This is a genomic window from Candidatus Symbiopectobacterium sp. 'North America', from assembly GCF_015762685.1.
GTDB lineage: Bacteria > Pseudomonadota > Gammaproteobacteria > Enterobacterales > Enterobacteriaceae > Symbiopectobacterium.
The window spans coordinates 1-41767 of sequence record NZ_PEHF01000009.1 but is presented as its reverse complement, the minus strand read 5'-3'; the positions used below and the strand labels follow the sequence as shown (position 1 = coordinate 41767).

The window sequence follows — 41767 nt, the reverse complement described above, 5'->3', positions numbered from 1 at the left end:
ATTTAAGCAAGCCCAACATCAATCGAAAATCAGTGTTGCAAAAACGGGGGTGACCATAGATTTTTAATTACCAACCTGATTGCGCCCTTTCCCCGCCCGCTGAACATCTTCATGATGGTCGCGATGGAGTTTACGCTGTTGATGCACGGTTTTCAGGTGCTGTTGTTACGTGCCAGCCACGGTAAAGAACAGGGGCCATTGAGCCGCGCGCTGGAAGCTCGTATTTTCCTGTTCGGGGTGTTTGAACTGCTGGCGTGGCAGAAAAAGATGAAGGGTGTTCAACCCACTAGCGGGACAAAAAAATAGCCTTATGCAGGTTCGAAGGACACAAAACGTGAGCCCTGGACCTGCAATCTGCCCGTCATACCTAACGCCAGCGCCCGATATTGGGTCTCGTTCAGGTGGCAGGTGAGGTTTTCCCCTGCGGGCAATAGCACAAACGTCGCCTCATAGCGCTCGGGAAGATCGGGATTCATCGGCTGCGCGCGCGTGGAGCGCGGCGATTTCGGCCTCTACCGTGCGTAGCGGTGCGGATCACCGCTTGCAGCGGAATAAAGCTGCGATTTACGCCGGAAAACTCCGTTTTCAGCTTCTCGGTAGAAGGGTCCACCAACAGGGTGGAGGGGCCGTCAAAAACGAAATCCGCAATCTCGATAAAACCAAACAGACTGCTTTGCACCAACTCCCGCACGTAAAGCTGATAATTTTTGCCGTTATTCATAAATTGAATCCGGTAGAGCACAGACTCATTGCTCATGCAAAAACCGTCCCCCTTCAGTGGTATCGCGAAGATATATATACAAAAAAACGATCATTATTGACGCCAACATAGCATGAAGCGCATTACTTCGCACTTGTCACACGGCGTGTTGTTCATCCTGCGTGCGATCTCCTACACTCAATGATGAAAAATCCAATAAGGTGATAAGGATACCCTATGCTCTGGTCGTTTATTGCCGTTCTGTTTTCAGGCTGGCTCTACGTCGATGCCAGCTACCGTGGGCCCGGCTGGCAACGCTGGCAGTTCAAACCCATTACCATCGCGCTGCTGCTGGCGCTGGCCTGGCAAACGCCGCTGATGAGCGTCACCGGTTACTTTATCGTGCTCGGCCTGTTGGCAACATTAGCCGCGGATATCCTGCTGCTGCTACCTATACAGCGCATGCTGTTCGCCATCGGTGCCTATTCCGCCTGCCATCTACTCTACACCATCGGATTTCTGGTGGCGAAAGCCTCACTCACGTTTTTCTGGCCATTGCTGCTGGTGATTATTGCGATACTGCTCGCCATCCTGTGGTCACGGCTCGACACCCTGCGCTGGCCGGTCGTAGCATTTGTCGCAATGAATGCGGTCATGGTGTGGGTTGCCGGGGAACATTATTTTGCGCTTGGCAGCAGTAATAATCTCTCCTGGTTTGCGGGCAGCGTGCTGCTCTTTATCGCCCACAGCGTCTGGCTGATTCACCATTACCGTTTCGTGCCCATCAGGCGATTGTGGCTGCCGGCTATTTTGCGGGCCATTTTCTGATCGTAAGAGCGCTCTATTTTTAATCAGCGCTGAGCGTCAAAAGCGCTGTGCAGCTGCTGACAGCAGTGATAAAGTCGTGGATGAGAACCACTATCATCAAATAGGAGAGCATGATGCATTCTCATCACCAGACTCAACATGGCCACACTCACCACAATCATGGTGACAATGCTTGCTGCCAGCATCATGCGCAGCACAGTAGTCATGCCGATCGCAGTTGCTGCGCGGTGAAACACAGCACCACAACAATCTCTGCACGCGGCACCACACCCGGCGCGGAACACAGTGCGTCTGACGGCGGAGAGAGTGGTGATTCCGGCGACCCCGACGGCAGCGACAGTGACTCCCCACCCTCTTCCGGCTTGCGCTTCAGTTGGATCATCCGCGGGATGGATTGTCCCAGTTGCGCCAAAAAGATCGAAAACGCCATCACCCAGCTTCCCGGCGTCATTCAGGCAAGCGTTCGCTTCGCCACCGAAAAACTCATTGTTGATGCACAATCCGATATTCGTACACAGATTCAACGCGCCGTAGAGCACGCTGGATTTACCTGGCAAGATAAGTCTCCTGCCGCAACCGTCCCAACATCATCCGCCCCAGCCGAGCCCCCTTTACGCCATATATTGCGTGAACACGGTTTTCTCATTCTGTTTGCTGTGTTAACCGCAGCCAGCGGGATACTTTCGCTGTTTTCGCCGCGCGCCTCAGAAATAGCCTTTATCGCCACCACGCTGCTGGGGATGATACCGCTAATCTCACAGGCGATTAAACTGATTCGCAGCGGCACGCCCTTTGCCATCGAAACGCTGATGAGCGTCGCCACGCTGGGTGCCTTGTTGATTGGTGCCACCAGCGAAGCCACCATGGTCATTTTGCTGTTTATGCTGGGAGAACGCCTGGAAGCCTACGCCGCACAGCGCGCCCGTCGCGGTGTCAGCGCGTTGATGGCGCTGATGCCAGAAACCGCAACGGTGATCCATGCCGGTCAGCGCACTCAGGTCAGCATTGCGGCACTGCGGCCCGGCGATGTTATTGAAGTGGCACCGGGCAGCCGATTGCCCGCCGATGGCGAACTGCTGGTTCCCCATGCCAGCGTTGATGAAAGCGCATTGACCGGGGAATCCCTTCCGGTAGAGCGGGAGCAGGGTGATAAAGTCTCGGCAGGTAGCCTGAGCGTCGATCGTCTGATACAACTGCGCGTGATCTCCGAACCGGGCAACAGCGCCATCGACCGTATTTTGCATTTGATTGAAGAAGCTGAGAGCCACCGCGCGCCGATAGAGCGTTTTCTCGATCGCTTTAGCCGCTATTACACCTCGGCCATCATGCTGCTCGCCGCGGCAACCATCGTGGTGCAGCCACTGTTGTTCGGTGCGCCGTGGCAAGAGTGGATTTATCGTGGCCTGACGCTGCTGCTGATCGGTTGCCCCTGTGCGCTGGTGATCTCCACCCCGGCGGCCATCACGTCTGGCCTTGCGGCCGCTGCCCGGCGCGGTGTGCTAATCAAAGGCGGCGCGGCGCTAGAGATTCTGGGCACCATCCATACCATCGCCTTCGACAAAACCGGCACCCTGACACAGGGCAAACCTCAGGTGACCGATGCGATACCCGCGCAGGGCGTGAGCACGGCAGCGCTGCTGGCACGCGCGGCAGCGATAGAGGCTGGTTCACACCATCCGCTGGCGAAAGCGATTATCCAGCATGCCCGCACGGTTGCCCCGATGCTGCCGGTAGCAACGGCACAGCGTGCACTGGCCGGTGTGGGGGTTGAGGGCGTCATCGCAGGCAAAACCCTCAGCGTCAAAGCACCCGCTAAAATCTCACCCGAGACGCTCGACGCCGACTGGCGAGATCGCATTCATGCCCTGGAAAGCGACGGAAAAACCGTGGTGGTGGTACAGGAAGAAATGCACATCATTGGCTTGCTGGCGCTGCGTGACACCTTGCGGGCGGATACGCCGCAAACGATTGAAGCACTACGCACGCTGGGAATTCACTGCACCATGCTCACCGGTGATAATCCGAGTTCGGCGGCAGCCATCGCGACGACGCTGGGCATTGACTATAAAGCGGGTCTACTGCCCGCCGACAAAGTCGATGCCGTGCGCGAGATGAACCAGACCCATCCGACGGCGATGGTGGGCGATGGCATTAACGATGCGCCAGCAATGAAATCGGCGGCTATCGGCATCGCCATGGGCGGGGGCAGCGACGTGGCGCTGGAAACCGCCGATGCGGCGCTCACGCATAATCGGCTAAGCGAACTGGCGGGCATGATTCGGCTTTCGCGCGCCACGCGCAATAATATCCGGCAAAACATCACGCTGGCACTGGGGCTGAAAGCCATCTTTCTGGTGACCAGCCTGCAGGGGATCACCGGATTGTGGCTCGCCGTGCTGGCTGATTCCGGTGCCACGACGCTGGTGACCGCCAATGCACTACGCTTATTGCGACGCGAAAAACCACAAGACGCCGGATAACGGCAAAAAAGCTACTTCTTGCGCAGGAGGTAGCGGTAGGGCAGTGATGCCGTCTCCTGTGCCAGAAGCTCGTGCTCCATATAGGCACAAAAGCCCGGTATATCGCGCGTGGTTGCCGGGTCATCCGCCAGAATAAGTAGCGTCTGCCCTGTCTCCATCTGACGCACGGTTTTACGCACCATCATCACCGTTTCCGGGCAGCGCAGCCCCTGTGCATCGAGGGTTTTATCCGGGTTGTTGAAGGTGTCGGTCATCATTATTCTCGGCAGTGGCATAAGGGCATAGATAACGACCGCCCGGTGTGGCAGCCATCAAAACCGCCCTAGTTTACGCCGCAGATTTTCCTGAGCAACCTACGATATCGATTGCGCATAAATTCACCATTGCAATCCCCGCCTAACAGCGTATCATGCCGCGCACTGCTCCTTGTGTCAGTCGCATTGATCCCTGTATCAGCCGCATTGATCCCTGTATCAGCCGCATTGAATAAACAGCATGAATTACGTGCCATAATGTCATTGTTAAGGGCACAACTTGGGTTCCCTCACCCCAATAACTAAAAAGGTCACTTGCCATGTTTCATTTTACCGCCCAGCAGCGGCTTAGCGCGCTTGTCTGGCTGTCGTTGTTTCACATTCTGATCATTACCTCCAGTAATTATCTGGTGCAGTTGCCGATCTCCATCTTCGGGTTCCATACCACCTGGGGCGCATTCACCTTCACGTTTATCTTTCTAGCCACCGATCTGACCGTACGTATCTTTGGCGCACCGTTGGCGCTCCGGATTATTCTGACGGTGATGGTGCCAGCGCTGGTGATTTCCTATGTGGTATCCGCGCTGTTTTATCAGGGAGAGTGGCAGGGGTTCAGTGCGCTCGCTAGCGTCAATATCGTGGTTGCGCGTATCGCGTGCGCCAGCTTTATGGCCTACGTGCTGGGGCAAATTCTGGATGTGCATGTGTTTAACCGCCTGCGCCAGCGCAAGGCGTGGTGGGTCGCCCCCACGGTCTCCACGCTGTTTGGTAATTTAAGCGATACGCTGGCCTTCTTCTTCATCGCTTTCTATCGCAGCACCGATGCTTTTATGGCGGCAAACTGGGTGGAGATCGCATTGGTCGATTACACCTTCAAATTACTGATTAGCTTGTTGTTCTTCTTGCCGATGTACGGCGTGATGCTCAATATGCTCCTCAAGCGTTTGAGCGAATCCCACAGTCATCCCGCCTTGCGCGAGCCGCCGTCGGCTGAACAATGGCGCTGATGACTGATAGCCCTACTTAAAACAGCGACACCCACCGCTGTCATTTTCGCCCGCCTCCGTCATTCCCGCGAAGGCGGGAGTCTCGCACAGGAGAAACGCATTCTTTCTGTCAGAGCTCCCCGGCTTTCGCCGAGGATGACAAGGAGTAAAGTGGCTGTGTCTCAGGAACCGTCCTAAATAGGTTTTGTGACAACAAAACGCTTGAGTTTCCCCAGTGAATAGGGTGCGATATAGCAGTTTACCCGTGCATGCCTGATAAAAGAGAAGGACGCTTATGCCGAAGTTAGTGAAATATCTTGGAATTACGTTGCTTGCCGCACTATTGGCCGCCTGCGACGGTAAGAAAGACGACAATGTGGGCCATGCAGGACACGATGCCCCGGCCGCGCAGGCCGCCAGTCAAACCATCTCGCTGCTGTCTGGCAACATCACGTTCACGCTGCCTGCGGATATGCATGATCAAATTGGAAAAGTGGGTTCGCAGTCCAACAACATGCATGTCTACGCCAACGATAATGGCCAGCGCGCCGTGATTGTCATCCTGGGCGATAGCAGCAACGAAACCCTGCCGGTATTGACGCAGCGTCTTGAAGATCAGCAACGCGCCCGCGATGCCAACTTGCAGGTGGTGACCAATAAAGCCATTGAGGTTAACGGCCATGCGCTGCAACAGCTCGATAGCATCTCCAAAAGTGGCAGCGGCAAACAGGTTTACTCTTCCGTGCTGCTGGGAAACGTGGCGAACCAACTGTTGACGCTGCAAATCACGCTGCCTGCCGACAATCAGCAAGCGGCGCAAACCGAAGCCGAAAGCATCATTCGCACGCTGACGTTGAAGTAATGATAATGAGGCCGCTGACGCGGCCTCTCTTCTTAAAACCCTCAGCTCGCCTTTACCACGTTTTTCCCGGCGATGCGCCCAAACACGATGCAATCCGTCATGGCAACGCTGCCCAGACGCACCGCGCCGTGCACCCCGCCTGCGGCTTCCCCGGCGGCATACAGCCCCGCAATCGGCTTCAAATCAAAACCAATCACCTGCGCATCTTTATTGATCGCCAAGCCCCCCATGGTGTGGTGAACGCGCGGCCAGAGGCGCGCTACATAGTAAGGCGGTGTAATATTGGGCGAGGCATCTTTAAAAATCATGCAACCCAGATCGGGATCGTTTTCCAGATGCTGCTCCACGTAGCCGTTCCAGCGTTTCACCTGTTCAACAAAAGCTGCCGCCGGCATGCCGTAAGCCTGCGCCACTTCTTCCAGCGTGTTGTAGGTTTTGAGCGAGCCATTTTTCAGAGCGCCGTTCATTTGCCCTTCATCGACCATTTTCAGCGTGTTAGTTTTGTCCGCAATAATCAACGCCGGATGTCCCAGTTGAATAATGGCATCGGCACGCTCTTTACGGTTGCCGGTTTCTTTAAAGAAGCGCTTGCCGTTGGCAGAGTCGACCATCAGGCCATAACCCACCACCTGTTCAACAAACTGCGGGATATAGCCAAACCCCTGTTCATCCGGACTGGTCCAAGGGCCGAGTTGGATCCAATCCATCTGCGTCGCCAAGGCGCCAATCATGCTGGCCGCCATCAGCGCTTCTCCTGTAGCCCCCGGTTGGTTGGTGGAGGTGAACGCATCCGTCAGGCGCGGGTCGTACATTTGCCGTAACGCCACGCCTTGAGAGAAGCCGCCGGATGCCAGCACCACTCCTTTTGTTGCACGGATAAACGCCACAGAGCCGGAGGCATCGTCCGGGAACTTATATTCCGCCCCGAGCACGCGCCCCTGGCTGTCGATAATCAACCGCTCCAGCTTGGTACGCTGTTCGATCACCACGCCCAGCTTCTTGGCCTTCTGGTACTGTTTCACCACCAGCCCGGAACCGGAGCGCTGCTTCAGTTGGTGCGCGCGTTTCACCGCATGGCCGCCATGATAATTAACCCGGTCAAACTCAGCCCCAAGGCTTTTGGCCCACTCTAGCGCCTCCACTGAGTGATCGGCTACAGTGCGTGCCAGTTCCGGATAGTTCAGCCAGTTACCCGCTTTCATCATGTCCTGATACATCAGTTCTGGGGAGTCCTTGATGCCCAGCGCCTGCTGCATGCTGGAGCCTGCCGCGGACAGATCGCCACCGTTGAGTATCGAGTTTCCACCAAACAGCGGCATTTTCTCGATAATCAGTACCTTCGCCTGGGCGTTACGCGCTTCAATGGCGGCGGCTAATCCGGCGAAGCCAGTGCCAATAATCAGCACATCCACGGTGGTATCCCACTTCTGCGGCACCGGCGCAGGTGGTGCCCAGCGCCATGCCGCCCAATGCCCCCATCATGATACCGGTAGATTTGAGGAAGTGACGGCGCCCCTGGGGAGTTGGGTCTTGCTTGGTGTTTTTACTCATAAGATTATCTCCATGTTCAGAAACATCGAATCGAGCTGAGAAAAAATTCAGTACAATCAAAAGATAACGAAAATTGGCGTGATGCAGCGAACGGGCAGAACACGATGCGCGCTCGCGCCTTGAGTCGGCGGCGATGCGCTATTTCACCATGAAAAGTAAGGGGTTAAACGTGAAGCGCCGCTCAATGTAGGGAATCTTTGCTGAACGTTCGGAATGCGTGTTTGTCGTATCCAGGTAAATCAATCCCATAAAGAAAAAATGAATAAATATTATCCCGTTATCATGCTTACATTCTGCCTTGGCCTGACAGGATGCCACTCCTTCGCCGAGCTAGGTAGACAGGAGCGAGACACGCCAGTCTATAAAGACCCACCGCAGTCCAGTGAAAATCTAGCGAGAATCCGTTTTGTAGGTAATGTTACAGGAATATCTCTCCTGCAAAAAAGCGACGTTCCCCAAAAAGAACGCGACCTTGTGGCGCATACCATGTTGGGTTTCTATAACGATACACGGGATATCGGGATACCGAAGCTGAGTTATCGTCCGCAGGACTATAAAAGCTACTACTTTGAAATAAAGGTAAAACCTGAACCAATCTTAATAAAAGTAAGTACTGATGTCGGCCCAAACGGTTTCTGTCAGACAGTTTTCCTCATCACGCCTGAAGCAGGAAAGGATTACGATCTCAATTACGATCAGAAAGAAAACAAAAAAATATGTGTTATGCACTTCAACGAAATTGTTCGTGATGCTACGATAGGCGTGACCGTGTTAAAATCTGCTTTTTATAAGGCCAAAAAATATCATTACACACTGAGCTTCGGTGACTAGTTTACTAAAAACCACCTATATGCTTTCTATCGTGTTGTCGTTATCAGGGTGTGTTCTGGACAGTGTGCGTACCCACTCATCTGCACTGGAAGAGATCGATAACGGCAACCTTCACACCTTGTTTATCAACGGGAAAACCACCAAGCGCGACGTATTAACAAAGCTAGGTCCTCCCATCAACGATAAGGGCGATATCGCTACGCCGATATGGTTGTACCACTATCGACATGAAAAAATACCACACTTTCTGCCGAAAGTGGGCCCGCTAGCAGGCCAGGACAAGACGCTATCACTGCGATTTGATGAGAAAGGCGTTTTGGCAGACGCGGTTTTGATTGATAAAGCCGCGAACTAACCGTCTCATCGTCACACCGGTTCATGGTTGAATCGGTTTGACGGTTTGAGCATACTGTCGCGGTAAGTAAACACTTATTGCCGCGACGAGAGGGTTTCTTCCTGCGCCAACGTGATGCCACGGCGACTCAGACGCAGCGTCATCAGCAAACCGACGCTCACCAATACCGCCGCCGCCAGATAAATAGCACCCACGCCGGTGTAGCCCATCATTACCCCCGCCAGCGGACCGACCAATCCAAGGGACAAATCGAGAAACAGCGTGTAGGTCGCCAGTGCACTGCCCTGATTTTGCGGCGCAACCACTTTGACCGTCAGTACGCCAAGCGAGGGGAACACCAGCGAGAAACCGGCACCGGCCAGAAAAGCGCCTAGTTCCGCCATCAGCGGCAGCGCTGCACTCCAGATTAGCAGCAGGCCGGTAATTTCTACGGCAAAACAGACGATAGCCACGCGCAGTCCGCCAAACCGGTTAATGCTGTTGGGAAATAGCAGACGCACGCCGACAAAGGCGCAACTGAAAATGGTCAGGGTAAGCGCGGCGCCTTCCCAGTGTCGATCGGCATAGAACAGGGTGATAAACGTGGCGATCACGCCAAACCCGACGGATGCCAACGCCAGCACAATGCCGTAAACCCACACTTTGCCCAGCACTTCGCGAAACGGCAGTTTTTTACCCGGCGTCACTTTCGCCGCCTCACGTGGCAGCGCGAGCAGCACAAACAGCAGCGCAATGGTGATGACGGTATACGACACCAGTTTTAACCCGCCAATGTGATTAATCCATACCCCGAGCGGTGCGCCGATCGCCATCGCGCCATAAGTCGCCACGCCATTCCAGGAGATCACCCGTCCGATATGCCGTGACCCCACCACGCCCCACAGCGTCGCCCCGGTGCCCGCGAAACTTTGCCCCGCACCCAGAATCAGGCGGCCGATGCACAGCAATGTCAACGCCACGATGGGTGAACTGTCGTTCCAGGCCGCCAGCGCATAAAACACCCCGCTGACCACGGCACCGCATAGCCCCAACACCACCACTTTCTTCGGCCCTTTCTCGTCCGCGATGCGTCCGGATTGCGGTCAACTCAACAGCGTAGTGAAGTACTGTAAACAGATCACCAATCCGGCCCAAAAGGCGCTAAACCGCAGATGTTCATGCACATAGCCCGGCAATACCGCAAGCGGCAGACCAATAGTCAGGTAATTGGCAAAGTTGAACATCACCACGGAAAAAATACGCAAATTAAGGCGCAACGCGCTTGGCGCAGACTCTGAAGCAGGCATGAAAGGTTTTACTCGATTAACAGCGTGGCAGCATCAGCGCAATAGCGCCAACCAAACAGACCTCAAGCGGTCTTTAACGAGTATAAACAAGCGTCAACACGCTTTCATCGTAAATGTGCGCCATATCATCACTTGAGTGATTATTCAGTACAAAACCTTTTACAGATTGAATTATGGCGCAGGTCATCCTGATTTTTTTCTTTGCGCGCTTTTATCCTCCAGCTTGCACATCAGACATGCCAAAGACACAAAGAACGCCTTCCTCTGCCGATTGTTGGTTATAATCAATCCATCGCTGTACGGCGTTTGCGGTGAAATTTGTTTATATAACCCGTTGATTGCAGGCACCATCAACACGTCGGCTTTTCATTGAACAGGAGGAAACGGATGCCCGCACCGGTCGATCCGCATCGTTCAACATCCACCGCTTCATCAGCACAGAAGGCGGCATCTTCATAGCTTTCACGATGTAAGCGTATTGCACAACGTATTCAGACTATTCCCAGCATTGCACACCTGATCCGTGCCGGGGAGCGTTTCAACGATCGCATGGGAAACCAGTTTGGCGCCGCCATCACCTATTTTTCCTTTCTATCGCTGATCCCTATTTTGATGGTCTCCTTCGCTACCGTCGGTTTCGTACTTGCCTCCAACCCCGATGTGCTGACGCAGTTGATTGACCGCATCGTCAACAGCATCAGCGACCCCAATCTGGCGCTGACGTTAAAAAATACGGTAAAGACCGCCGTTGAACAGCGCACCACCGTCGGTGTCACTGGGTTGCTGATCGCGCTCTATTCCGGTATCAGTTGGATGGGCAATTTGCGTGAAGCGATCCGCGCCCAATCCCTTGATGTATGGGAACGTAAGCCGCATGAAGAAGAAAAAATCTATTTTCAGTACGTGCGGGATTTCCTCTCCCTGATAGGGCTGTTGATCGCGCTGACCATTACGATGTTTCTCACTTCGGCAGCGGGTACGGCACAAAGCGCTATCGTTTCTGCTCTCGGGCTAGAGGGTATCGAATGGCTGCGGCCCCTGCTACGCGTGATAACACTCACCATTTCCATTTCCGCTAACTATTTGGTGTTTCTTTGGATTTTCATGATATTGCCGCGCCATAAGCCGAAGCACAAAACTCTGCTGCGCGGCACGCTGCTTGCCGCCGTGGGGTTTGAGGCCATCAAATTCGCGATGACGGTCGCCTTGCCAAAACTCGCCAGCACCCCGTCCGGGGCCGCTTTTGGCTCGGTGATTGGCCTGATGGCCTTCTTCTACTTCTTTGCTCGCCTCACGCTGTTTTGTGCGGCATGGATTGCAACGGCGAACTATAAAGGCGATAAATCAACAGATGACACATCAGGCTAACCAATAACGGGAGATCCCATGCCATTTGTTAACATCAAAATCACGCGCGATGGCGCCACCACAGAGCAAAAACGCCAGTTGATTGCGGGCGTCACCCAATTGCTGGTCGACGTCATGGGTAAAAGCCCGGCCACCACTACCGTTATCATTGATGAAGTGGATACCGACAACAGGGGGTTGGGCGGTGAAAGCGTCACCGAATTGCGTAAGCCGAAGTCCTGATATTTCGTGCGTTGAGCGCCATAAGGATCGGGAGTGGTCAATTTTCCCGATCCAGGTCATTAAAAATAAAACATAGTTTTAATAAAATTGAATCAATGCCTGCGAACGTTGAGACTGGAGCCCATTACTCTCTTTTTTTGATGGCCTTTTTCTTCACTTTTTCGAATGGGAAAGCTTCTGATGACCACTAAAAACATTGCCGTGATTGGCGAATGCATGATTGAACTGTCGCAAAAAGGCGCGGACCTCAACCGAGGCTTTGGTGGCGACACCCTGAACACCGCCGTGTATGTCGCTCGCCAGGTGAATACCGACGCTCTGGGCGTCCACTACGTGACCGCACTGGGCACGGACAGCTTCAGCACGGAAATGATGACGGCCTGGGAAAAAGAGAAGGTTGGCACCTCGCTGATTCAGCGTCTGGACAATAAGCTGCCGGGCCTGTACTTCATTGAAACCGACGATACTGGTGAGCGTACCTTCTACTACTGGCGTAATGATGCCGCCGCGCGTTTCTGGCTGGACGGCAAAGATGCCGATGAGATCTGCGCGCGTTTGGCCACCTTTGACTATCTCTATCTGAGCGGCGATCCTTAACCCTGCCAGCCGCCAGCGTTTGCTGACGTTGCTGCGTGCCTGCCGTGCTAACGGTGGCAAGGTTATTTTCGACAACAACTACCGTCCGCGCTTGTGGCAAAGCAAAGAAGAGACACAGCAAGCCTACAGTGACATCCTGGCGTGCACCGATATCGCCTTCCTGACATTGGATGACGAAGACATGCTGTGGGGCGAACAGCCGGTGGATGCGGTGCTGGCGCGCACGCACGCTTTCGGAGTGTCTGAAGTGGTGATTAAACGCGGCGCAGACTCCTGCCTGATTTCTGAAAACGGCCAGCCGTTAGTGGATGTTCCGGCGGTGAAATTGCCGAAAGAGCGCGTAGTGGATACTACTGCGGCAGGGGACTCCTTCAGCGCAGGCTATCTGTCAGTGCCCCTGTGCGGCGGCTCGACGGAAGCGGCGGCCAAGCGCGGCCACCTGACCGCCAGCACGGTGATTCAGTATCGTGGTGCCATCATCCCGCAAGACGCCATGCCGGCCTGATAACACAGCGCCAGAGTGAAAAAAAGGGAAGCCAGATGGCTTCCCTTTTTATTGGGCGAGATAACGACCAGGGCACATTACTGTGCCGGTGTTGCCTGCGCCTCCTCCTCCGATGGCGCGGCTGAAGCGGCCTACACAGCGACAGGGGGTATCATAATTTTACTGTACACCTCATATAACGCCTTGGTGTTTACTTCCGGCTCACCCTTTTGCTGTTTGAGCATCAGCGTGGTTTCCTGAGAAAGTTGCTGGTGCAGTTCCTGGTTCAGCAAAGGTAGCGTCAGTTCAGAGAGATAGGCCTGACGCAACTTCTGATATTGTTCCGGTGCAATATCCACCACGCCGTTGCGCTGTGAGCGCAAGCGCTGCTGCATCAACACATCGGTACTGGTACGGGCGTAGATCGCAAACAGTTTGCTGAGCTCGTCGCTCTTGCGCGCTATCAGCGTATCAAACTCTTGCTGCGTAAGCCCCTTGTCACGCAAGATCATCAACTCTTTTGCCAGGAAGGTCAACGCGGCCTCGGCGTTCTCGCTGTTGGGACTGTCCAAATGGATGCCACACTGCGCACGGGTATAGTACACATCGCAGTTAACGCGCACGCTGATTTCTTTAAGCCCGCTCTTTTCCAATGCCTGCTGCACATGCCAGAACAGCGCTTCGCGCGCTAAATCACTGTGCCAGTAGCGGGTAAGCGCCTGCGATTCGCGGATAGGGTGCCAGGGCATATCCCAGATCAGCGAGAGCGTCGGCATCGGAGCCGGTGTGGTGCGTTTGCCTTCCAGCGAGACAAACGCTTTACTGATAAGCTCGTTTATCTGGCGAGTTTCTACATGCCCCACCACGTACAGCGTCATCGCATCAGGGGTATACCAGGCTTTGTAAAACTGCGACATCATTTCAGCCGTTGGACGCGCTTTGACATTCTGTGCCGGATCGTGCGCCAGCATAGACGATCCTTTCAAGCGATAACGCCACGTGGGATCCTGCGGATCGGCGAGAACACTCACCACCTGATCGGGGATGCGTAACGCGTTAGCTATACTGCCATCATCAATCTTGATGCTCCCTGCCGTTTCTGCCAGCCAATTCAGCGCATCTTTAAGCAATTCAGGCCGATTATTGGGAAAACTGAGGTTGTAGGAGGTGTAGTCATACGAGACAAACGCGGGCGGCAGCGGCTTCGCACCGTTAGCCTCCGGTATCAGCAATGAGGGAAGCTATGCGACAGGTAAATTATCGCCCGGTGTCAGTGCCAAACGAGAAATAAGGTGCGCAAAGCCCGACTGTTGAGCACTCTCAGCGAGCGAACCTGCGTTAACCACTAAACGTAATTCAATCCGATCTCCAGGACGCTGCGGCGTGGTCAGTAACTGCCACGTAAAACCATTATCTAGCTTTCCCTGCTGCCAGGCAGGATCGGGTTGTAGTGTTTCAGCTTGCACGCTGCCACCAACCAACGCCAGCAACACTCCACCAACTAAGAACCCTATTTTGGTGCCCTGCATGTGAATCCCTACTTAACTGACTATCCAACACAGTAAAAGATGATTGTTACAATAAGGCCTGTACACTCTCTCACCGCCCAATACGCTTATCCCTTTCAGGATGCGCCAGCGGAGGTATTACGGGGAAATCAGAGCGATCAGTTTACCCTTACGTTAGACCGCACACTTTTGCCTATGTCACTCAATACGATGAAATAATTTTGGAAATAGAGACGAAATGATGACCAATAAGCGGTTTTTGATCGTTATGCCCCCGATACAGACCGTGCACAACGCGATTGCCTGGCCGCAACCTTATGAAAAATTCCCCGTGATGGCAAGCCGCAATCACGGGGAATCATGAGAAGCGAGGACGGGGATAGCCCGTTATCACTGCGCCAACGGGGGTTGGCGCAGGGTAAAACCCATTTATGAAAGTACGGTCGGTGCAGACGTACCGTCTTTTTTTATGCCCGGAGAGCTCGCTTTCCAGCTGCTTCTCATCCAACTCACCCACCCACTTGGCAACCACGATCGTCGCGACGCCGTTGCCGACCAGGTTGGTCAGGGCACGCGCTTCTGACATAAAACGGTCAATACCCAGGATCAACGCCAGACCAGCTACTGGCAGATGCCCCACCGCAGAAATTGTCGCTGCCAGCACGATAAACCCGCTACCGATGACGCCAGCGGCACCTTTCGAGGAGAACAACACCACCACCAGCAACGTAATCTGGTGCCAGATATCCATATGACTGTTGGTGGCCTGCGCAATAAACACCACCGCCATGGTCAGGTAGATAGAGGTGCCATCCAGGTTGAAGGAGTAGCCGGTAGGAATCACCAGACCCACCACCGATTTTTTACACCCCACTTTTTCCATCTTGTTCAGCATACGCGGCAGCACGGATTCTGACGAGGAAGTCCCCAGCACAATCAGCAGCTCTTCACGGATGTAGCGGATAAATTTGAAAACGCTGAATCCGGTAGCGCGGGCGATGCTGCCCAGCACCAGGAAAACAAACAGCAGGCACGTGATATAGAAGCAGATGATCAACTGGCCCAATTGCACCAGTGAGCCGACACCGTATTTACCAATGGTGAACGCCATCGCACCGAATGCGCCTATCGGAGCCAAACGCATGATCATATTGATCACGCCGAAAATAGTGTGTGAGAAGCTGTCAATCACGTTGAAAATGACGCGCCCTTTCTCGCCCAGGCGATGCAGTGCGAAGCCAAACATCACCGCAAACAGCAGCACCTGCAAAATGTTACCACTGGCGAAAGCGCCCACCACGCTTGCAGGAATCACATCCATCAGAAACGCGACCACGCCCTGCTGTTGCGCCTGTTGGGTGTAGACCGCCACCGCAGAGGCATCCAGTGTGGAGGCATCGACATTCATGCCCGCACCCGGTTGCATGATATTCACTACCAGCAGGCCGATAATCAGTGCCACGGTGCTGACAATTTCAAACTAAAGCAGAGCGACAGCGCCAGTACGGCCTACCGACTTCATGCTTTCCATACCGGCAATACCGGTCACTACGGTACAGAAAATGACGGGGAGCAATCACCATCTTGATCAGTTTAACAAATCAATCGCCCTGCGATTTCATTTGTGCACCCAGATCTGGGTAGAAATGTCCTAGTAGAATCCCTATCGTAATCTCTGTAAGAACTTGAAAATAAAGATTTTTAAAAATAGACGCTTTCATATACTTATCCTATGGTAGGGAAACACATAGGGTCGCAAACGACGCCTCTATGACTGCGGCGAAAAGTAACATTGCGGTAACAGAGTGGAAATGTTTTATAACTTTAGTTTGTGAACGTCAGGTTAAAAACAAGAGCTGAATCACATCAGCGAGAATGCAATCAGTCCATTCTGGGTAAAGATTGAAAAAACATATAAAATACAATTAAAATATCTTTAATTTATAAGGTTAATTTTCAGTGTTATCAGATGGTAACAGGAATGCGCGCGACTATCGCTACGGTTTGGGGGGCGGAGTCATATCATCCGCTATCTGCTGCGCTAATCTCTGCTGATTAAGGTTACAGCTACGCACCAACGCACCCAGTTCATCATCCTGATGATGTTTTGGCGGCGTCAGACGATGTTGCAATAGCTGCTCCGTCGGCACCGCCTGCAACTCGGTGATCACTGCCCGCAGCGGATGAATCATCAAGCGGTTGATGCACCAGGTCACGGCGACAGAGAGGATCAGCGCCAGCAAGAAGTAAGTCGCCAACAGCATGGAAAAGGTGCTGACGATAAACTGAAACATTCGGTAGGAATCCGCTTGCAGCACCAACGTCGCCAGCAGCGCCGATGTCGGTGCCTGCGACAGCGCATAGAGTGGCACCGCGATACGAATGGGTAATTTGAATACGCGTGCCAGCCACGCAGGCACCGGGCGTTCGCTCGGGAAGCGCGCGTGCAACGTTTGCAGGTAGCCGGGCAACATAACGTCGGCACGACTTAGAAATGCCACAGGCAGCAGGTTATCGAGGATCGCTTCAACGCGGACCACGTCACCGCGCAACACCGCCTCCGCCAACGGTTCACGCACGGAAAAAGCGATGCTCTCCAGTTGCCTGGCATAATCCTCACGCCGCTGCTGCACGAAGTGAAAAAGTTGTATCACAATAAACAGACTGAGCGTCACCACCGCCACGGCGGAAACTGCCGTCATCTGTTTGATTGTCAAAGCGTGTCTCAGCCGCAAACCTGTTCTCCGTCGATGGCGCTTGTTCAGTTGTGTTGCACGGTTCACCGGGCACGATCGCGCTAGTATAGGCCAGCTTAAGCGCGTCTCAATGTCCTTTTATGACCCCAATGGGATTTCATCTTAATCCGAACTGTGGCGCACCAGCACCGAGGGGAGGAAGCGGGCAAGAAGCGCGGGAGGCAGACCCAAGGCGAGTCTGCCTGATTAATCAGATATTACTGCGGATACGGTACCCAATCACCGCCGTTCAGGCGGATATAGACTTTGTCCTGATAAGGCATAACGATGGCATTTTCGTTTTCAGAAATGGCTTCGGTTTGCGGGAGCTCCTGCGTCAATGCCGCCCAGTCGATGCTCGGAGCTACAAAGTTTTTACCGTCCACCAGCGAAGCACCAGCGTCGAGATGGCTAAATAGCTACTCGGCGTTTTGATTTCAAGCGGTGCACCTTGATGCGGCGCAGCCGCGCCAAACAGTTTCATGCCGACCGGAATATGGGTAATGCTGGGGCTAGGGATATCACGCAATCCGGACATCTGCATCTTATCCCCTTCCAACGCAGCACCGTGCTCAGGCACCACTACCACCAGCACCTTGCGCCCCGATTTTTCCAACACGTCAAAGAACGCATTCAGCTGATCGAACAACGTCTTGGCCCGTGGCGCAAAGTCCGCCGAGGTGTTGGTGCCCACCAGACGGTTGCCATCGTGCAATGGAATCACATTATTGAAGAAGGTGGCACTGCGCGCCACACCTTGCTGTGTGGTGCCCGAGAGCCAGCGGTTGAGCAGTTCCAGATCGTTATAAATCGGTTCGCCGTCGAACGACGTGATCTGATGGCTGATAACTTGCTGTGACAGGAGCTGCGACTGCATGTCGCCCTCTTCACGCACCTCTTTGAGATAGTTACCGAACAAGCCGGAGTGATCCATCATCAGCTGTGATTTAAAACCAAGGTTAGCGAGATTATCAAACAGATAGCACTCGCGGTTGGCTGGTTGATACAACCCCTGATGCGACGTTTGCCCACAACTGGCGCGCAGCAGATGAATCGATGCCGGGCCGCTATAGGCGGTTGCTGAATTGAACTGGGAGAACATCACGTCAAAACGTTGCCACAGCGGATGGGTATCGAGATGAATGGCTTGCAAATCCGACCAGGAGAGCGAGCAAATATTGATAATCAGCACGTCAAAGGGCTGCGCATCCGCAGGCAGCGCAGCAGGAAACGCGCTAATGCGCGATTTTTCCCGCGTATAGAACTGATTAAGGTAGGCCGTCAGATTCTCATTGGTGGGCGGCAAGGTTGCCGCCGCGGGTACGCTCCCCTCGCCGGAAGGCGCGGAGGTTCCGGAAGCCACCGATGATGATGGCAGCAGTGCGATCGCGGGCCCACCCAGTGTAAGAATATTCAGCCAGGCTACCGCCGCAACGGTAAACACCGTAATGCGAATCCACTGCGACAGAAAGAGGTACGCCACCAGCAGCACAAAACCCGCCCCAACTATCTGCCAATTAATAAAGCGGTTCACCAGTTCCAGCAGATAAGCGGCGCTAAAGCCCGCGACCTGACTGCCCTGGCTGAGAATGCTGTTAACCCCTGGCAACCAGGTGTCGTGATAAAACAGGGCAATCCCAATAGGAATGGCAATCATATTGCGCGCCCGGTGCAACCCTTCCGCACGTAACGGAAACAACAGAAACGCCAGAAATACCAGGTTTAAGAACTGGTGAAAATTCAGGTAACCAAACCACAGCAGGGCGAATTTCAACAAAAAGTAGAAATTCCACCCCACAGCCCGCGCCAATAGCGCCAGAGTTGCTGATTCGGCGACACATGTTGTTTCGGCGACATCGTGTTTTTTTCATCCATGTTATTTATCCGCCTGTGACTCAGAGTCGTCACGAATCCACACTCCGTCAGATTTCAGGTAGCGTGGGCGTAACAGCCGGTTTTTCCAGTACTGATAACGCGGTGAAAGGTAACGCTGCACCAGATAGCCCAGCGGGAAAAAAACCAGCGCACTCAGTGCAATAATCTGGAGGATATCGCTGAGCATCATGGTGTATTTCCCTCCGAAGATGCTTCAAACAGCGCCAGCCCAATGGGCTCGCGACGAATCGGCACTGACGCCGGACGTTCCTCGCGTGGCAGCACCACGGACTGCACGGTACTGGAGACCACGCTCTCTTCACGCGTTTCCGACAAGGATTTCATTTCGATAAGCATCTGCACATCCTGCGACCACACCAGTCGATTGCTGAAAATCTCGTTGACCGGCAGGCGGAAAATGGATTTCAGCTCTGTCTCCAGTTCATTAGGGCGGCAAGTTGAGATATAAATAAGCAGGCGTTGCTGAACGTCGCCTGTGGCAGGTAGCCCTTGAATTGCAAAGGTCGCATCGTGGTCAGCAACGTCTCCACATCGGCAGGCACGTGACGTCCAAAGCGCTGCCCTTGTACGCTTTCCAACCGCGCCAGAAAGCGAGATAACGGCTCGGAATGAGCGACAACAATGTTCGCCCCGCAGACGAGCAGCAGCCACTCATCGCTGGATCGCAAACAAGGACGCATCTCACGAATCATGATTTTCAAGGCTTTGCCGCGCTGACGGCGCAAGCTGTGCACCCAGCGCGCCAGCATGTCTACGTCCTGCGTTTGTTGCAGCGCAAAAATCAGGGTCGCAGAGTGCGTGAGCTGGGCTTGCTGCGCCAGTTCGGCGTTACTGTCCAACAGTTGCCAGTGATCGGATAATGCGGGCGTGCCTTCCAGTACGCTGCGCTCTGCATAAAACAGGTTTTCATCGTTTAGCAGTGGCGTGATAGAGGCAGGATCGTCGTCCTCATCGCGTAACAGTTGCCATCCCTGCGCTTGCGGCGTCATCAGCACAGCCAGATTGGCATTAATACCTCCACCTTCACTCCACCAGGCGATTAAATATTGGGCGCGATCCTGCTGCCATTGCAGGTGTGCCAGGCCATACAGGGTACGGTGCTGCGTGGTCAATATCCCACGTAATCGCCCCACACCGCTGCCGTGGGCCACGACTACCAACGCACATTGCCGCTGCGCTAACCAGGTCCCCATGCGGACAATCCAGCGCTGAAGCTGTTCGGCAGAAAAATCCTTCCACTGGGTCGCGGGCAGCAGCAACACAAACAGGCGCTGACGCGGTGCGGTCGCGCGGGTGACATCGTTGGTCAAGGTCATCAATGCCGCCTTGCTCTCCGCTAAACGGTAACGAGAGAACTGAGTCAGCGCAGTGGGTAATAAGGGAATAAAAGGAGCGTCATCTGCGGCACCGCTGCGAATAAGGGTCACGTGCGCCTGCTCTGATTGCGCACCGATGCATTGCCGACAAAGTAATTCGGCATCCACAGTTCTGTCACAGTTAATCCAGTACAGTCCAGGAATCTGCATGGTGGTTAATTCATCCTGGAGTTCCCGAAGCCCTAATAAAAAGCGTGGCACCATGGGCGTTGTCTTTATCGTTAAAGAGTTGGAATAACACGTTGCACGCAGGCCGAACCACGTAGAACAGCACTACGTACAGTCCCTTGTTGAACCGTTCTTGGCAAGTACCGAGTATAGTTACGCTATTCACAAATAACAAAAATTGCGCCGCCATAATAGGAAAACATTTTTTCATGATTGCTTATGAAATTTTTACCAAACCTGAAAAAGTGTTCTATTACTTAATAGGTAATATTTCGACTAATGACAAGGGTATAGTGCTGTGTTCTCTCTCCTGAATATCAGAGATGAGAGAGCGCGAGAATGTATTTGTTAGCACGCTATTTATTATTTGAATAAGCATCATTGAGAGGCATAGGGAACCGTGGAAAATAACGCTACTCGCCAAAATGCTATCACTCTCGCAGACCATCATGACGATTTGAGTGTTTTGCGCCGCGCCTTTGCCTTGCCTCCCATTGCTTATATCGATATTACGCATCAGGCGCGTCTGACACAGATGATGGCGCGTTGGCACATTTCCCCGCCCCTGAATCACAGCACACAGAACCACAAGGATAAAAGGCATGCCGGTGATTGCGATGCAGGGGATTCGTGGCGGCGTTGGGACAACGTCGCTGACGGCAGGTTTAGCCTGGGCACTGGAGCAGCTTGGCGAACCAGTGCTGGCTATTGATTTCTCACCGGACAACCTGCTGCGCTTTCATTTCAATATGCCCGCGTCCAGCACGCGCGGCTGGGCACGTGCCGAGCTGGACGGCGACGCCTGGCACCGCGGTGCCATGTAATATCTACCCAAACTGGCGTTTATCCCTTTTGGTACACTCGCGCCGCAAGAGCATGAAACATTGGCCCTGCGCCTGCAACACATGCCTTCTTTTTGGCGTGACAATCTGCGCCATCTCGCCGGGCTTGGCCGCTACCGGTGGGTGTTGCTCGATCTGCCCGCCGGGCCTGCCACGCTGGCCGTTCAGCAAGCATTGGCACAGGCAGATACCGTGTTTACCGTTATTGTGCCGGACGCCAATTGTCATATCCGTCTGCACCAGCAAACGCTGCCCGCCGACTGCCATTTTTTAGTGAACCAATTCGCCACCATCAGCACATTACAGCAAGACCTGCATCACCTGTGGCTGCACACCCTGCCTAACCTGCTGCCACTGGTCATCCACCGCAATGAAGCGGTGGCCGAAGCCCTCGCCAGCAAACTGGCCACCGGAGAGCACAGTCCGCAAAGCCTCGCCGCCGAAGAGATGCTGACATTAGCCAACTGGTGCCTGATCAATCTGACAAGGGAGGCACCATGAGCACTGTGCTCAATCTGCTGCTGGTGCCCCCGGCCTATTCAGCAATACGCCAGCGCTACCGTGACTATCTCAAACAGGGGGCCACCCTGTTCACAGCCGGCATGGGTACGCTGTTGTCAGTGCTGGCCTGGACGTTTTTACGCCTGGAGTCACCCAGTTGGCAACGGATTCGTAGCCAGAGTGCCTTCTGGTTTCCCCATATTTCACCGCATCGGCCTCGCCCCGCCGATCCTTTGCGCTATCTGGCACAGGGGCTATGGCTGTTAGTGGTGCGTAACGGGCAAATCCCTGCTGCCCGGCGTAATCTGTTTTCGGCCCTGCCGCGCTGGCGTCAGCGCTATCTCAATATGATGCAACAATTGCCACAGCGCATGGGTATCCAAGAGGCGTCCACAGATACACAGAAACTACCCATCTCATCGTTGGAAACGCTGCTGCTGATTCTCCTCGCCTTTGCCACCACGGTGCTAGCGATATTGTGTATTACCCAGCCGCTCGACTTGCTGGCGCAGTTTGTGTTTATGCTGCTGCTGTGGGGCATTGCCATGTTGGTCCGTCGGGTACCAGGACGGCTGCCGACACTGATGATGATCGTGCTGTCGCTAACCGTCTCCAGCCTCTACCTGTGGTGGCGTTATACCTCCACCCTCAACTGGGACGACCCACTCAGCCTGATCTGTGGCTTGCTGTTACTGCTGGCAGAAACCTACGCCTGGATTGTATTGGTGCTCGGCTTCTTCCAAACCATTTGGCCACTCAACCGTCAGCCTACGGCACTGCCCGAAGACAGCCGGGAATGTCCCACCATCGACATCATGGTGCCGACCTACAATGAGCCGATGAGCGTAGTTAAACCCACGCTGTACGCGGCATTGGGGATCGACTGGCCGAAAGATAAAATCAATATCTACCTGCTCGACGATGGCAATCGCAAAGAATTTAAGGCGTTCTCCAACAGCGTCGGCATACATTACATCGCACGCCCGACGCATGAACACGCCAAAGCGGGCAATATCAACCACGCGCTGAAACAGGCGCACGGTGAGTTTGTCGCGATCTTTGACTGTGACCACGTGCCGACGCGCTCGTTCCTGCAACTGACCATGGGCTGGTTCCTCAGGGACCGCAAGCTGGGTATGTTGCAAACGCCGCACGCCGAATGAAGGCACGTTGTTCTACGGGCTGGTGCAGGACGACAACAACATGTGGGACGCCACCTTCTTCTGCGGCTCCTGTGCCATTCTGCGCCGTACCGCCCTGGATGAGGTGGGCGGCATTGCCGTGGAAACCGTGACTGAAGATGCGCACACCTCACTGCGTTTACACCGACGCGGTTACACCTCGGCCTATATCCGTATCCCACAGGCCGCCGGGCTTGCCACCGAAAGCCTGTCGGCGCACATCGGCCAGCGTATCCGCTGGGCGCGCGGTATGGTGCAGATTTTCCGTCTGGACAATCCGCTGTTCGGCAAAGGGCTGAAACTCGGGCAACGCCTCTGTTACGCCAACGCGATGCTGCACTTCCTGTCCGGCATCCCGCGTTTGATTTTTCTGACCGCCCCGCTGGCCTTTTTGCTGCTGCACGCTTACATCATCTATGCACCAGCACTCGCCATCGCGCTGTACGTGCTGCCCCACATGATCCACTCCAGCCTGACCAACTAACGCATTCAGGGCCGCTATCGCCACTCGTTCTGGAGTGAGGTGTATGAAACCGTGCTGGCGTGGTATATCGCTCGACCTACCACAGTAGCGCTGTTCAACCCGCACAAAGGCAAGTTCAACGTTACCGCCAAAGGCGGACTGGTCGAGGATGTACACGTTGACTGGATCATCACCCGTCCTTACCTGTTTCTGGTAGTGCTTAATCTGTTTGGTTTGGCCTTCGGTGCCTGGCGCATGGTGTATGGCCCGCCGGAAGAAGTGATGACGGTGATCATCAGTCTGGTGTGGGTGGCCTATAACATGACGATCCTCGGTGGTGCCGTCGCCGTTTCCGTGGAGGCCAAACAGGTTCGCCAGTCGCACCGCGTTGAAATCGCCCTCCCGGCCGCCATCCTGCGCGCAGATGGATTCCATTACGCCTGCACGCTGCGCGACTATTCCGATGGCGGTGTCGGCATCGAAATGCATGCCGATGGGCTGTTAAAAGAGGGCGACAAGGGATCGCTACTGCTAAATCGCGGCCCGCAGGAGTATGCCTTTCCGTTTGAGGTCACCCGCGCTTTCGGCACCAAGATTGGGCTGAAGATGGTCAACCTTTCGACACAGCAGCATATCGATTTTATTCAGTGCACCTTCGCACGCGCCGACACCTGGGCGCTGTGGCAGGACAGTTTTCCGGAAGACAAGCCGATGGAAAGCCTGGGTGACGTGTTGGCATTAGGGTTCAGAGGCTATTTGCGCATGGCGGATTACGCCCCGCCGCTGATTCGCGGCGTGTTCGTCGCCTTTACCTCTGCCATCGCCTGGTGTGTCTCCTTTATCCCGCGCTATGTCGGGCCGCCCCCGGCATTTGTACCAACGGAACAGGCGTAACGCGATGCAGCGTAATAACGATAACTACATGATGCTAATCATAAAACGGCCAGAGCGGCCCTTAACCGTGATGATGACATGATGACGAAAAAAATAACCTGGTTTACCGCTCTGGCTCTGGGCATGGTGCCGTTATCTCAGGCTGAAACCGCAGCCCCGCCGATCACGCAGGCCAACAATGCTGTGGCCGCTCCCGTCGCCAGTCAGCAGTTGGCGTTTAAGCAACTGGCACCTGCGCCGGGTAGCTTCGCATTGAGGGGAACGTCCCCTGTCGGCTATATCCAGTTTGGTGTGCGTCATGATGAAGTGGTGACGCAAGCTTCACTACAGTTGGAGTTTACCCCCTCACCGGCTTTGACACCGGTCGAATCACATCTCAAGGTTTATCTCAACGAGGTGTTGATGGGCGTGGTTGCCATCACCAAAGAGCAAGTGGGCCAGCCAACACGGACAACCCTACCGCTGGATCCGCGTTATATCACCGACTTTAACCGCGTGCCGCTGGAATTTGTCCCACATTACAATAACATATGCCAATACGCATCCAGCAGTAACCTGTGGCTGAATATCAGCCAAGCCAGCTCGCTCAATTTGCAGATGCAAAAGCTGCCGCTGAAAAACGATCTGTCGTCATTCCCTATCCCGTTCTTTGATGCCCGCGACAACCGGCCGCTTACGCTGCCGATGGTGTTTAATCAGCAACCCGATCTGGGACAGCAGCAGGCTGCCGCGATCCTCGCCTCCTGGTTCGGTGCCCGCGCGCAGTGGCGCGGTCAGTCCTTCCCGGCGCTGTTCAATCAACTGCCCGACAGCCACGCGGTAGTGTTCGCCACCAATGCGCAACGCCCGGATTTCCTGCGTGATTACCCGTCGGTCGATGGCCCGACGGTGGAGGTCATCAGCCATCCGCAGAATCCTTACGTTAAGCTGCTGCTGGTGCAGGGCCGCGATGACAATGACCTGATCACCGCCGTTAAAGGGATCGCACAAGGTAACATCCTGTTCCGTGGACAGAATGTCAGCGTCGATCGCGTTGAGCAACTGACACCGCGCCAGCCCTACGATTCTCCGAACTGGATCCGTACCAATCGCCCGATGACCTTTGCCGAATTGCAACAATACCCTGAGCAATTGCAGAGCAGCGGTATCGATCCCGACCCGCTGATGATGACGCTGAATTTGCCGCCGGACCTGTTTCTGATCCGCAGCAAAGGTATCGATATGCACCTGAAATATCGCTATACCGCGCCGCGCACGCTGGATGGATCGCGTTTGGCCGTCAACCTGAACAACCAGTTTGTTCAGGCCTTTAATCTGGTGCCCGAACGCGAGAAAAACGCCCTGCTGCTGCGCCTGCCAATTACTCAGGGGCTGCTGGATTCGGATAAAAACTTGTCCATTCCGGCTCTGAAGCTGGGCAGCGTCAACGAGCTGCGTTTTGATTTTGATTACGCCACGGTCACCACCAGCAATATCTCGGCGGATCGCTGCGAAACCATCGCGCCCATCGAAAACCATGCGGTTATCGACGGTAACTCCACCATCAACTTCTCCGGTTACCGCCATTTTATGGCGATGCCGGACCTGCGCGCCTTCGCCAATGCCGGTTTCCCATTCAGCCGGTTGGCCGACTTATCGCAAACCGTGACGCTGATTGATAAAACCCCCCATGCGGAGCAAGTCAGCGCGCTGCTTAATGCCGTCGGCAACATCGGGGCGCAAACCAGCTATCCAGCGTTGGCGCTACAACTGATCAACGACCCGGCACAGCTCAGCCAGGTGGACAAAGATATTCTGTTGATCGGTTCACTGCCTGAATCGCTGCGCGACGAAGCCAAAGTCGGGCTGCTGACTGAAACCACGAAGAGTTGGGTCAAGATGCCGGTACGACAAACCGTGCTGCCGGATGAAGGTTCACCCAAAACGGACGGCAGACCGGACAGCAGAACTGACGTTCGCGCCGAAACCGCCATGGCCACCATTATCGGCACGCAATCCCCCTACTTTTCCCAGCGCAGCATCGTCGCATTACTGGCAGACAGCCCACAGGGCTATACACTGCTCAACAATGCCCTGATCGACAGCACCAAACGCGCCACCGTTTTCGGCTCGGCGGCCGTCATCCGCGACTCGGGCGTCAGCAGCTTGCGCGTGGGGGATATGTACTATGTGGGTCATCTACCATGATGGGAACGCGTCTGGCACGCATTGGCGCTGCACCCGCTCTGGCTGGCCGGCATGTCTACCCTGGTCACGATCATTTTCGCCTGGCTGCTGTGGCGCGGCCTGAAAGTGCTCAGCCGTCGCAGCCTCTCGGCTGACGAGAAGGATTAACCGATGGGTATGCTGTGGCGTGCGCTATTGTTGACGCTGCTGCTGGGCGGTCACGTGTGGCCGCCACAGGCGTCTGTCACTGGCCCGCGTGGGAGCAGTACCAACGTGACTACATCAGCGCGGAAGGGCGCGTTATCGACCCGTCGACACCCAGCCAGATCACCACGTCCGAAGGGCAGAGCTACGGCCTGTTTTTCTCGCTGGTGGCCAATGACTGGGCAATGTTCGAAAAGCTGCTGCAATGGACCGAAAACAATCTGGCCTACGGCGATCTCAGCGCTCACCTTCCCGCTTGGCAATGGGGAAAAAAGATACCGCAGGCCGATGATTCGCCCTGGGGCATCTTAGATCCTAATTCCGCCTCCGATGCTGATTTGTGGATTGCCTATAACCTGCTGGAAGCCGGACGGCTGTGGCAAAGCCGCCGCTTTCTGACGCTGGGCACGCTGCTGTTGCAGCGTATCGCCCATGAAGAAGTGGCCGAGATCCCCGGTCTGGGCGTGATGCTGCTGCCGGGCAAAGTGGGGTTCGTGCACAGTGACCGTTGGCGACTGAACCCCAGCTACCAGCCACCCCAGTTACTCGCGCGTTTCTCCACTCTAAACGGCCCGTGGAAAGCGATGCGGGCGGTGAATCTGAGGCTGCTGAAAGAGAGTGCCCCCCACGGCTTTTCACCCAATTGGGTAGTTTGGAACAAGCAGCAGGGTTGGCAAGCGGATGAAACCAAGCCCAATATCGGCAGTTACGATGCGATTCGAGTCTATCTATGGGCAGCCATGCTGGCGCAAGAGAGCGAAGAGCGTGCCGCGTTGCTCACCCATTTCCAACCGATGGTGACCCTGACAGCACAATCGGGCACGCCACCCGAACAGCTCAATACCGCGACCGGAAAAGCGCAAGGTACAGGCTCAGTTGGCTTCTCAGCCGCACTGCTGCCGCTGCTGGCCACCAACCCGGTGGCGCGCGATATTCAGCGCCAGCGCTTGCACGACGCAGAGCCCGACAACAACGCCTATTTTTCTGCTTCTCTGACGCGGTTCGGTCAGGGATGGGATGAACAGCGTTACCAATTCAATCAACAGGGTGAACTTCTACCTTCCTGGGATAAGCAATGCGCAACTTCACCATAATAGGCGCTGAATTATTTTCATTAGGCCTGACGCTGGGGCCGATACCGTGACGCCCAGCGCCTTTCTCATGGAGCAAATCAGGCTGGGGGAAGCGAGCAACCGTGAAGATCTGGTGCGACAATCCCTGGCCCGTTTGACGCTGATTGACCCCGACAGCCCGGACGTGATCGCCGCGCAGTTGCGACTGGCGCTGCGTCAGGGCGATCAGGCGCAGGCACGGCAGCATCTGGAAAAGCTACACGGCGTTGCACCAGATTCCGAGCAGTACCGACAGTCAGCGATGATGCTGACCCTCACACAACAGGACACGCACCAGAAGCTGGAACAGGCACGGCTGCAAGCCACCGCCGGGCGTTATGAAGAGGCGAAGAAAGCCTACGACGACCTGTTCCACGGCGAACCGCCGACGCTCGATCTGGCCGTTGAATACTGGCGTCTGGTCGCCCGCCTGCCAGGTCAGGAGCCGGCGGCCATTCAGCAACTGGAAGCGTTGGATAAACGCTATCCCGGCAACGTCAATTTACGGCTGACGCTGGCACGCCGCCTGTTCAGTCAGGATCGCGATACCGAAGGCTATGCGCTGCTGGAGAAACTGGCGGATGATCCGATCGGACGCGGTCAGGCAGCGGGTATGTGGATGGAAATGATTAAGCGCATGACGGTGTCGCCGCAAAGTATCGCGCAACTTAACCATTTTCGCACCGTTTTCGCAGATGATCCCAGCGCAACCGGTGCGCAGCAGGAGCTGGAGCGCCAGCAAAAGTGCTGGACGATCCCGCCTATCAAGCACGGCTGCGCGGGCTGGCAAGCGTCGAGCAAGGTGCCAGCGGCAGCGCGACCATCGCGGATTTGAATAAAGCACTGGCCGAACCCCCCGACGATCCCAACCTGATTGGTGAACTGGGCATGGCCGCGATGCGCAACGGCGATCGCACCAAAGCACTGGCACTGGCACTGTTTGAGCAAGCGAAAACAGCCGACATCAATAAAGAAAACGGTGACAAATGGGACGTGCTCATCAAAAGCACCCGCTGCTGGTTAAAGATTGATGCTGGCTATCGCGCACTGAAAGCCAATAATCTGGCGCAGGCCGAACAGCACTACCAGCAGGCGCAGCAGGTGGACAACAACGATGGTTACGCCCTGAGTGGGCTGGGGGATGTAGCGACAGCGCGTCATAACGATACCGCCGCCAAGCGTTTTTATCAGCAGGCATTGCAACGTGAACCCGCTAACGGCGGTGCGATCCGCGGTATGGCAGCCCTTTATGGCCGTCAATCGCCACAGGCGGCGCTCGCCTATATCAATAACCTACCGGCCGCCCAACAGCGACCGCTGCAAGAGACGTTGACCGCCCTCAAGCGCGACATCACCACCCAGCAAGCCGACCAGTTGGCGGAGCAGGGGAAATGGCCCGAGGCGGCAGAGGCCTACCGGCAGGTCTATCAGCCCGCCGCCGATGATATCTGGTTGCCCTATCACTACGCGCAGGTGCTGCGCCAGCTCAACCAGAATGCACAGGCCGATGACATCATGCAGCGTATGGCCAATACGCCTCCCGCCAGCTCTGAACGCGCTTATGCTTACGCGCTCTATCTCTCCGCGACTGAACGCGAGACACAGGCGCTGACGCATTTGCACTCGCTGCCCGAGGCGCAGTGGAACGACAACATGCGAGAGCTGGCGCAACGGCTCACTATGGAGCGCACGCTGGTACACGTCCAGGCGCTGTATGACGCAGGCAATGAAACCGGTGCCGTCAGCTACCTGCAACAGCAGCCCGCCAATACCCCCATTTCGTTGATGTTGGCAGACTGGGCGCTGCAACGGGGCTACGCCGCCGATGCGTTGGAACGCTACCGTAAGGTGCTGGCGCAGGATGAGCAAAACGCCGACGCCCAGCTAGGGGAAGTGAAAGCGTTAATCGCCATCGGACAGCACGATGAGGCCCGTCAGCGTTTGCAAACGCTAAAAATAGCCGATGACAGTTCGCTCAATACCCAGCGCCGTGTCGCCAATGCCTAGTATGCCGTTAGCCAACCAGACGCTGCAAGCAGCAAAAACCAGCGCGCAGAAAGCACCACCCAGCCAGATTAAAGCGTGGATCTACCGCGATGCGGCACGTTTGGAAACACAGCAGGGACAATCTGCCGAGGCGCAGGCCGATTACCGCCAGGCCATGGTTGCCAGCGGCATCAGCAGCGTGTCGCCACAGGATAACGACAGCTACACCCGTTTGACACGCCCGCAGCAAAATGATGACTGGTTGCAACGCAGTATTCGTGCCGATGCGGCCGACCAGTATCGGCAGCAGGACATCAACGTGACCCTCGGCCACGATTACTGGCGCTCCAGCGACACGAACGGTATGTCCAACCTGAAAGCCCACGACACGATACTGCAAGTCGATTTTCCGCTCTATCAGGGCCGTGGCTTCGTGCGCACCGATACCATTTCAATGAATGCGGGACACTTTAACACCAACAGTAATGGCGCATTCCGTGACGTGTTTGGTACCTGTGCCACGCTGGGCTGCTACAGCGGCAGAACGCAGAAAACCTCAGGCACCGGCGTCGCCGCAGACTGGAAGAACGATCGCTGGACGGCAGATATCGGCACCACGCCCATCGGGTTCGAGGTGGTAGATGTGGTCGGCGGTGTCAGCTACAGCGGCGACTGGCAACAGTTGGGCTGGACGGCCACGGCGTCGCATCGCCCCATCTCCAGCTCGCTGCTAGCTTTCGGCGGTGCTAAAGATCCCATCACCGGCACGAAATGGGGGGGCGTGTGCGCTACCGGTGCCAGCCTGGGATTCAGCTACGATCGCGGTGAAGCACACAGCGTATGGAGCGATTTAAGCTTCCACCAAATCACTGGGAAAAATGTGGCGGATAACCATCGCGCCCGCGCCATGGCGGGTTACTACTATAAGCTTATCAATGAAGATGATCGCCGCCTCACCGTCGAGGCGAACACCATGTGGTGGAGCTACCAGAAAGATCTCAGCGGCTATTCCCTTGGGCAAGGGGGCTAATACAGCCCGCAACAATATGTTTCGTTTGGGCTTCCCATCAATTACCGCCAGCGCACCGAAAACTGGTCATGGGAATTAGGCGGCACCGTCTCTTGGTCTTATGCCAAAACCAAGAATCAGCGCCGTTATCCATTAGGCAGTCTGGTCAGCACCGCCGGGTTAACCGCCGATGAGCGGGATCGCATGGAAACAGGCAGCAGCAGCACAGGGGTAGGCTACACGCTGCGTGCCTTGATCGAACGCCGCCTCACGTCGCACTGGACGCTGGGTGCCGCCATCGATATTCAGTAAGCAAAAGACTACACGCCGAGCCACGGCATGCTCTATTTGCGCTACTCATTCGCAGGTTGGCAAGGAAGTCTGGACAGCCCACCGCAACCACCCACACCGTATTCGGATTTTAAATAGCGCGCAACGCCGCTACGGCAGGCGCAGGAGGGATGATGCGCATCGCCATTTTAGGGGCGGCAGGCAACGCTGGCCGCCTGCTGGCACAGCAGTTGGCCCCTGAGCTTGATGATCACGCTGAGCTATTGCTGGTCGGTCGACGTGACACCCCGCTGGCAGCGCTGTGTGAACAGATAAACCATCAGGCTGGGCGGACTCTGGCACACACCGCCTGCGCCGATTTCAGCGATCTTCCGCGTATGCGCACCGTACTGGCGGGCACGCAGTTGGTGGTCGTCACCGCTGCGCTGGGCGAACACACCGCACCGCTCGCCGCCCTGGTGCTTGAGATTGGGGAAGACTGGCTGGATATTATGCTCTCCAACCCCGCTAAATGGCAGGCGTTGACGGCGCTGGTACCCGCAATGGCGCAACAGGGCCGCTGCTTTATCACCGATGGCGGTTTTCATCCCGGCTTGCCTGCCGCCATGGCACGTTGGGCGGCGAACCGGATAGATGCACTGACGCAGGCAGAAATCTATGCCGCACAGCGTATCGACTGGCAAGCCAGTACACTATCAGATTCCACGCTTGCCGAGGCGCTCGACGAATTCAGCGTCTTTGATATGCACATCTGGGCACACGGTCGCCGCCGCCAGCTGAACCTGTTTGCGCTGCCGAGATTTACTCTTGCTGGACCTATTGGCCAAAAAACCTGCACCCCGATGCCGCTGGGAGAAATGCAGGCGCTTATCGACGCGATACCCACGTTGCAGCGCGCCAACTTTTACATTGCCGGATTTTCCCCGGTGTGCGACTGGCTGCTGCTACCCGCCATTGTGATGTTAACGCGCTGCGGGGCACGCACACTGGCGCTGCGTACTTTGCGCCATATGTTAACGCACCGCGCCTCTTCCCCACCGCCCCATCAGTTGGAAATCACCCTGATGGCGGAAGGGCGCGTCGCGAAGGATAACGTCAGCATGGTACTTTCCCTCTCTGGCAGCGACCCTTATTTGATAACCGTACTGCCTGCGATTGCCTGCATTCGTCAATGGCTGAGCGATGCGCCGTTCCCTCCCGGCTTGCACCATCAGGGAATGATCGTTGAACCGGAACGGTTTTTCTCCGATTTGCACCACACGACGCTGACGTTATCCTCTCGTGTCACCTCTCTCACTGAGTAAACAAGCCACACTTTCCTTACCTCTTCGGCGCAAAAACGGATGGGATGACGCGTTACGTAAACCTCGTCGGGATGCGTGCGTCAAAATCAATAAGAAAAACCTATGACAACAGGTGTGATAATGTGTAGAAGTGAAAAGATCATCAGTGACTATCTTGCCCTCTCCTCGAAAGAGCAGATCGCCTATCTGCGCAGTTTTAATCAGAACCTTGACGCAGAGTTATGCGATTTCTTTCTGTGCATCGCCCTCGACAAAACACAAGAGGCGTCGCTGCGCAAAGAAGCGATGAATGTCATCAGCCTGTTTAAAGGCCATAGCAACGACAATGCCACCAAGAAAGCTTTCTATCATCTGATACGCACGCCGAACGCGGATATTCAGATTCATGCCATCGGCGCATTAGGGTTGATGTACATCGATGAGAACGATCTGCGCTATATCACTCACCTTGCACAGCACAGCACAGCACAGCACAGCACAGCACAGTGAGGATGAACGGGTGCAGGCGGCTGCCAACGCGTTTATCGCCAGCGCGTTGTAAGGTATGACTTATTGATTCGATAAAGACAATGCATTAGCGATAACGATCACACTTTTGTACCTTATGCCTCATACCAACACATGAGGATAACGTGATGTCTGTCATTAACACGCAAGTCAAATCTTTTAAAAACCAAGCATTCAAAGACGGAAAATTTGTCGAAGTTACCGAAAGGGACATCGAAGGCAAATGGAGCGTGTTCTTCTTCTATCCGGCTGACTTTACCTTCGTTTGCCCGACCTAACTGGGCGACGTGGCTGACCACTATGCAGAATTCAAGAAACTGGGCGTAGAAATCTACTCCGTGTCCACCGACACCCATTTTACGCACAAAGCCTGGCACAGCAGCTCTGATACCATCGCTAAAATCCAATACACCATGATCGGTGACCCGACAGGCCAGCTGACGCGTAACTTTTAAAACATGCGTGAAGACCAAGGTCTGGTCGACCGCGGTACCTTTATCGTTGACCCGCAAGGCATCATCCAGGACGTAGAAATCACCGCCGAAGGCATTGGCCGTGACGCCTCCGACCTGCTGCGCAAAGTGAAAGCAGCACAGCACGTTGCCTCTCACCCCGGCGAAGTGTGCCCAGCCAAATGGCAGGAAGGCGAAGCCACGCTGGACGACTCGGCTAAATCCGCTGAAATTCGCGCGTTACTGACGGATATCGCGAGCTTATCGGCGCAGGTGACCTTCAAAAGAAGATAATGCCAGCGCAGAGCGTAAGCCCTCATTTCAGATAACCAATCCCGGCTCTCACAGCGGTCCGCGTTTTGCGGTCTCACCGATGGGCCACGAATTTACTTCGCTGGTGCTGGCACTGCTGCAAACCGGCGACCATCCGGCGAAAGAGGCGCAGGAACTGCTGAAGCAGGTGCGCGACATTGACGGCAGCGACCATTTTGAAACCTTCTATATCGCTGTCGTGCCATAACTGCCCAGACGTGGTTCAGGCACTGAACCTGATGGCGATCCTGAATCCCAAGATTACCCACACCGCGATTGACGGCGGCGTCTTCCAACAGGAAGTGCAGGACCGCAACGTGATGGGAGTGCCCACCGTTTTCCTGAACGGTGAACACTTCAGCCAGGGCCGCATGAGCCTGGGTGAAATCATCGCGATGCTCGACACCAGTGCCAGTGACAAACAGGTGGCCAAGCTCAACGCGCGCGCCGCTTACGATGTGCTGATTATTGGCAGCGGCCCGGCTGGCGCAGCGGCAGCAGTGTATTCTGCACGTAAAGGCATCCGCACCGGCCTGATGGGCGAGCGGTTTGGCGGCCAGGTGCTGGACACGGTGGATATCGAAAACTACATCTCAGTGCCAAAAACCGAAGGTGCCAAACTGGCTACCGCGCTGAAAAGCCACGTTGATGATTACGATGTGGATGTGATTGACCTGCAAACGGCCAGCAAGCTGATCCCGGCCAAGGCGCCAGGAGAACTGCACCAGATTGAAACCGCCTCCGGCGCGACGCTGAAAGCGCGCAGCATCATCTTTGCTACTGGCGCACGCTGGCGCAACATGAACGTGCCCGGCGAAGATCAGTATCGCACGCGTGGTGTGACCTATTGCCCACACTGCGATGGCCCGCTGTTCAAAGGCAAGCACGTTGCCGTCATAGGCGGTGGCAACTCCGGCGTGGAAGCGGCTATCGATCTGGCTGGGGTGGTGAAGCACGTCACGCTGCTGGAATTTACCCCCGAGCTGAAAGCAGACTCGGTATTGCAGGCAAAAGTGCGCAGCCTGCCGAACGTAGACATCATTCTTAACGCGCAGACCACGGAAGTGAAAGGAGACTGACAGAAAGTGACTGACCTGAGCAACCTCAACCGTGTAGACGATACGCAACATTCGCTGGCACTGAAAGGGATCTTCGTGCAGATCGGTTTGCTGCCGAATATCCAATGGCTGGAAGGCAGCGTGGAACGCAACCGAATGGGTGAAATCATCATCGATGCCAAATGCGAAACCACCGTCAAAGGCGTGTTTGCCACCGGTGACTGCACCACCGTGCCTTACAAACAAATCATCATCGCCACCGGTGAAGGTGCGAAAGCCTCGCTGAGTGCGTTTGATTATTTGATTCGGACGGCGTAACCGTCAGAGATTACTGAAAAATCGGTTACTCGCTCTCTTCGCCCTCCATTCCCGCCGTCCATTGTGATTCCTGAGACGGTGGGAACCTCTTTCAGAGGTAATACACGCCTTCTGCCAGCACCCACACACCCCACCAGACAATAGACCAAAATAACCACGCTAACCGTGTAAATCATTTTTGATTGAAAATTTAGCGAGTGGTTTTTTGGTATCTACTCTTTTTACTTAATCGTAGATTATCGTAATACGCAAAAACTAATTTTGTTCTCCCCTGAACACTATCTCTAATGAGACAGTATTTAATTTTTCAAACAACCCGACTATATTACGTTTTTTATAAATTACTCGTCACTTTAATTTAAACAAAAATTAACATGTTGTTTTTTATAATCTAAAAAACATATAAAATGGATTTTATTTCTAATAACTTATATAAATCGAAATTTAATTCTTGGCCTGACTAATCTATGTATCAAATTAACAGCATTATTGTTTTTTAAATATTATTGTACTAAGTTATAAATTCTTGTAACGAGCGCTTAGATAAGTGGCACTCGCTATAAAGCCCAGTGAACTTCCTAAGCTCACATCGTATGACGTTAATAACACCACGAATTATTTTATTCGCCAAAGATTTATTAATGAATTTTAAGATTATTCTTATGACCAAAGGAGGCTGTAATGGGAGATAGTATGTTTTTTGAATATACATCTGATAGTCATTTAAGATTACTGTTACGATTGGATCGCGGAAATGCAGTAAAAAAAGTGATTAGCCGAGTAATATTAAAAAATGACAGAGTGTTGGATGCAGGCACTGGCTTATTGAGTTTTATGGCATTGCAATGTGGGGCAGGGAGTGTAACTGCGGTTGATAACGCTAATCTTCCTATCGCAGAAAAACTGGCAAAAGAGAACGGCTGGGATAATAAAATAACATTCATTAATGCAGATCTCTTTGATAACGACATCCCTGGAATTGAAGGGGAATATGATGTTGTTCTGGGATTTATGTACATGAACAACATCATTCTTGATGAAGAACGAGCCCAAGTTGTGCAACGATTGGCAAATCGTTACGGGAAGCATGATGTTAAAGTTATACCTAATGGCATTCGTTATTCGGCTCAATTAGTTGAGTTCCCAGAAAATGATGTTTTAACTTACCGTTGAGATCTTGATGCTGCCAAGAAACTTCTGGAATCAAACTATGATATGAAGTTCGAGTCGCTGATTCGACAAGTTAAAAATAAGATAGGAATATATCAGGCATGTCCTATTTATAATGGACACTATTCCTGGCAACCAAGCCAGGCTAGCGCTTCAGCGCGGTTTGCAAAAGGCCATTTTAGATCTCTATCTCTACCTGAAGAAATTTCCACATATAGATTACAGAATAAAGATCGTCAATTTGTTGAAACGCCGAAAAATATTAACATAGACGTTTACCAGTCAGGGAAAGTCGATGGTGTCATCTGGCAACAAGAGCTTATTTTTGATGACATCATTATTTGGACAACAGAAACATTTAGCCCGTTCTTAGAGGCAAAAAATGTTGTCTCCGGCGAATCATTAAATATTAACTTGGATAGCGAATGAAAAAGAAACAATATTTTGATATAATTTCCATGCTGATGTAAAAATAATGAATATTTATTCTATAATTTCTAAATCAATTCCTATAAGTGATAATGAATTAGACTCAATCATGCTACCTGCTGATGGATATTATCAAAAATCAGATTTAAATCTTCATAAAATCAATAGTAATATAGCTAACTGTATTCGCGGTAAAATCGCCCCGACAAGCAAATTTATTTTACTCTGGGGGCCTTGCCGGGTAGGCAGTACTGCACTCTTGAATGTTTTCGGTGAATGCAAATTACATGCGTATTACCAGCCCATTAAGGTACTACTTAGAGAAATACTTAACACAGGAAAAATAAAGTCTGATATGCCAGATATTGAGGATATTGCGGTTATTAAGGAGACCTCTGGCCCCTATACGATAGCTGAAAGTATTTTTAATCCGCTTAGTGTCCTCCTTCAGGCAGGCGTAAAGCCTGATCAAATATCTTTAGTTGTCATGCATAGAATGGCTGATGATATGTTAGATTCATGGATAAGAAAATGGGGGGATTAATTAAAAAAGAAAATCTGTACGCCAACTTTTTGCTAGCTCATATGAATGAAAAAAGAATAAAACAGACAGCACTACAACATGGAATTAAAATTTTCTTATATCATTCTACTGGTATTAACAGTTGCAGTAATGATATAAGAAAACTTTTCACAGGATTAGGCCTTTCGCAGCTATACAACGAGGAGTCTATCCGCAACTGGAAGACAATCGACACAAATAAAGGATCGTATAATTCTGTTCTTTTCCCGGAAGAACCACCAAACTTTGAAGTGGATAATTTGCACACACCTATATTTAACTATGGAGAATCTTTTTCAACGATAAACAAAGATACCATTTTAAAACACATTGACCACTCTCTTTTTACTGTTGGAGAAATGAAAGAACTGTATCCACTGGCTGAAAATTATCTTTATGATTTTGAGCTGTAAAAAGGAGACACGGCTTATGGATAATGCTTTGCTGGACGTTATTGAATCCCGATGTGATAGCAGCCTTGATAAGGTTGCTATCACATCAGTTGACCACCATTTTAAATATAGGGATCTGCTTCAGATTAATCATGAGATAACCTCAGCACTCCTGAATTTAGACGTACCAAGATACACATATATCGCCTGTGCCTTCCCGCGGAGACCTCTAGGTGCGATACTGTGTTTATCCGTTAATGAATACTGGGCTGCAATGCCATTGCCTACGAGTCTTCAACATGATTCAGTTTTTGATATATTGCATTTAGTAAGCGTATCAGTCCTGCTTATCGAAGAGTCTCAAACACAGGTATTTAACATTGCCACAAAGATAGGATTTCCTATTGTAATAGTAAATAATCTAGGCAGGGTTATAGGAAAATACCCTGGAAAACTAGGCACTGAGTCACGAAAATTTGAAAAGCATAAAGGATATGCTTTATTAATTCCAACATCTGACTCTACGAGGCACCCTAAATACGTACCCCTTTCCAGCCATAACGTACTATCAGCAGCAAAGGGGATAATCAGTTGGTTTAATCTTACTAAAAATGACAGATGTTTTAACATGATGCCAAGTTATCATGTCCATGAATTAATTAGTGCTACGTATGCAACACTATTAAGCAATGGTACGGTCATTAACAATGATAGATTGACCCCAAATGAAGCGATCAACGAAATTAATGAGAAGCAACCAACATGGTGGACGGGTGTCCCTACTCTCTATGAATCAATCATATCAGCACATGAAACTGGTACTAAAATCGATGAAAATGCAATTAAATCCGTTCGATTTATTCGCGTATCTTCGGCGCCGTTAACAACATCACTTTTTGGGCGCCAGAGAAAGAACAAATTTTCTTCTCCAGTTATTCATTCTTATGGGTTGACGGAAACGACATCACTGATATGTTCACTACCGCTAAATATGCCTGACGATAAGACTACGTCTGTCGGGGTACCTGTTAGTTCTGAAATCAAGATTATTAATAAAAATAATTATACAGTACAACCAGGGGAAAAGGGGGAGATCATCATAAAAGGAGATAGCGTTATGGAGGGCTATCTTGATATTGGCTCTTCTGACATCCAACAGCCCTTTTTGCACAACTCCCGCTGGTTCTGTACCGGTGATGAAGAATATTTTGATCATGATGGTTTTTTACATATAACAGGAAGATTCAAAACCATTATCAGGCGAGGCGGGCACAATGTGTCACCGGCTGAAATCGATGGAATAGTCAACGGTCTAGAGGATGTAGTTAGCTGTTTGGCACTATCAGTACCTCACCCTACATTAGGTGAAGACATTGTCTGCTTATACACGAAAAAAACTTATACTGCATCTAATGAAGCAGTAGTTGATAGTCTATTGCGTTTGCAGCTTTTTGATAAACTAGAAGGCTAAAAGATACCCAGCGTTGTTTTATGTGTTAATGAAATCACAAAAAATTCAGTTGGTAAGCTAGACAGGATCAAAACACAAGAAAAATTTATAAAATCGACAGCATTCAAAACCATTAAGGAAGGCTCCTATCCAGCAACCACTCAAACAGAAAAAACCCTGGTTGCTATATGGCGCAACGCATTAAAGATGAATACCGACATACCAAAAGATGCAAATCTTCTTTTATACGGTGCAGACCCTGTAATAATAAAATCTGTTTTTCATAAAATCAACAAATTAATGTATCTTGATTTAGACATTTCATTGTTTTTTAAATATTCCTCTATTTATGAACAGGGGATGATGATTGATGCATCAATGAATTTCTCGGATCATTACATATGATCGAGATAAAAATTGAGATTACTGATGGCAGACATAAATTCTCCCTTAGCGCTTTTATTGCTCAGATATCACATCATGAAAAGGCAAATTTTTTGGGCGATGCAGACTGTTTTTTCTTTCAGGCAATGAATAACAACCACTTATTTATTGCCACTGAAAATAATAAGATCATTGCATTGAGTGCTATTGACCCTTTATGGCCTGATTTAATCGAAACCAGAACCTGCTTCGTTTTACCAGCCTATCGAGGATTAGGGTTACAAAGGGTCATGCATGAAGTCAGAGCAGTAAATATTCGACAGCGCTGGGGAAACAAGTGTCTTGCTGTTTCTGCGGTCAAACACTCTACGCGGGCAACCCGGGAAAATTTACTGACGTTAGGTTTCAAATTATGGGACACGCCAGATAAAAGGGTATTTGGCCCTTGCATTCATTGCCACGTATTTAGTGCATCTAGAGAAAAAAATTGTTATTGTGATTTTTTCTACGCTGATGAAAATGTCTTAGCGTCTTTATCTGAACGTTTATTAAAACAGCCAGTGAAACTGGTTATAAGCTCAAAAAGCATCGCTGCCATTATCGATTGCAGCTATTTTCATAATCATTTTGATTCATCAAAATAGGATGTAACATGAGTGAATCATCAATTATATCTAAAAAAATATCGCCACCACTTACCGGTGTATTAATTTATATCATTGCTATTTTTCTTATGGCCATCATGGATGCAACTGCCAAATGGCTCACAGGAGCATACCCTGTTTCTGAAATCGTTATGTTTCGTTCTGTTTTCGCATTTGTTACTTTCATGTTTATAATCTACAAATCAAATTCTGGTCTAAATCTTAAATCATCGGCATGGTTTTTTCAGATTACTCGAGGTCTTTTAGTTGCCTTTACAATCGCCAATTTTTTTCTCAGCGCCAGGCATTTACCGCTTGCCAATGTTACTGCAATATCGCTTGCCAATCCTTTTTTCATGGTATTATTCTGTTGGATACTGAAATGGGAAAAAGTTTCCATTGTTAAAATGATGATAATTGCAGTAGGATTTTCTGGCGTACTGCTAGAAATAAATGGGATTGACTTCTCATTTTCTTATTACAGTATGATTGCCGTTCTCTCTACGGTCTTTTATGCGTTAGCTGCTGTTACGACAAAATATCTTTCAACAAAAGACTCTTCTATTGTAACTGCATTTTATACTAACGTGGTGATATTTATTGTATCATTGTTGTTAATATCTGATGAGTGGAAGATACCCAATCTTCATGATTTTACGATTTTTTTATTATGGGTGTTTCTGGCGGGATCAGTAATTATCTGTTCACCGCGGCATTTCGGTTTGCGGATGTATCAACTATCGCACCTCTCGAATATACGGTGCTAATTTGGGCTGCGTTGCTTGGATTTTTTATTTTTGGAGAGATACCAACGGTAATCATGATATCAGGTGCAGCTCTGATCATCGTAAGTGGCATCGCTAATTTGCGCTACCGGACGTAATCGCACGCCGAGGACAGTACAGAAGCAAGCCGTTTTATTCTGGTTTTTACGATCGTGGAATCAATTCTTTTCCTATTCAACGAAGAAGGTTATTCAAATCTCATGCCTTCTTTTATTCGTGCAACATTCGCTTTAGACGTCAGCCTTTCTACTAAAGTAAAGGCAACATTAATTGCCGTTGCCGGGCTCTGCGAAGTAATAATATTTACGTCTACAACAATGGGTTGTTGAATAATATTGACACCCATCTCTGCTAATTGTTTTTGACGCTTGCTGCTCAGATGATACGTCGTGGCATTTCTTCCTTGAAGAACACCGCTCTTTGCTATTGATAACGCACCAACACAGACAGAAGCGATAATTTTATTTTTGGAATCAAACTTGCGAATTAAATCAAGCAGCCGCTCATCGAAAGCATCGTCATAGAAACCAGCTCGGCTCAATCCTCCAGGTATAACAATGGCATCAAAGCTATTTTCATCAATTTCATGCAGTTGATACTGTGGTTCAATAGTGAAATTCCAGGCACATTTAACTTTTTACGTATACCAACGGTTACTAATTCTATTGGTTCTAATCCGTAGGTTGTCGTCCAACCAATAACGTCTGCAAACACACTCGCTTCATACTCTTCTAAACCTTGGCAGAGGAATAAGATAACCTTCTTCATCTCATGACGTCCGTTATGGCTATATATAAAAGGGTCTTCCCCTATCATGGTGACACACACCCTCAATCAAGTATAATTATCTATACTTGTACCTTC

Annotated in this window: 30 protein-coding genes and 14 pseudogenes; 29 read left to right on the top strand and 15 right to left on the bottom strand. The window is 52.3% G+C overall.

Annotated elements, in window-relative coordinates; genetic code table 11:
- Nucleotides 1-21 precede the first annotated feature (21 nt).
- Nucleotides 22-306, top strand: a complete 285-nt coding sequence (locus CS369_RS02035) for a DUF1145 domain-containing protein (protein WP_196905797.1) — start codon at nucleotides 22-24, stop codon at nucleotides 304-306.
- 2 nt (nucleotides 307-308) lie between these two features.
- On the opposite strand, the gene CS369_RS02030 is transcribed toward CS369_RS02035, so the two are convergent.
- A complete protein-coding gene (locus CS369_RS02030) occupies nucleotides 309-476 on the bottom strand; it encodes a DUF2500 family protein (protein ID WP_196905792.1) in 168 nt (55 codons plus the stop codon).
- A 53-nt stretch (nucleotides 477-529) separates the two neighbouring features.
- A pseudogene (locus tag CS369_RS02025) lies at nucleotides 530-757 on the bottom strand (DUF1820 family protein); the annotation flags it as partial.
- Nucleotides 758-937: 180 nt separating this feature from the next.
- Here CS369_RS02025 and CS369_RS02020 point away from each other — a divergent pair.
- A pseudogene (locus tag CS369_RS02020) lies at nucleotides 938-1551 on the top strand (lysoplasmalogenase).
- Nucleotides 1552-1641: 90 nt separating this feature from the next.
- On the top strand, nucleotides 1642-4008 hold the full coding sequence (locus tag CS369_RS02015) for a zinc/cadmium/mercury/lead-transporting ATPase (RefSeq protein WP_196905796.1): 2367 nt from the start codon (nucleotides 1642-1644) through the stop codon (nucleotides 4006-4008).
- An 11-nt stretch (nucleotides 4009-4019) separates the two neighbouring features.
- On the opposite strand, the gene tusA is transcribed toward CS369_RS02015, so the two are convergent.
- On the bottom strand, nucleotides 4020-4262 hold the full coding sequence (gene tusA / locus CS369_RS02010; protein ID WP_196905795.1) for a sulfurtransferase TusA: 243 nt from the start codon (nucleotides 4260-4262) through the stop codon (nucleotides 4020-4022).
- A 320-nt stretch (nucleotides 4263-4582) separates the two neighbouring features.
- Here tusA and CS369_RS02005 point away from each other — a divergent pair, with 320 nt between their 5' ends.
- Entirely contained in the window at nucleotides 4583-5269 is a 687-nt protein-coding gene (locus CS369_RS02005) for a 7-cyano-7-deazaguanine/7-aminomethyl-7-deazaguanine transporter (protein ID WP_196905790.1), read from the top strand.
- 274 nt (nucleotides 5270-5543) lie between these two features.
- Entirely contained in the window at nucleotides 5544-6110 is a 567-nt protein-coding gene (locus tag CS369_RS02000; RefSeq protein ID WP_196905789.1) for a DcrB family lipoprotein, read from the top strand.
- A 41-nt stretch (nucleotides 6111-6151) separates the two neighbouring features.
- Here CS369_RS02000 and CS369_RS01995 read toward each other — a convergent pair whose 3' ends face one another.
- The gene (locus CS369_RS01995) at nucleotides 6152-7522 is read right to left on the bottom strand and encodes a flavocytochrome c (RefSeq protein WP_196905788.1); all 1371 of its coding nucleotides are present in this window, start codon (nucleotides 7520-7522) and stop codon (nucleotides 6152-6154) included.
- On the bottom strand, nucleotides 7470-7661 hold the full coding sequence (locus tag CS369_RS01990) for a hypothetical protein (protein ID WP_196905787.1): 192 nt from the start codon (nucleotides 7659-7661) through the stop codon (nucleotides 7470-7472). The genes CS369_RS01995 and CS369_RS01990 overlap by 53 nt, the downstream gene beginning before the upstream one ends.
- Before the next feature lie 258 nt (nucleotides 7662-7919).
- Here CS369_RS01990 and CS369_RS01985 point away from each other — a divergent pair, with 258 nt between their 5' ends.
- Together CS369_RS01985 and CS369_RS01980 are read left to right on the top strand one after the other, a co-directional pair.
- Complete coding sequence (locus CS369_RS01985; protein WP_196905786.1) at nucleotides 7920-8492, top strand: hypothetical protein; 573 nt, start codon at nucleotides 7920-7922, stop codon at nucleotides 8490-8492.
- Nucleotides 8485-8847 (top strand): hypothetical protein, encoded by a 363-nt coding sequence (locus tag CS369_RS01980; protein WP_196905785.1) that lies wholly within the window; start codon nucleotides 8485-8487, stop codon nucleotides 8845-8847. Before CS369_RS01985 ends, CS369_RS01980 begins: the two co-directional genes overlap by 8 nt.
- A 74-nt stretch (nucleotides 8848-8921) precedes the next feature.
- Here CS369_RS01980 and CS369_RS01975 read toward each other — a convergent pair.
- Nucleotides 8922-10133, bottom strand: a pseudogene (locus CS369_RS01975) (MFS transporter).
- A gap of 387 nt (nucleotides 10134-10520) precedes the next feature.
- Here CS369_RS01975 and yhjD point away from each other — a divergent pair.
- The 3 genes and pseudogenes from yhjD to CS369_RS01960 all read left to right on the top strand — a co-directional run bounded on the left by yhjD (nucleotide 10521) and on the right by CS369_RS01960 (nucleotide 12825).
- Nucleotides 10521-11501, top strand: a pseudogene (gene yhjD, locus CS369_RS01970) (inner membrane protein YhjD).
- 18 nt (nucleotides 11502-11519) lie between these two features.
- On the top strand, nucleotides 11520-11723 hold the full coding sequence (locus CS369_RS01965) for a 2-hydroxymuconate tautomerase family protein (protein WP_196905784.1): 204 nt from the start codon (nucleotides 11520-11522) through the stop codon (nucleotides 11721-11723).
- 180 nt (nucleotides 11724-11903) lie between these two features.
- Nucleotides 11904-12825, top strand: a pseudogene (locus CS369_RS01960) (sugar kinase).
- Between the two features lie 131 nt (nucleotides 12826-12956).
- Here CS369_RS01960 and CS369_RS01955 read toward each other — a convergent pair.
- The 7 genes and pseudogenes from CS369_RS01955 to CS369_RS01930 form a co-directional block, all read right to left on the bottom strand.
- Nucleotides 12957-14333, bottom strand: a pseudogene (locus tag CS369_RS01955) (insulinase family protein).
- A 408-nt stretch (nucleotides 14334-14741) separates the two neighbouring features.
- Nucleotides 14742-16033: pseudogene (locus tag CS369_RS01950) on the bottom strand (dicarboxylate/amino acid:cation symporter).
- Between the two features lie 276 nt (nucleotides 16034-16309).
- Nucleotides 16310-17029: a hypothetical protein gene (locus tag CS369_RS01945; protein WP_244664716.1), complete on the bottom strand. Its 720-nt coding sequence runs from the start codon at nucleotides 17027-17029 to the stop codon at nucleotides 16310-16312.
- Between the two features lie 236 nt (nucleotides 17030-17265).
- Nucleotides 17266-18904: pseudogene (bcsG, locus tag CS369_RS01940) on the bottom strand (cellulose biosynthesis protein BcsG).
- 19 nt (nucleotides 18905-18923) lie between these two features.
- Nucleotides 18924-19112, bottom strand: coding sequence for a cellulose biosynthesis protein BcsF (bcsF, locus tag CS369_RS01935; RefSeq protein ID WP_196905783.1), 189 nt, complete (start codon nucleotides 19110-19112; stop codon nucleotides 18924-18926).
- Nucleotides 19109-19351 carry a BcsE family c-di-GMP-binding protein gene (locus CS369_RS22870; RefSeq protein WP_374191017.1) on the bottom strand — a complete coding sequence of 81 codons (243 nt, stop codon included), beginning with the start codon at nucleotides 19349-19351 and terminating at the stop codon, nucleotides 19109-19111. Before CS369_RS22870 ends, bcsF begins: the two co-directional genes overlap by 4 nt.
- The gene (locus tag CS369_RS01930) at nucleotides 19348-20523 is read right to left on the bottom strand and encodes a cellulose biosynthesis protein BcsE (protein WP_244664715.1); all 1176 of its coding nucleotides are present in this window, start codon (nucleotides 20521-20523) and stop codon (nucleotides 19348-19350) included. The genes CS369_RS22870 and CS369_RS01930 overlap by 4 nt, the downstream gene beginning before the upstream one ends.
- Before the next feature lie 364 nt (nucleotides 20524-20887).
- Here CS369_RS01930 and bcsR point away from each other — a divergent pair, with 364 nt between their 5' ends.
- From bcsR to CS369_RS24990, 19 genes and pseudogenes are all read left to right on the top strand, one after another.
- The gene (gene bcsR, locus CS369_RS25000) at nucleotides 20888-21199 is read left to right on the top strand and encodes a BcsR/BcsP family cellulose biosynthesis protein (protein ID WP_196905782.1); all 312 of its coding nucleotides are present in this window, start codon (nucleotides 20888-20890) and stop codon (nucleotides 21197-21199) included.
- Nucleotides 21090-21830 (top strand): annotated as a pseudogene (bcsQ, locus tag CS369_RS01920) (cellulose biosynthesis protein BcsQ). The gene bcsR and the pseudogene bcsQ overlap by 110 nt, the downstream one beginning before the upstream one ends.
- Nucleotides 21827-24368, top strand: a pseudogene (gene bcsA / locus CS369_RS01915) (UDP-forming cellulose synthase catalytic subunit). Before bcsQ ends, bcsA begins: the two co-directional pseudogenes overlap by 4 nt.
- Nucleotides 24369-24449: 81 nt before the next feature.
- Nucleotides 24450-26702: pseudogene (bcsB, locus tag CS369_RS01910) on the top strand (cellulose biosynthesis cyclic di-GMP-binding regulatory protein BcsB).
- 56 nt (nucleotides 26703-26758) lie between these two features.
- Nucleotides 26759-27832 (top strand): cellulose synthase complex periplasmic endoglucanase BcsZ, encoded by a 1074-nt coding sequence (gene bcsZ, locus CS369_RS01905; RefSeq protein ID WP_244664714.1) that lies wholly within the window; start codon nucleotides 26759-26761, stop codon nucleotides 27830-27832.
- 67 nt (nucleotides 27833-27899) lie between these two features.
- A pseudogene (gene bcsC, locus CS369_RS01900) lies at nucleotides 27900-31274 on the top strand (cellulose synthase complex outer membrane protein BcsC).
- A gap of 32 nt (nucleotides 31275-31306) precedes the next feature.
- Nucleotides 31307-32440 (top strand): hypothetical protein, encoded by a 1134-nt coding sequence (locus CS369_RS01895; RefSeq protein WP_210769474.1) that lies wholly within the window; start codon nucleotides 31307-31309, stop codon nucleotides 32438-32440.
- Nucleotides 32441-32560: 120 nt separating this feature from the next.
- Nucleotides 32561-32929 (top strand): hypothetical protein, encoded by a 369-nt coding sequence (locus CS369_RS01890; RefSeq protein ID WP_196905779.1) that lies wholly within the window; start codon nucleotides 32561-32563, stop codon nucleotides 32927-32929.
- Between the two features lie 146 nt (nucleotides 32930-33075).
- Nucleotides 33076-33615: pseudogene (gene ahpC / locus CS369_RS01885) on the top strand (alkyl hydroperoxide reductase subunit C); the annotation flags it as partial.
- Nucleotides 33598-35087 (top strand): annotated as a pseudogene (gene ahpF / locus CS369_RS22855) (alkyl hydroperoxide reductase subunit F); the annotation flags it as partial. The pseudogenes ahpC and ahpF, both read left to right, overlap by 18 nt.
- Before the next feature lie 681 nt (nucleotides 35088-35768).
- A complete protein-coding gene (locus CS369_RS01865) occupies nucleotides 35769-36260 on the top strand; it encodes a class I SAM-dependent methyltransferase (protein WP_196905775.1) in 492 nt (163 codons plus the stop codon).
- Nucleotides 36261-36302: 42 nt separating this feature from the next.
- Nucleotides 36303-36686, top strand: a complete 384-nt coding sequence (locus CS369_RS01860; protein WP_196905774.1) for a hypothetical protein — start codon at nucleotides 36303-36305, stop codon at nucleotides 36684-36686.
- A gap of 46 nt (nucleotides 36687-36732) precedes the next feature.
- Nucleotides 36733-37230: a hypothetical protein gene (locus tag CS369_RS01855; protein WP_196905773.1), complete on the top strand. Its 498-nt coding sequence runs from the start codon at nucleotides 36733-36735 to the stop codon at nucleotides 37228-37230.
- Complete coding sequence (locus CS369_RS01850) at nucleotides 37206-37661, top strand: hypothetical protein (protein WP_196905772.1); 456 nt, start codon at nucleotides 37206-37208, stop codon at nucleotides 37659-37661. Before CS369_RS01855 ends, CS369_RS01850 begins: the two co-directional genes overlap by 25 nt.
- A gap of 16 nt (nucleotides 37662-37677) precedes the next feature.
- Nucleotides 37678-39111 (top strand): AMP-binding protein, encoded by a 1434-nt coding sequence (locus tag CS369_RS01845; protein ID WP_196905771.1) that lies wholly within the window; start codon nucleotides 37678-37680, stop codon nucleotides 39109-39111.
- 3 nt (nucleotides 39112-39114) lie between these two features.
- On the top strand, nucleotides 39115-39495 hold the full coding sequence (locus CS369_RS24995; RefSeq protein WP_374191016.1) for a phosphopantetheine-binding protein: 381 nt from the start codon (nucleotides 39115-39117) through the stop codon (nucleotides 39493-39495).
- Nucleotides 39492-40118, top strand: coding sequence for a GNAT family N-acetyltransferase (locus CS369_RS01835; protein WP_196905769.1), 627 nt, complete (start codon nucleotides 39492-39494; stop codon nucleotides 40116-40118). Before CS369_RS24995 ends, CS369_RS01835 begins: the two co-directional genes overlap by 4 nt.
- A gap of 8 nt (nucleotides 40119-40126) precedes the next feature.
- Nucleotides 40127-40885 carry a DMT family transporter gene (locus tag CS369_RS01830; protein ID WP_196905768.1) on the top strand — a complete coding sequence of 253 codons (759 nt, stop codon included), beginning with the start codon at nucleotides 40127-40129 and terminating at the stop codon, nucleotides 40883-40885.
- Nucleotides 40789-41001, top strand: a complete 213-nt coding sequence (locus tag CS369_RS24990) for an EamA family transporter (RefSeq protein WP_196905767.1) — start codon at nucleotides 40789-40791, stop codon at nucleotides 40999-41001. Before CS369_RS01830 ends, CS369_RS24990 begins: the two co-directional genes overlap by 97 nt.
- Before the next feature lie 89 nt (nucleotides 41002-41090).
- Here the strand turns inward: CS369_RS24990 and CS369_RS01820 are convergent, their stop codons facing one another.
- Entirely contained in the window at nucleotides 41091-41486 is a 396-nt protein-coding gene (locus tag CS369_RS01820) for a DJ-1/PfpI family protein (RefSeq protein WP_244664717.1), read from the bottom strand.
- Nucleotides 41441-41719, bottom strand: a complete 279-nt coding sequence (locus CS369_RS22850; RefSeq protein ID WP_244664713.1) for a hypothetical protein — start codon at nucleotides 41717-41719, stop codon at nucleotides 41441-41443. Before CS369_RS22850 ends, CS369_RS01820 begins: the two co-directional genes overlap by 46 nt.
- Nucleotides 41720-41767 lie beyond the last annotated feature (48 nt).

What these genes read in the sequence shown, in the direction of transcription:
- CS369_RS02015 (WP_196905796.1), top strand. Translation starts at nt 1,642, where the DNA reads ATGCATTCTCATCACCAGACTCAACATGGCCACACTCACCACAATCAT.
- CS369_RS01865 (WP_196905775.1), top strand. Translation starts at nt 35,769, where the DNA reads ATGGGAGATAGTATGTTTTTTGAATATACATCTGATAGTCATTTAAGA.
- tusA (WP_196905795.1), bottom strand. Translation starts at nt 4,262, where the DNA reads ATGACCGACACCTTCAACAACCCGGATAAAACCCTCGATGCACAGGGG.
- CS369_RS01830 (WP_196905768.1), top strand. Translation starts at nt 40,127, where the DNA reads ATGAGTGAATCATCAATTATATCTAAAAAAATATCGCCACCACTTACC.
- CS369_RS01835 (WP_196905769.1), top strand. Translation starts at nt 39,492, where the DNA reads ATGATCGAGATAAAAATTGAGATTACTGATGGCAGACATAAATTCTCC.
- CS369_RS02005 (WP_196905790.1), top strand. Translation starts at nt 4,583, where the DNA reads ATGTTTCATTTTACCGCCCAGCAGCGGCTTAGCGCGCTTGTCTGGCTG.
- CS369_RS01845 (WP_196905771.1), top strand. Translation starts at nt 37,678, where the DNA reads ATGGATAATGCTTTGCTGGACGTTATTGAATCCCGATGTGATAGCAGC.
- CS369_RS01930 (WP_244664715.1), bottom strand. Translation starts at nt 20,523, where the DNA reads ATGGTGCCACGCTTTTTATTAGGGCTTCGGGAACTCCAGGATGAATTA.
- CS369_RS02000 (WP_196905789.1), top strand. Translation starts at nt 5,544, where the DNA reads ATGCCGAAGTTAGTGAAATATCTTGGAATTACGTTGCTTGCCGCACTA.
- CS369_RS01855 (WP_196905773.1), top strand. Translation starts at nt 36,733, where the DNA reads ATGAATATTTATTCTATAATTTCTAAATCAATTCCTATAAGTGATAAT.
- CS369_RS01860 (WP_196905774.1), top strand. Translation starts at nt 36,303, where the DNA reads ATGAAGTTCGAGTCGCTGATTCGACAAGTTAAAAATAAGATAGGAATA.
- CS369_RS01895 (WP_210769474.1), top strand. Translation starts at nt 31,307, where the DNA reads ATGATGCGCATCGCCATTTTAGGGGCGGCAGGCAACGCTGGCCGCCTG.
- CS369_RS01985 (WP_196905786.1), top strand. Translation starts at nt 7,920, where the DNA reads ATGAATAAATATTATCCCGTTATCATGCTTACATTCTGCCTTGGCCTG.
- CS369_RS01965 (WP_196905784.1), top strand. Translation starts at nt 11,520, where the DNA reads ATGCCATTTGTTAACATCAAAATCACGCGCGATGGCGCCACCACAGAG.
- CS369_RS02030 (WP_196905792.1), bottom strand. Translation starts at nt 476, where the DNA reads ATGAATCCCGATCTTCCCGAGCGCTATGAGGCGACGTTTGTGCTATTG.
- bcsF (WP_196905783.1), bottom strand. Translation starts at nt 19,112, where the DNA reads ATGATGCTCAGCGATATCCTCCAGATTATTGCACTGAGTGCGCTGGTT.
- CS369_RS22850 (WP_244664713.1), bottom strand. Translation starts at nt 41,719, where the DNA reads ATGATAGGGGAAGACCCTTTTATATATAGCCATAACGGACGTCATGAG.
- CS369_RS24990 (WP_196905767.1), top strand. Translation starts at nt 40,789, where the DNA reads ATGGGTGTTTCTGGCGGGATCAGTAATTATCTGTTCACCGCGGCATTT.
- CS369_RS01850 (WP_196905772.1), top strand. Translation starts at nt 37,206, where the DNA reads ATGGATAAGAAAATGGGGGGATTAATTAAAAAAGAAAATCTGTACGCC.
- CS369_RS01990 (WP_196905787.1), bottom strand. Translation starts at nt 7,661, where the DNA reads ATGAGTAAAAACACCAAGCAAGACCCAACTCCCCAGGGGCGCCGTCAC.
- CS369_RS01890 (WP_196905779.1), top strand. Translation starts at nt 32,561, where the DNA reads ATGTGTAGAAGTGAAAAGATCATCAGTGACTATCTTGCCCTCTCCTCG.